The sequence below is a fragment of the Bacteroides sp. D1 genome (genome assembly GCF_000157095.2).
In the GTDB taxonomy this organism is placed as follows: Bacteria; Bacteroidota; Bacteroidia; order Bacteroidales; family Bacteroidaceae; genus Bacteroides; species Bacteroides xylanisolvens.
On the sequence record NZ_JH114344.1, the window covers coordinates 175,982 to 233,652 of the forward strand.

The following is a 57,671-nucleotide window of genomic DNA, read 5'->3' on the forward strand; positions in this document are numbered from 1 at the left end:
CCCAAGAAATGGAACGTTACCAAATACTAAGTGAAAACAAATTTATTCCATATGAAAAAATGCGTGCTTTGTATAAGGCCGAATCGGAATGGGTCAAAGAACGAGATAAAATGCATAAAGATACTGGAGAAGCATGGGAAAAATATGAAAATAGTGATACTATGGTATCCGAGCTAAATATTAAAATAAAACAAATATTAGGAACTGAAAATGGGACTTGGTATATCGAATATAAGAGACTGTTCTTCAGAGCACTTGACAATATGGACAAATATGGAGTTACATACAAAGATGCCTTTACCATAGCAAAAATAGAAGATACGTATAAACAAAAACGTGCAAACATACTCAATAGCAATAAAAAAAATGCCGAAAGGGAAGTGGAACTGATGGCTATTGATGATGAGATGGCAAAAAAAATAGCAAAGACTGTTCCGTCTGTTTCTGTAAAGTGGAAAAAAGTAAATAATGCAGCATTAGATCATACTTTGAAATCAAGATATGGGCTAAATCAGGAGCAAATAAACAAATTCAAGACAGCTTATAATAAGTATGCAATTGAAGAATATAAGATTCTCAATCAGAAAAAACTGTCTGATAGCGATAAATACGACCAACTCTCCCAATTAGGTGAAACCTTCTGTAAGACAGTAAATCCTTTATTCAAGGTTGATAATTATAAAAAATGGTATGGTTGGTGGAAATACGATTTTGAAAGAAAAATGAAAAGAAAAGGATTAAAATGATTATTTTATGAAAAAATCAACTTATATTTATACTGTTTTATGTGTAATTGCAATTGTCATTAGTATAGTAAATTGCAAAGATGAAGATTTGCTAGAATCAGGTTTACAGACTGACATGAAAGATTTTAGTTTGCAAGAAGCTAAAAACTTTTTTCAAACTCAAGCTCATGCTAATTTAACATTAAGTCGTTCATTGGATAACAAAAGGAATAAAACAGTTTCCCCCGGTGATTTCGTACCTAACTGGGATGCAGCAGTCAGTTCTACCAACAACGGACTCGCTTGCTATGATATTCCTATAACTCCGACTTATCACTTTAAAGCAATTTATGTAGATGAAAGAAATGGCAAGCCTTCTGCAGGAAAAGTCAATGTATATCAGAAACTAGTGATAGTAAAAGATGTAAAGAGCAATAGAATGGATCAATACATCTTAACTTTGATACCCTCCAAATTATATGATAGTAGAAATGGTGCACAAACTTGTAACAACTTTATAAATTGTGCAGACAAGGGTGGTTTTTACAGGAGTAGCATTATATTCCTGTGTATATTCACAAGTTACAGCTCGTATAAGTACTTTTAAGAACGGAGTAAAAACGAGAGGGGTATTTCTATTAAATGCTTCAGGGAAAACTAATTTATCAGATAAGTATGAGCAGGCTCGCGCATTAGCATCTACTGTATATATTCAAAAGAAAAAGATGGTCTTAACGCGTGGAGAAGATGACTATAACTACGATTATGATTATGGTAATGAAGATGATTACACTTATATTGGTGAGACACTTGAAGAAGTCATAATTACTCCAGAATCAAATAATAATGAAACAAGTGGCGGAAACGATGAATGGGAAATCATAGCACCTCCCGATAGTGGAACAATAGACCCCGAACCGACAGAACCGGAATCGACGAGTACGGAAGATGATACTGTGACAGAAAATAATAATGGTGACCAGAATTCTGATGAAAAATCTATTCCTTTATCTACAGCTGAAAAAAAAGCAGTAAATAGCCTTTTAATCCAACTAGAAAAGCTTAAGAATATTGATCGAACGAAATACACAATTGAAAAACAAAACTATTGTCGTTCAACTGCACGTACAAGCAAGGATGGAGTTCTTCAACTATGTCAATTATTTTTTAGCTCAGATAATTTAACAGAAATAGATAGAATAGCCACAATATGGCATGAGATGTACCATATTGACCATAAGCATTATGGAAAACTTGAAATGACTATTCTCGAAAAAACAATTGTCCTAAATCCTCCACCATATATTGAAAAGATATTGAATGAAAGATTAGATATAATGTATGGCAAATATATAATGACTCCCGAAACAAGAGAAGCTGATTTTAAGCAAGAATTAATCATTGATCGCTATGGAACAATAGAATATTATAAAAATGAATTAGAGACGCATAAAGCAGAACGCGAAAACTTTCCAGAGGTATCACATTATTATGAGAATGAAAGAACTTGGTTAGAATGGACTTATGAACAACTTCTAATAATTGCTACAGAACAATCATCAAATAAATAAAATTATGAATACAATTAAATCTTTTTTTATAAGTATATTATTGTGTATGTCAATTCCTAGCAAGGGACAAACACAGGATTTAGAAATTACTTTTGCTTATAATAGACAAGACAATGCTTTGATTCTAAAACTTTTCAATAATACGGATAAAGAAATAATAGTATTGAATCAAAGCCTATTGAATGAATCATCTGGAAGCTGCATTATTTTAACTGAAAAACATGATAATGGACAGAGTGATCTAATCATCTCGTTATATGACTATGAAGATGGACAGTGGATCCGTTCTAAAACAATAAACCCTAACGAAAGACTAGAACTTTTTTATTCATTTGAAGCTATCCCTGCAAATAATGTTACAAGAGCTAGATTATTCCTCTCCACATATTTTAGAGATAGGAAGACAGGAAAATTAGTTAGCAAAAGATATAAAAATGATTTACCCATAAAACAAATTAAATGATAACAAGTAAACATTTATTTATAGGTATTGTACTTTTGGGCATTTCTATTTTTTGTACCGCCCAAGAAGTAAAAATTGAATTTTCTTATGATAAACCGAATAATTCTTTAACCCTTATACTTACTAATAATATAGACAAAGAAATTTTAGTTATGAATCAAGGGCGGTTAAGTGAATTTAGTGGAAGCTATATTGTTTTAACAGAATCTTCTAATGGGAAAAGCGCGGATTTGACGATTTGTCTATTTACTCTTGAAAGCGGGAAATGGATATTACACAAGAGTTTATCTCCAAAAGGAAGAATAGAACTCTCCTATCCTTTGGATTCTATCCCAGCCAATAATGTAGTAAGGGCACATTTGTTTCTTTCAACATATTCTAATGATGAAAAAACAGGAAAACTAACTTCTAAAAGATATGAGAAGAATTTATATATAGATTAAGAAGTTTTATTATTATACGGTACAGTTCTGTAAAAATTAGTGCCGATCGATTATGAAAATTATTATTTTCCAGCATTCTTTGTGTAAAACAAAACCAAGAGTGCTGGAAAATTTAGATTACACATTGCTCATCTTTAGGATAAATCATATATAAATATATTTCCACTTAAATTAAATGTACCTTATAAACAGTATGAAAAGCTATTCTATTGAAAACATCAGAATACAAGATATATTACTTATATCAATTTGCATATTACTGTTCTTAAATAGAGCTGTACCTATTGACTACTCATCAATTTGGCGAGTGACTGTATTATGCCTTATATATACGTGTATACGCATTATGCCAAAACGACAGTGCTATTGCCTATTATACATAGTCTGTATTTGGGGAATTACCGAAGTAATCATTTCAACACTTCAAAAAGTGAATTATTTAGAGAGCAATCATCATGATTTCGGAATCACAGGAACGTTTGGAAATCCAGGACCATTAGGCGGATTATTAGCAGTATGCTGGATAGTATCTATTTTTTTCATTTATGAAAACATACAAAACAAGCATCGTATATTAACATTATCATTTTGCATGATAGCCTGTTTTATTTTATATGGTTTACTATTATCTGGTTCACGCGCCGGGTGGACAGCTGCATTGGTAGGAAGCATGATATTCCTATGGCAATGGTTAAAAAGAAAACATACAATCAAAGTCAAACCAACTCTTTTGAAATCAGGTTTTCTGCTTATCATCACCGTTTTTATCATATCAATCTACTTTATAAGAAGAGATTCGGCAGATGGCCGATTGCTAATATGGTATAACACAATAAAGATGATAGAAGATTATCCTCTATTCGGTATTGGGACCGGAGGATGGCAAGCTAATTACATGCTTTACCAAGCTGAATATTTCTTACAAGCTACAAATTCTCCATACACATTATTAGCTGACAACATTTTTTATACATACAACGAATTTTTTATATATAACAGCAGAACAGGGAATAGTTGGATTAGTTGTTGTTTCATGGTTGTTTTATGCATTATTTAGTTATAAAGAAAAGAATAATACTGACCATTGTCTGAAATCCGCCTTAACCACTTTCCTAGTCTTCTCTTTTTTTTCTTATCCTGGCCAGGTTTTTCCATTAGAAATATTATTCATCAGCATAATAGGAATGATGAAAAGCAAAACCATAAAAGTGTTTACAATATCTATTTTAGCAAAATACATCGTTAGAAGTATAGCCTCCATCTCTATTATATGTATATCAATCTGGTCCTATCATATTTACCATAAAACTTTTACCACAATTATCAGGATAGTGGATAAAAATAAAATATCCGAAGAAGCCCATTCTCAACTATCCACATTATACCCATTATTTTGTTATAATCCACAGTTAATGTACATCTACTCAAAAAGTAGTTTGGAAGATTATCCTTTAAATACAAAACCACAAATATTACAAACAGCTGCCCGAATTGCTCCTAATAGTGAACTATATATCAAGATGGGAGATTTTTGGAAACAAAAAAGAGATTACGCTCAAGCTGAAGCATGCTATCAAACGGCTGCTGCCATGATTCCACATCATATCACTCCTTCGTACAAATTATTCCAGCTTTATATAGACAAAGGAAATATAAATGCAGCCATCGACATGGGAAATTATCTTTTAAAACAACCGATAAAGAAAAAAGGAACAAAAGCTTTACGAATGGAAGCTGAAATTTTAGAGTTTCTTCATAAAGAAAAGAATATAAAGAAAACACAATAAGTATCTACCACAGTACAAGTCAGCTATCACACATCTGCCATCTGTAACCCATTAGATTACTGAAGAAAGTCTATAAGCAGACTTTGGCTTCCTTGATAGAGACCGCAATATCTAATATTGGGGACTAAATTTTTTTCCTTGAAATTGTCTTTTTGCACAAATCTTTTCTTTTAATATCCCGCATACATTTTATAGAGTTTATCAAAATAATCTCTTGAAATATTACTATTCTTTCCGGCCATATTTTTGTAGTAATATAACATTCCTTGGTAATAAGCCTTATAGTCAAACAGTCCTTGATTATTAAATGGATAGTTCTGTATCGTTCCATCCCCCTGAATGAATCTATATGACGTACGCATCGGATTAGCTTGGAGGGCTATAAAATATTTACCGAAAATATCATAATAAGAATACTTACTGGATTGATTTTGTTTTCGCGGTTGCTTATTTACCCCAAATGAATAAATCGTTCGTACTGCGCTTTCTCCTTGCATCGCAGCGATCCATTTTGTTCGAGCGATAGCTTCTGTTACAATACTATCAGTTTCCGCGTCCGGACTGTTTGAAATTTCTATATGACTAGTCGTACCATCCTTTTCTATAACAAACGAGCCATTCAGAACCATTTTTTTATCAACTATAACATCACACATAATATTTTTCAAGAAATTACCCTCTTCATTGTATTTTGCCTTTATTTCTGGATTAAAAACGATCATATCCGGATCAGTTGGTTTGCTTCTTGTATTACAAAAAACATCATCACGATACACTATTAATGGCAAAAGCATTCCATCATTATCGGTTTTTATAATAATCTTATCACATATAGTAACATCAATTGGAGTTGTTCTATCAGCAATGGCCGGTTCCCATTTAGGAGATTTTTTTAATAAATCCTCTATCGCACATTTTACAATATCATTCTTACACTGTAATATAGATATATTATTTACCTTTCCTTTTTTAGTTATTGTATACTGAAAAAGTAATGTATCTGAATAACATTTCAGTGTTGATGGTATTTGAATATTGTTGTGTATCCATTGAACAAACTTGTCCCTGCTATTAAAAGGACTCGTAGGAATATTCGATAAACGCGGTGGAATATGCATAGTTACTTGTTGTATTTGTTCCCGTTTATCTTCAGGAATATATTGATGAAAATCAATTAGCATATATTTATATATATCTTTAGGTTGACTTCCATTATATCGACATCGAGGAGCTTTACTTATGACATCCATAATTTCTTTCTCAAAAGCAGGATTTAATGTATTCAGTATGCTTGTTATGAAAACTTTTCCATCCCAAGATGCACTAATACAAACTTGTTCAATGCCAGCTATTCCATATTTGTACGCTTCTTGAGGAAATTGAATATTACTTAAAATCCATGATGGCATCTCGTCAAGAGTCATTAAAGATTCTTTGGTACTTCCTGCATTTATCTGAGCAGAAGTATATACATTAAAAAATACAGCAATGAAAAGGCTAATAATTTTATTCATAATATTGTTCTTTCTATAAGATGTTTTGTTTATTGCACAATGTAAAGATAGTGATAAAATAAAAAAACGTATACATAGAAAAATACACTAACGTGGTAAAATTATACATATTTCATCGACCAAAGCCTTTTTTTCGAAGCTACTTTTTCCTCAAATATTCATAACCGAAGCGACAGTACAGACACTTTCGCTTATCACAGTACTCTTTTTGCAACTGTATCAATGCCTGACTATCCGCCGCACTGACAACCGGAAGCCCGGCATCGCTCCACGAGCGGATAATATGATTACTCTCCGCCTTCAATTCTTCCAGAAAACGTCCGGCACGTTCACACATTCGTTCATCTGCCTTATGCAGACCGTATGTATAAAGAAAAGGAACCACTGTATTAATGATAATCAAATCCTTGGAACGCTCTCCCATCGTCTTCTCCTTTTGTGAAGACGGTCGCCCGAATAAATAATGATTTTCCCAATAGGGAGACGTACGGGCATCCAGTAAGTTTCTCACATCCACCAGAGTTTCCGCTTCCAACAAACGTGAAAACAACTTATCCCCTTTCTGATAGAGATAAGCTAATTGCGCCAAGCGAATATGCGGAAAGTTTTCCGGACGAAGCCGTAGAAAACGCCATAACGTAGCGTCCATCCCCTGCCTGATTTCAAACTTCCGCTGCAAATAACGGAACTCCTTACAAAGACGGAGACTATACTCGTCTTCCTGTTCCTTTTTCAGAAACGTTTCTTCCAACAATCCCGCCAAACCATAGAAAAAAGCCTCTATCTGAAACAAATCATTCCGGTGCTTATCCATCGCACGAAACGGCAACAGTCCCGCCCACGTTTCAAAAGCATCTCCGTTCAAGCCAAAACCGAAATTACGGGCAAGGGTGATAAAGAATGCATCTTCCCAATTACTGTTACAATGTTTGAGACGCTGTGTGATTAATTGCGCTTTCTGCTCCAAACGTTCCGTTTGCAAAGCGGTCAGCCAAGAATGAATGGTAAGTTTGGGAAGAGAGGCAAGGATGGGATGGCAAGCCGGATACTGATCGGCTACACAAAGTTCGTGGTAATGTAATTGCACATTGTCCGGACAGGTAAGTAATAGTTGCGGTATCTGTTCACCGTTGGTACGGGTTATTTCCGTATCTGCTTCACTCACTACATGGAGAATCACAGAGTCGTATGCTTTGTCAGAATGATGTCCGTGGCGAAACCAGTCGGAAGAATGTGTATGTATTTCTATATTCCCTACCCATAAGGCACCATCAATCTTTAGTTTCGCGTTAAAAAAGTCGGGACCGGCGTTGGGATTTTGCAGACCGGAGTCAATCACTTCTACCGGTAAGCCGTTGGTGGTTTGCAGTACTTTCAGGGGAAATAATTTATGCTTCCACACGTAGTGGAGAAGATGTTCCATGTTAACAAGACGTTAATGTGCGCTGCAAATGTAATAAAAATCTTATCTTTGCGACTATTATTTTGAATATAAGTCAGAAAACAATGAAAATAGCACTGATCGGTTACGGAAAGATGGGCAAAGAGATAGAAAAGGTTGCCCGTAGTCGCGGACATGAAATCGTCTGCATCATTGACATCAATAATCAGGATGACTTCGAATCGGAAGCATTCAAATCGGCCGATGTGGCCATTGAGTTTACCAATCCGATGGTAGCTTACAGCAATTATATGAAAGCATTCAAAGCCGATGTGAAACTGGTATCGGGCAGTACCGGATGGATGGCCGAGCATGGCGAAGAAATCAAAAAGCTCTGCACTGAAGGAGGCAAAACACTGTTCTGGTCGTCCAACTTCAGTCTGGGAGTCAGCATTTTCTCTGCTGTCAACAAGTATCTGGCTAAAATCATGAATCAGTTCCCTGCTTATGATGTCACCATGAGCGAGACACATCATATCCACAAACTGGATGCTCCCAGCGGAACAGCCATTACATTGGCGGAAGGTATTCTGGAAAAGCTGGACCGTAAGGACAAATGGGTGAAAGGCACTTTCCTTGCACCGGACGGAACCATTAGCGGAACCAACGATTGCGCCCCTAATGAACTTCCTATCGCCTCTATCCGCGAAGGAGAAGTGTTCGGCCTTCATACCATTCGCTATGAATCTGATGTAGACAGCATAACTATCACGCATGATGCCAAAAGTCGTGGCGGATTTGTATTGGGAGCCGTACTGGCAGCCGAATATACTGCCACACACGAAGGTTTTTTGGGCATGAGTGATTTATTCCCATTCTTGAACGACTAAGATTTCAGAAGCTAGTTCTAAACAAATATAACATTATGAGACAAGCCACACGCGCACAATGGATCAAATGTGCCATTGCTATTCTACTTTACCTCGTCTTCCTCCTCTGGGTACGGAGTTGGTGGGGATTGATTGTTGTTCCTTTCATTTTCGATATTTATATCACAAAGAAAATACCTTGGTCTTTTTGGAAGAAGTCGAAGAATCCGGCTGTCCGCAGTGTGATGAGTTGGGTGGATGCCATCGTATTTGCGTTGGTTGCCGTCTACTTCGTCAATATCTACATCTTCCAGAATTACCAGATTCCTTCCTCTTCGCTGGAAAAATCATTGCTGGTAGGCGATTTCCTGTATGTAAGCAAGATGAGCTACGGTCCCCGCGTACCGAACACTCCCCTTTCTATGCCGTTGGCACAACATACGCTGCCTGTATTCAATACTAAATCGTATATCGAGTGGCCACAATGGAAATACAAACGGGTACCGGGCTTCGGCAAAGTGAAGCTGAATGACATTGTGGTTTTCAACTTCCCGGCAGGAGATACGGTGGCAGTGAACTACCAACAGACAACGGACTTCTATACGCTGGCTTATGGTGAAGGACAACGCATCTACTCCAAACAGATTGAAATGGATAGCCTGACACGTTCACAGCAACGTGCAATCTATGACCTCTACTATGACGCCGGACGTAAACAGATTCTAAACAATCCGCGTACTTACGGTGAAGTACTGTGGCGTCCGGTAGACCGTCGCGAGAATTATGTGAAACGTTGTGTCGGCTTGCCCGGTGATACATTGCAAATTGTAGACGGACAGGTGATGATTGACGGTAAGGCGATTGAGAACCCCGAAAACCTGCAATTCAACTACTTCGTACAGACTACCGGCCCGTACATTCCGGAAGATATGCTCCGCGAATTAGGCATCAGCAAGGATGACACCATGCTGATAGAAGACTCTGGCTGGGAAGGCGGATTATTGGATATGGGACTGGACAACCGGAATGCGCAAGGCAAACTGAATCCGGTATATCATCTTCCATTGACTAAAAAGATGTATGACACTCTCCTTGGCAATAAAAAGCTAATCAGCAAAATAGTAATGGAACCGGAAGAATACGCCGGACAGATGTATCCGCTGAACCTTTATACCAAATGGAACCGCAACAATTACGGTCCGATCTGGATTCCTGCCAAAGGAGCTACCATTACCCTCACAGAAGACAACCTGCCTATCTATGAGCGTTGCATCGTAGCCTACGAAGGCAACAAGCTGGAAGTGAAACCGGACGGTATCTACATCAACGGTGAAAAGACCAATGAATATACCTTCAAAATGGATTATTACTGGATGATGGGTGACAACCGTCACAACTCTGCCGACTCCCGTTATTGGGGTTTTGTACCCGAAGATCACGTAGTGGGCAAGCCGATTGTCGTATGGCTGTCGCTTGACAAAGACCGTGGATGGTTTGACGGTAAGATTCGCTGGAACCGCCTCTTCAAGTGGGTAGACTGATAAGTGTACGGATAGAATAGAGTGATAAGGTGATAAATATTGATGAACATTCGTAAATTCAAATGGATACTAGCATTTGCCGGAGCAGTAGTCGTAGTGCTTCTGCTCCGGGGATTTGCTTTTACGTCCTGCCTTATCCCTTCCACCGGTATGGAAAACTCCATTTTCCAGGGTGAACGTATCTTAGTGAACAAATGGAGTTACGGATTGCGAGTTCCTTTCATGTCGCTCTTTTCTTATCATCGTTGGTGCGAAAGTCCTGTACGGCAACAAGATATTGTAGTGTTCAATAATCCGGCTGGAATCCGGGAACCTATCATCGACCGCCGGGAAATCTATATCAGCCGTTGCCTCGGAGTTCCGGGAGATACATTATTGGTCGATTCTCTTTTCTCCGTTATTTCTCCAGAGGCACAATTCAATCCGGATAAGAAAAGGCTTTATTCGTACCCCGCGTCAAAAGAAAATCTGATAACCTCACTGATGCATACTCTTTCCATCACCAACGACGGATTGATGGGAAGCAATGACAGTACTCATGTGCGTAGTTTCAGCCGTTACGAATATTATTTGTTGGAACAGGCAATGAATGGGAAAGAGAGTTTTGTCCAACCTTTGTCAAACAGGGAAGATGCCGAACCGAATCCGCTGATTGTTCCCGGAAAAGGGAAATTTATCCGGGTCTATCCCTGGAACATAACCTTACTGCGGAATACCCTCGTGATGCACGAAGGCAAACAGGCAGAAATAAAGAACGACACTCTCTACGTAGACGGCAAACCTACACAACACTGTTATTTCACTAAAGATTACTATTGGATGGGGTCTAACAATACCGTCAACTTTTCCGACTCACGGCTCTTCGGGTTTGTCCCGCAAGACCATATCATCGGGAAAGCCTCCATCATTTGGTTCTCCAAAGAAAAAGAGACAGGCTTGTTTGACGGATACCGATGGAACCGTTTCTTCAGAACGGTGAAATAATCTTCCGGAACATAAAAGAAATAACTCCTTAATAATATCCTTAATTAATATCCTTATTATAGAGCCCCCTAAACGTATTAAAATGAAAGAAATGAAAATAGCTTATTTATCTTCAGCTTATCTCGCTCCCGTCGAATATTACACCAAACTTCTGGCTTATGACAAAGTGCTTGTAGAACAACACGACCATTATATCAAACAAACCTATCGTAACCGGTGCACCATTGCCAGCCCGTCCGGCGAATTAGTCCTTTCTATCCCAACCGTAAAACCCGACACATTGAAGTGTCCGATGAAGGATATCCGCATTTCCGACCACGGCAACTGGAGACATCTGCACTGGAACGCCATCGAATCAGCCTACAACAGTACTCCTTTCTTTGAATATTACAAGGACGACTTCCGTCCCTTCTACGAAAAGAAATACGAGTTTTTAATCGATTTCAACGAAGAACTATGCCGGATGGTCTGTGAATTGATAGATATTCACCCCACTATGGAGCGTACTAGCGAATATAAGATGGAGTTTGCTCCCGGAGAATTCGATTTTCGGGAAGTTATTCATCCCAAAAAAGATTTCCGAGAAGTGGATACAGAGTTTATTCCGCAACCTTACTATCAGGTTTTCGAGCCCAAACTGGGTTTTCTACCTAATTTGAGTATCATAGACCTGTTGTTCAATATGGGACCGGAAAGTCTGTTGGTACTAGGCAAGTAATGACTCCACTCTTCTATATGTATGTAGCCAACAAAGGTGCACCATGTCGTCACATTATTTATACTCGTACAGTTTGACGTGTAAAATACTGAATTCTCCGACAGGAATACGTACATGCCTTCCCTGATGGTCCTGATCGCCATTCAGGCGCCGGATATATTTCAGTGAACCATCTTCGTTCACATTAACTTCATCTACAGAACCGATACCTGCTCTCATACCACCTTGCCAGCTATTTTCCGTTTTTGATGCCTTTCCGCCCACACTGGCAAAACCATCCTCGCCCAATGCCGGTGAACTTTTCATTTTATTTTCCCCCTGTTTCTTAAATTCAAGTACCAAGCCACTGCCGGCAACGATATACTCATCTGGAGCCAGACGCAGCAAAACACCTCCCCCTTCAGGCCATACAGTGCCATCCCGGGCACGTGGGTCCCATGGCAGAGTGAAGTAATGACGGCAGGTAATCTCCAAATCATCGTATGAAAGTATTCGTTCTTTATTCTCTTCATCAAACAAAAGACCGTTCATCACTCCTTTGCCCTGATATTTTGTCAATAAAGGCATCAGTTCTTTCAATTTAATATAGCTCTGTACCAAAGGGGCATCTGCTCTATCCGAACCGCTTTCAACAGAGAAAGGACAGAAGCCAATCGCATCATGCTCACCAAACACATAGAAAGCACGTACTCCATCATTCTCTTCCAACCGAATTTCAGGTATAAAGAGAGGATTATTGTGCAGTTTATACTTTGCCACCCAATCAACGAAACCTTTATCATATAAATCCGGAGCCAGAAAATCAATGTTGGGTGCTGCATAATGCCATACATCTATCAAATGAGCCAATGGTCCTGCCGACGGATATTCTCCCGGTTTCCGCCCCCTACTGTTCATTGCTGCATTGACATACAACGGAATATTATAGATAGAACGTGCTAACTTTGCCATTCGTTCTACATACTGCGCATACGACCAGGCCATAAAAATTTCATCCGTATACACGTCTGCACCAAACACTTCCTGCCACGTACCTTTCTTCTTGAATCCCTGGCTCTCCCATTTTGCCAACATTTCGGGATGCAGAGATCTCTTGTTCTTTTGCAAATAGCCGATGAAAAGGGACGGAACTGGTGCATAAAACAGTTTATCCGCTTCTTTGGAATAATCGCGGGCATCTTCCAACATTCCGATTTCGTTTTCTATCTGAATCATGATAACCGTTCCCTCTTCCTTATCCACAGAAGCAATGTGTTTCATCCATTGGGAAAAAGCACGGCTATCCGCCTGAAACACATTCTCCGAAAAGGAACTGGCTATTTCGAGGGGCTTCCCTGCTTTCGTATAGGCACGCGGGTATTTCTTATAATCTTCCTTAAACCAGATCGGAGCGTAGCAACTCATTGAGTTTTTCCACGCACCGAACCAAAGGAAAACCACCTTCAAATCATTCGCGCGAGCCTGTTGAATCACTTTATCCGTCAGAGTAAAATCAAATTTACCTTCCTGTGGTTCTGTTAAATCCCAATATGCAGGAACCAGTACCGTATTCAGCCCCATACGTTGCAATTTCGGGAATATACGTTCAATATCTTCAATAGAGGAAGCTGAAGAATTTCCCAATTCACCGCCAATCACCAAGAATGGCTTTCCATCTACCATAAGTTGTGTGGTACTTCCCTGTTTCTGCAAATACGGAAGTTTCTGATGTGCCTGAAGAGGCAAAATAAAAAGGAATAGAATCCCAAAAAGTGTGTTTCTCATAACAATCAGCTTTATCATATTATCTGAAAGCAAAGTTACAACAATATAAAAAAGGAGCACAACGTCTTGTGTTCCTTTTCTATCGGGCAGGTTACAGATGCTTTATGTTACGTTACATTTGCCTTTATCTATACATTATCTCCGATTCTTATACCCTCTATTTGCGTTTCCTAAGTAATTTTTAGAGAAAACTGTTTATATCGCTACTTCTTCACAGTTCTTCTCTTCATTAGATTCTGCCGCATCCAGCCGATTCAACAAATAGCGTACATTTTGAAGATGTATATCATTATTCCGATCCATTTTCTTAAACTGCCAACTGTTTTTAGTGGTATTCAGTATGCAATTCATTAACGTTCCCACGGCATCGGCACTTTGGAAACGATTGGTATTGGAGATTAGCGTATTCATCATGTGCGCCCCGAATCCTCTAATCACCTCTTTCACACTTATCGACTTATAATTACGGATGGCTTCAAAGGCTGCCACATTACTACAAAGCGTACTAGCTAAATCCTCCAGTCTCTTTCGATCTGTTCGTTCCACTAGATAGCTTTCAGGATTCATAAAACGATTGAGAGTCAGATAAAAAGACATCATTTCATCATCGGATGAAAAGATAACGTGCATGAGTTGCGTCGCGTCCCCCGGACGAGCCTGCTGGTTGCTTAAAACTTCTTCCATAAGAATTTTAATTAAATGGTGAATAAATTAAGTTCAATGGGGCGATACAGAAGGGTAGTTTTAAGAAATAAAAGAAGCGGTTCCGCCTGTCCCATTGCTCTTCACCATCCACAACAGGCAGTAGGTGCATTAACATCCTACATGGGGGTACGAAACCGCCATATAGAATGATAGGACAAGCATAAAAAAGCCTGCCACATTGATACAGCAGGTTCCCCTGCTGTGGATTTTGATAAAGAGCATTGCAAAGATAGAATATAAAATCAGAAAAGAGAAAAGAAAATCAATATAAATTGAAGTTTACAGCGATCAGCAAAAGACAAAATCTTCTAAAGCTACTTGTAACTATAAAATTCATTTAGGAGGTTCACCGGTTTCACCTTTAGTTGAATGAGTATAAATCAGATGTTTATGGTGAAAGAGGTACATAAAATAATAAAGAATCATCCTTCACCTCCTTCACAAAATAAAAGTAAGCGTCTTTTAGTTTTGCACTCGAAAGAGAGACTTCTTATAAGCTTTAAGATTGTTAACGAAGAACTAGTAAGCCCCCAAGTTTAGATAGCTTTTTATCGATATAGCTCCTTAGCAGATATTAACAAGATTGTTTCTCTTTCTTTCAAATAACCAGACTAAAAGACGCTTATATCGTATAGATTAAGGGTCTATACACCCTATTTGTTGGGCATATAGATCCAATGTATTGGTCATATAGATCTAACACGTTGGATATATATATCGTGCGTCTTGGGTATATATAGCCAACAACTCAAGTATTAATAGCCTAAATACAAAGTATTAATAGTCGATAGCTCAAATGTTAATACTTGATGGAGCGTTTGCTATGAGCTTATTAATTTTAGCTGATAGCATATTCGTTTTTGCTTATAGCATATTTACTTTAGCTTATGGCATATAAAAAGAACAGTGAAGAGTGTGAAGGATGATTCTTTATTATTTTATGTACCTCTTCCACCATAAATATCTGGTCTATAACTATTCAGCTAACGGTGAAACTGATGAACCTTTATTTAAAACTATTAGAGAATTACATAAGTTCGATATTAATAAATGCAACCGCCGTTACTGTAATGGTGATTTCGTTAATGAAAAACAACACAATATACAATGGGTGGAAGTCTTATCAAAAGAAGCCCTACAAGATTAAAACATAAAACTAAATCCTTTATCGTGAGAAGCTTTATATTTTTGAATTTCCAAAGACAGTGATTTTTTCAATTGCACCGCCATGAAATCCAAAAAAGGCTGGTTGGTTTCATCATCTTGCGCCTGTTGTAAAGAAAGGATATAATCTGCCCTATCCTCCTTAAAAATCTTAGCGGGGAAAAGATGATAGCAGAATTGAATATAGTTCATCAGTAAGCGAGCTGCTCTCCCGTTGCCATCCACCCAAGGATGAATAGTCACTAAATTGAGGTGAGCATTAAAACTTAATTCGTATTGTTCACGGAACGTTTCCACATTCTTTTGCCGTTCCTGCAACAAGAAACAAAGTTCTTCTACTTTAACAGGTACTTTTTGATAACCCATATAAGAACGCCCACCTACACCAGCCGTAACGCCACACAAACGGAACTCACCTCTGGAAGAATCGAAAGAGCCGCCTATTGTATTATGCCTTCCCCCTGTTGTCCGCATCAAAGTAGCGTTTAACTTCTGCAAAAAAGCAGGAGTTATAACAGTATTGCGTTGCGCTTCCTTTTTAGCAAGCTCGTATGCTTTCTTCAAGTCCTCATTCATCAGATGATATACCAACGGCTTTCCTTTAGCTGTTACACCTTCATCGAAAAGAAGCTGTGCATCCATTTCGGTTAGTGTAGAACCCTCAATGGCTGTAGAATGGGTAATAAGAGAATAGAGGTAGTACTTCTCATAGTCCACCGACTGACTGATACCGAGTTGCTGAAACTCCTTATACAGTTCCTCTATTTCCAGCCAAATACCTTTTTCCATAATTAGGTTACCTTAATTGTTATTTTTCCCAAAATTACTTCTGATACAACACTTTACCAAGCGAAACGACTACTTTCTTACTATTTTTTTGCAAACGCTGGGAAAATTAGGCAATAAAAAAACGCTAAGTCGATTTGTTGCAATCACTTAGCGTTTTCCGAGTACCCAGACTCTCTGTCATCTCCTTAAAAAAATCTCTAACCAAACATCTACCTATTTCAACTCAAATGGTACAGTACCTTTAATATCTCTGGATGAACTACCGATGATTGCCTCAAACTTACCCGGTTCGGCCACCCATTCGTGTTTAGCATCATCGAAGAAGCTCAATGCTTTCTTATCAATCGTCAGCGTTACCGCCTTCTCTTCTCCCGGAGCCAGTTTCACTTTCTGAAAACCTTTCAACTCTTTTACCGGACGAGGGAGAGAGGATTTCTTATCACTGATATAAAGCTGAACAACTTCCTGACCTTCACGAGTTCCTGTATTCTTCACATTGACCGTGAAAGAGATAGTATCATCTACTGTCATTGTTTTCTTGTCAGCCGAAGGCTTTCCATAAGCGAAAGTAGTGTAGCTCAATCCGTGTCCGAACGGGAACAGCGGTTTGATTTTTTCTTTATCCGCCCAACGGTAACCTACAAAAATATCTTCCCGATAGATTTCATTAATCGTATCTCCTCTATGTTTAGACTGTGCCAGTTCCTCCTTATTGCCCGGATATTCGCCCAATTTATGAGCCCCTACATCTTCCAGTTTTGCCGGGAAGGTGAAAGGAAGTTTTCCCGAAGGATTGGCGTCTCCTACCAATACGGAAGCAAGAGCTGTTCCGGCTTCCGAACCCAGGAACCAGCCTTGTACAATGGCCGGCACTTCATTTACCCAAGGCATAGCCACAGCATTGCCGGAGATATTGACCACGATCAGGTTTTTATTCACCTTTGCGAGTTCACTAATCACTCTATCCTGTGCGTATGGTAAACCTAAAGAAGCACGGTCCGAATCTTCACAATCCTGATGATTGCTCTTGTTCAAGCCACCGAAGAAGACTACATAGTCGGCATCTTTAGCCACTTGCAAAGCTTCTGCAAGCAATTCATCTTCCGAACGGTTATCTTTCAAGTCCTGACCGGTTTTCACACCGTTATACTCTCCTGTCGGGTCGCCTACATACCCACGGGCATATACTACTTCTGCTTTTGAGCCCACACGACTTTTCAGTCCATCCAATGGAGAAATTTCATATTTCACTTTCAAAGAAGAACTACCACCGCCCACAGTCATCATCTTAATGGCATTTTCACCGATAACGGCTATTTTCTTAGCTTTATTCAAATCGATAGGCAATAAGTTACCGTTGTTCTGCAACAGTACAATCCCTTCTTCTCCAATCTGACGTCCGGCTTGCCCGTGTTCGGGAGAACCTAAAGAGCCAAATGGTTTGTGCGGGTCCATTGAAGTACGGAAAATCAGACGAAGGACATTACTAACCTTTTCATCCAGTTCCTTTGTTCCTACTTTACCCTCTTTTATCAGTTTCAGGTAAGGGAAAGCAAGGTAATAATTATCATACGCATTTCTCGTTCCGGCAGACAGTCCGTTCGTCCATGAACCAAACTCCAAGTCCATGCCATTGTGAATAGCCTGTTCGGTGTTGTGCACACCTCCCCAGTCGGACACTACAACGCCATCAAAACCCCATTCATCACGAAGAATATCTTTAAGCAGACGTTTGTTGTGACAAGCGTGCTGTCCCTGATAAAGATTATAAGAGCCCATAATCGACCATGTTCCACCTTCCTGAACAGCCGCTTTAAAAGCAGGCAGGTATATTTCATAAAGAGCACGATCACTCAATTGCACATTGGTGGTATGACGGTTGAACTCCTGATTGTTCAATGCATAATGCTTCACACAGGCAGCTACCCCATTCTCTTGTACACCTTTGATGTAAGGAACCACCATAGTGGCGGACAGATACGGGTCTTCTCCCATATACTCGAAGTTACGTCCGTTCAAGGGAGTACGGTAGATATTCACACCGGGCCCCAACAAGATGTCTTTCTTGCGGTAACGCGCCTCTTCACCGATACTTTTCCCATAAAGATGCGACATTTCGGGATTCCATGTAGCAGAAAGACACGTCAATGCCGGATAGGCAATACAGGAATCGTTTGTCCATCCAGCCTGATCCCATTCATCCCACAACACTTCCGGACGGATACCATGAGGACCGTCGGTAGCCCATACTTCGGGAATTCCGAGGCGGGGAACGCCTGCCGAACTAAATTTAGACTGTGCATGAATCATCTTCACCTTTTCTTCAAGGGTCATCCGGTTCAATGCATCTTTCACTCTCTCTTCGATAGGCTTACCAGTGTCCAGATACACGGGCTTCTGCGCAAAGGCAGGCAACGCAGTTATCACAGACAAGCCAAGTAACATTGCTTTGAATTTCATGTTCATTTATGATATAAGAAATAAGTTCATACTTTATTTATATAGACTCCCAAACAGGGGATATTTCCTAGTTGCGGACGAGTTTATTAATGTTTTTTACATTATTCCGACCAAAGATGAATCCTGAAAGGGTACAATTCATCATACCCTTTCAGGATAGTTTCAATAAAAATCCGGCATTAATCTTCAGATCAATTTATTTTCTCAACCTTCAGATCAGCATTTGCATTGCCATTCGTTACATCAATGGTAAATCGATAGACAGCTCCTTCTTCAAATGCTTTATTATCCTGCATTTCCAAATTTCCGGAATCTGCAAGTTTAAGCTGTTCCACTAAAATAGAGCTTGCATAATTGCCGAATTCTCCTCCCCAATCATTTTGATGGAAGAACTTAAAACTAATCACTTCCGGGTCACCACTAGTCTTCAACGTTTCCCCGGCTTTCAAGGTTAGCTGATACTTTTTAGAAGCAACTTGCGCCAGACAGAGCGCTTTACTTGGCTCCCAACCTACTTCGGAAGACGTAACAGAAGGCTTACCGATTCCTTTTCCGATAGCCCAGATTGCACCCGTTCCGTCATCTTGCAATTTGGCCGGTTTACCATCTTTCAAAGCCATTACAGAAAAATACTTCAAAACAGCATTAGCTGTCACCCGATAATCTCCGTTAATCGGCAGGAACTTCAATGCACCATCACTTTGTTTCTCAAAGAAGTCAGGATCGATCCACCATTCATTCAAATTATCAATGCCTGTAACAGTTATCATTTGTCCTTGTGTAAACGCCTGATCCGACTTATATATATCAGTATCTGTCACCTCCATCTTATCATTACCAAAGAAAATATCCGGTGCAGGTAAATCTACCTTCCCTACTTTCTCCACTGTCAACACAGCCTTGGTATTGCCTTTCGTCACATCAACTGTAAACCTGTAAATACCTCCTCTTTCGAACTTTTGACCTTCTTCCAGTCCCAAGTTTCCGTCCGATGAGATTTTAACCAATTCACTCGTTGTAGAAATAGCATCACCCTTAAACTCGCCGTTGTCCCATTTATTGATATGGAAGAACTTAAAGTTAATATCATCCACTTTCATGGTAACGCCAGCTATAAATGTCAGCTGATACTTCTTCGCAGTAAGCTGTGGCATACACAGACCGTTTTCCGGAGTCCACCCTACTTCAGAAAGTGCCACCGACGGTTTACCGATTCCTGTTCCAATAGCCCAGATAGCACCTGTTCCATCATCCTGCAACTTGGCAGCCTCACCATTCTTCAAAGCAATGACAGAGAAATACTTCATTTTACCATTGGCTGTTATTTGGTAACTTCCGTCAATCGGCAGGAATTTCAATGTTCCATCTTCCTGCTTTTCAAAATAATCCTGGTCTATCCACCAATTATCATAATCAGGCACCCCTTCAAACGCTAGAATGTCATTCTTCTTCAAAGTCAACTTGATTGCATAGATATCATTCTCTACCAATTCCATATCTTCACCGTTCACCTTTAACTTGGCAAATGGTTCTGCCTCGTAAGTCAACGTATTAAACTTGATAGCATAATTTCCCGGTTCCGTATTAGAAAATGAGATAGCATTAGTAGAACCGGCTTCAATCGTTCCATTCTCCCAGCCGAAGGTCAATTCGTTCCCATTCTCTCCCACTTTCGGAGTCTTGATATACGCTTTCATCTTTTGCGAGAAGTCTCCTGTCACACTATACTTGTACATGGCTTGCCGTTCCATCCGGTACTCTTTTCCTTCCTCATCCACTAATGTCAGATAGGGGAAGTCCGGTCGTGCCAGAGCGAGTTCTTTCGTCATTTCTGTGGTAGTAAAATGAATGTTCTGAAGAATATATTTCAAAGTTGCCTTTCCATTAGGAATATTAGCATAATAAGGAACAAAGATTTTACCAGTATAGTCATTTCCGCTTGTCTTTGTACGGATGACCGTTTCAGACACTTGTTCTTCTCCATAAAAAAGCTGTGCTTTCAACGTAGAAAGAGGCACATCCACATCCGAGGCTTTAATCGTAAACGGAAGACTGTCACCAAAAAGAGCATCTGCATTCTCTGCTTTGATTTCCATACTCGGATTACCGGGCAAGAATTCGTCATCATTACAGGAGTTCATGGATAACATTCCTGCCAAAGCCACTATAATATAACTGTTTTTTTTCATTGTCTTGATCGTTTTAAAGTTCTTATTCCGACTTTGCCCAACGATAGGAAGTCACAGATTTGCCCGGAACATCATAAGCAAAATGACGCTTACCATCACTTAAGGTTATCTTTTTAGTCTTTTCATTATTATTCATCAGTACAAAAGCGTATGTTCCATCCGGATTCTCGAAAGCAGAATACATGATATTGCTATCAGCATAGCCGGATGCACCGATACGTACCGCTCCCGGTTTCACCACACTTGAGAGATGGGCGATGATATAATAATGTGAGTTGCGGATAATTGTCTTATAGTCGCTATTACTGATATCCACCGCTCCGTAGCAAGTCTGGCAACCGCCTTCACGGTTAGGAGCACGGTCATTATCAAGCATCAGGTTCCACACTATAACTCCCCGACACCAGTTGTTGATCGTCCCCAATGCTACTTCTTTCATATCTTCCAGCAATCGTTTCGACAAATCACGTCCGCTATTCCATGTTCCGATAGAAGTCTCCGTGAAAAGAAGTTCCTTTTCAGGATAGGCTTTATGTATATTTAAAAGCTCTTCGCGATTCCCGCCATAGTTGTGATAAGCAGCTCCGGCCAGGTATTGGGAAGCAGCTGCGTCCTCATACATCTTACCAGGGTAGTTCTTTTCCGTTTCAATATCACTATAATCATAGTTATGATCGTATGCATAAATTTTCGTAGCCAGTCCGGCTGTTTTGAATTTAGGTCCGAGCGCTGTTTTCACAAAGTCCCTCTGTTCTTCCCAACTCATATAAAGCGAAGCGGAATTACCACGGTTCAACGGTTCGTTCTGGGGAGTTACAGCATAAATATCAATGCCTTCGGCGTTGAATGCTTGTACCCATTTCACAAAATAAGTGGCATAGTCCTGATAATAGGCTGGATTCAGTTGACCGTTTGTCCATGAATCCAGCGGAGTAAGATCTGTGAGACTCTTTACTTTCATCCATTTTGGACAAGTCCAGGGAGCGGCAATGACTTTAATAGAAGGATTGATGCTCAAAATCTCTTTCAGAATCGGAAGGATATAGTCTTTCTCTTCACTTTGCAAAGCAAAATGTTCAATACCTTTCGTATCACAGCAGGTATATTCGCTCAATGAAAAGTCGGAGCAGCCGATGGAGATACGGATATAGCTAAATCCGAAGCCTTTGTCGTCAGAGAATGTTTCCGTAAGGAAGGCGTGACGATCTTCCGGTTTCATTTGCAGAAGATTAAAACAAGTGGCGCCTGTGATAGCAGCTCCGAAGCCGTCCATTGTCTGATATTGTTCAGTTGGATTCAATGTGATTGAAGTAGGTGCCAAATTATCTTTCGAGCTGAAATTAACGGCATCACGGGTCAAATCGCGAGTCAGGCTGCTAGTGGTCGCATAAATAGTCACATCTCCGGTCGGAACAGGTGTAACCGGTTTCTCCGCATCGTCACTGTTGCTGCATGCAGCTAATATGGTGAAGCATCCTAAAAAGGTCAATGCTATATTTCTCATGTCTATCATAATCTTAAGTTTTCTATGTTTTTAGTTGAATTAATAACCCGGATTCTGGTGAATCTTATCATTCGCGTCGATTACCGACTGCGGAATTGGCAAACGATAAGAGTTCTTATCAAAAGTGTAAATCTGCGCTTTGCGACCTGAATCCTTGGAATACACTGCATTCATCACCTCTTCTACCTTGTCCAGACGGACCAGATCAAACCATCGTTGTCCCTCAAAAGCCAGTTCTAACCGACGTTCTTTAAGTAAGGCATTCAGCAGGACGTTTTTGTTTGAACGGACAGAGGTGGGAAGTGCTCCCAATTTGGCACGGTCGCGCACTTCATCTATTATATCGGCGGCTCCTTCCAAATCCGGCGTATCCTGCATAATCAGTGCTTCTGCTTTCAGCAACAGGACATCGGCATAACGGTACTTGATAATACTGCTGTTGGCAGAGCGGCATTTATACATGAACGGATAATTATCAGACGGATAATAGTTGCTCCAATTACAATCGTAATAGACTATTGATTCTTTGAAACGGACTTCATCCCCTTCCTGTTTGAAAGCACTAATCAGGTCACGGGACGGAGTCACCCATTTCGCCCACGTGAAATTGTTATTCCAGTTCACGAGATCACGCCCGAACATCCATGTACACCAGTTACCTGCTCCGGATGTAAATTGTGCTTCAAGAATCGATTCTTTTGTATTACGCATCTTTGCATCTGTTCCCGCAGCATTCATTCCAAACAAATCACTGAAATCATCTACCAGATCAAAACCGTCTGCTTTCACCTCATCACAATATTGGATAACTTTCGTATAATCACGCAAAGGTTTCTCGGCATATATTTTAGCCAATAAGGTACGAGCTACAGATTTGGAAAACAACGTCTTATTCCCCGGCGTATTGTCCGGAGCATACAATACTGCATCCAATAAATCCTTTTCAATCTGCTGATAAGCTTCAAGTTCCGTATTTTGTTTGGGGAAATATTGTGGATATACCTCATCAATGTTTTCAGAAGTAATATCATCAGCCACCGTTGTAATCACAGGGAAATCACCCCACAGACGTACCATGTCGAACATTACCATGGCACGGAATATCTTCGCTTCTGCTTTGTATTGCGCCCGTTCGGCAGTAGTCAACGAATTATCTGTCACCAGGTCAATGTTACAAATGAGTTTATTGGCACGGGCCACATCCTCCAAATAACGGTTCCAGTCACGTTCCAACACAGAATTGGAACCTTCAATAGAGTTATTCTCAAACGGGACAACTTCCGCTCCGGTAGTACCGGCATAAGCATTATCCGAATGGGAATCTGAAATCAAAAGTAAATCCACATACCAATGTTCCTGACGGTCACGCATTTGATTATAAAGCGTTGTCAGATGACTTTCAACTGCAGCTTTATCCTTGAATACGATTTTTGTACCATCACTTGTCACTCCTTCCGTCACATCCGAATAGGTGTCTAATGGCTCATAATTCAGCGAGCAGGAAGAAAGTCCCAATAGCAAGCCGGAGGTTAATCCGTAAAATATAGTTCTTAGTTTCATAATCTTTCCTTTCATTAGAATTCAACATTAATACCAAACACGTATGATCTGCAATGCGGGTAAGTACCCCAATCGATACCTTGTACCGTACCGCTGTTACCCCATTGGTTTACTTCCGGGTCCATTCCCGAATAGCTGGTCCATGTCAGCAGGTTAGTAGCCGTGAAGTAAGGTTGCAAACGGGTAATTCCCCATTTCTTCAATAGTTTACCTTTAACGTTGTAGGACAAGGAAACATCCTTCAATCTTAGATAACTGCCATCTTCTACAAAATAGGTAGAATTGAGCAATTTGAAATTAGCCTTAGGCACGTCTGTTATCTGTCCGGGTATTTTCCAACGATTCAGTACACGAGCCGACTGATTCTTACCATCATACATACCTTCCGTTTCAATACGTGAAGCATTATAAATATCGTTTCCATAAGAACCTTGGATAAAGATACTCAAATTAAAGCCTTTCCATGAAAAGGTATTAGTCATACCATAGGTGAAATCGGGATTCGGATCACCGATATAGGTACGGTCGGAAGATGATATTTTACCGTCATTGTTCAAATCACGATACATCAATTCACCGGTTTCAGGATCTACCCCATCACTTATATAACCGTAGAAACCTCCCAAAGCACGGCCCGGCTCATTACGTACCACATAGTCATTCACCACATCCGCAGTTTTAGCATCGTAATAAACTTTCTGTAATTCCAGTTTTGTCAATTTATTCCGGTTAAAAGAGATATTGAAGTCTGTATCCCATGTAAATGCTCCTCCACGAAGATTTTTCGAACTAATAGAAAGCTCAAAACCCTTATTTACCATTTCACCCTCGTTACGGGCAATAGACGTAGCGGCTGCGGCACCGGCAGGTAATGATACATTCATCAACATGTTTTTGGTCTTCTTATAATAATAGTCGGCATTAAACGTCAATCGTCCATTCAATATGGTCAGATCCAGACCTATATTGGTCTGTGTCGTGGTTTCCCATGTTAAATCAGATGTACGCAAGTTGGCCTGGCTAATGGTAGGAACAGCATTTGCATAATCAGTAGAATCACCTTCGCCGCCTTTCTTAAACCATTCGATACGACCGATATTGTAACGCTGCAAATATGCATAGTCACCAATGCCCGACTGGTTACCGGTTTGTCCCCAACCACCGCGCAATTTTAAATCGTCAATCCATGTAAGGTTCTCCATGAACTTTTCTGAAGAAATACGCCAGGCTGCAGAGAATGAAGGAAATACGCCCCAACGATGATCAGGATGCAATTTAGAAGAACCATCGGCACGAAGATTAGCTGTTACCAGGTATTTACTGTCGAAGTTATAAGCTACACGTCCGAAGAATGACATAATCCCCCATTGAGATGCACCCGTACCCGTATTATCCCAAGATATTTTATTGGCAGCATTCAATGTTTGAATCTGATCGCTACGATAGTGGGAGCCATTGATCCAGCTATTTGAATAGTCTGAATCCGTCCATGACGAACCGGCCATTACTTCCAAGCCATGTTTCTTGAAGTTTTTATTATAAGTCAATACATTATCAAATGTCAGCACTGTGTTCATATTCCGATTGTCCGAAGCCTCACCGTACTGATTGCGGCCCCAAGCAGTAGAAATCGGATCAAGAAAAGTGGTATTAACGGCGTTGCGACGGTCAAGAGTAAGAGTAGACTTAAACTTCAGTTCCGGAAATGGAGTCAGCAATATATTACCCGATGCCAACAAGCGGTTTTCTTTGTCTTTGTTATTTTTCGCACGGGCCATATTTTCTAATGGATTGGTGATATTCCCCACTCCATAGAAGTTATTGTAATACTGATTAGGGTTCAAAGCATCCCACACCGGCGCATAAGTCGGTGTATTGATAACAGCCAGAATAACACCACCCCGATTCGAGCCTGTTCCCATTGCTCCGCCTCCATTGCTTGTATAATCTGAATAAGAGATATTAGCACTTACTGTCAGCCATTTACGAACCTGATTTTCCAGATTTACCCGGAAATTGTAACGCTTGTAATAAGAGATGTCCAACACTCCCTGTTCTTTGAGGTAACCCGCAGAAAGGTAATATTTCATTTTCTCATTACCATTGGATACAGCTACCTGATAATTTTGAGTCTTTCCGGTCGTATACGTTTCATCAAACCAGTCGGTGCGGTCGGGTAATCCGTCCGGCAAAGACACTAGTCCGATTTCATCCTGCAATTCTTTATATTGTGCTGCATTCAGGGATTCTACTTTATCGGCCACTTTGTTCAAACCGAACTGGGCTGTCAAAGAAACTTTGGCATTACCGGCTGCACCGGCCTTCGTAGTAATTAGAATGACTCCGTTAGCAGCACGCGAACCGTAGATAGATGCTGATGAAGCATCTTTCAATATCTGCATACTCTCAATATCATTCGGAGAAAGGAACTTGATATTGTCTACAGGCACTCCATCTACTACATACAACGGGTCATTACTACCATTCATTGAAGTAGTACCACGAACACGGATAGACATTTCACCGCCCGGCGTTCCGTTAGGCTGAATCACCGAGACACCGGCTGCCTTACCTTGAATGGCCTGCCCTGCCGAAACAATAGGCCGCATATCCAAATCCCTGGTAGATACGGAAGAGATAGCGGTAGTCACATCTTTCCGTTTCACCGAACCATAACCGATGACCACCACTTCATCAAGCACTTCATTATCTTCCTGAAGTGTGATCTTCATCTGTTGGGCTGCCTTTACCTCCTGCGACTTATAACCCACATAAGAGAATATCAAAATGGCGTTTTGCTTAACGTTTAATGTGAAGTTGCCATCTAAATCGGTAATTGCTCCGTTAGACGTACCTTTCTCTTGTACACTAACACCGATTAGCGGTTCTTTTTGAGCATCCAGGACCTGACCGGATGCAGTAATTTGCTGTGCGGATGCACTCAAAGATAAAAACATTGCCAAGATAGCAAAGAAAATCTTGCGACTCCCCGAAAGGATTTTTCGCCTGTTTTTTTTCATGCGTACTAAGTTTTAAAGTTAATAATAAGACGCTCGTCAGCAATGGGCTATTCTCATTACTTTCGAAGCACAGGTCAAAAGTATAAAGAAATTAAAGTGAGCTAACAAGGAGGGGGCAATAAGTGGATTACACAAAACGATAATCCACTTATTTTCATCTATTTACATTCAGAACGTATACCTAAAAAAGTGGTTGATTTACAGTCCGAATTAGCGAATTTTTCGCACTAAATCGTCAAAATCCTCTCTCGATCCACGGGCTTTATTCCTTACTTTCGCCCGATAATTATAAATTGTATTCACCGAATAACGAAGAAACTCCGCAATTTGTGAACTGTCTTCAATACCCAGACGTATCAAAGCAAAGATGCGCAGTTCAGTATTCAATAACTCGCCTTTCTTCGGTAAAATCTGTTCATTTTCCTGTAATAAGTCATTGAATTTTCCCACAAAGTTAGGGAAGAGATGCAAAAAGGCTGTATCAAAGTTAGCATACAATTCTTCCAGTTCTTCGTCAAGAGCATCTTGGGAACGCGTTATCTTTAATAACTCCGCAATTTGTCCGGCAGACACTTTCTTATTCACCATCCGCCGGTAAGCGTCTAAACGGTTGATATAAGTAGAACACAACTTGATGAAACGGGCAATATACTCTTCCTTGATCTGATTGGACTCCGAGAGTTCGATATTGGTAGAAGACAAGCAACTATTCATTTGCCTCAACTCCTCATTCAATCCGTTTAACTGCTTATTAGCTACCTGAAGATGATTTCTTGCATCTGCCAGCTTTTTCATCTGACGGTAGATATATCCCAAAGCTACAATCAACAACACCAATAGTGCAGTGATAAGCAGCAGGTTCTGTTGAAGACGGTCGTTCTGCTTTTCAATCATTGCCTGATAGGTTTTATCAATCAATGAAAGCACGTCAGCACTCTGCCAACTACGCAGACGGGCATTGTAGAACTTGGTCGCATTCCACGAAAAGCGCATATATTGGTACGCACGTTCCATATCACCATCTTCGTAAAGTAGCTGGGCAAGCATCCACAACGAAGCATGGTCCTTAATGGCAGAACGAATATCCGATATAGCAGAAAGACAAAGATTCCGTTTCTCTCCCAGACTATCATTACTGTACTTGTAAATCAAAGAACGATGATAAGTAGCCATCGCATATTGGGGAGTATATGGTTCTATTTTCGTCAACCGAAGATCATTCACTTTCAGGGCTTCCTCATACTGGCGTTGATCGCGAAATGATGCTTCACGCATCAGCAGGTATTCTTCCGATTCCGGAGGCAATATAGCATATAATGAATCTCTATATGCCTGCGAGATACTCCAATAACGTCCCGAAAGGGTTTTATCCTGTGTATAAACGCCCAACTCGCCATACACATGGTCAAAGCAGGTATAATAATCGGCTATTAAACGAGGAATGATTTTCCGACGGTCTACCGATTCCAGCACATCAAGAGACTCTTTATACATTCCAGTTGATGATAATAATAGCGAAAGCTGCAACTGACTTTCTATCTGCCGGTCTGCATCACGCAAGCGCTCTGCAATCCGGATATTTTCATTCAAATAGTGGATGGCAGAGTCGCAAATAAAGGCTTTATATTCTTTGTATATCTGACTGTTCAGATTGTACTGTTCCGCGGAATTAGGTTCTATTCCGTGTGTCAGTTCTTTAAGGTGCTTGATACGTGATTCTCGTTGAACCACATAAATTTCATGTTCCTGAATCGTCAAATCAAGCACATTCAACAGTGAGTCCAAGGTCTTATCGGCCCGGGTATATAGTGGAAAAGAGAGAAGTAAAAGAAATATCAGGTACTTTTTTTTCATCGGAGTATTAAACTTTAATAGAAGATTACAAGACTAATAAAGACAAATGTAGAGAAAATCTTCGTAATCTGATTACAAATGGCTCATAAATTAAAGGAACAAACAGCCTATCTTAAAAGCTATATAAAGTATATGTTATATTATCATCAATAAAAACCAGCTTTACTCTATCAGACAAATCCATTCCCAGATACAGACCTGATGAAAATAAATACCATATTACCAATCCAAGCTCTTACCAATAAAAGTATTATCTTTGTTGCATGAAAAAATTAGTCATTGTAGGATGTGGACGACTTGCAGGAATCGTTGCGGATGCAGTTGTCAAAGGCTTATTACCAGATTATGACTTGGTAGGTGTCTATTCGCGTACGGCTTCAAAAGCAGCGCACATCGTTCATAAAATGCAGCAACATGGCAAGCCTTGCATTGCTTGCGCCACATTGGAAGAGTTATTAGCATTAAAACCAGATTATCTGGTGGAATCGGCCTCTCCTGCCGCTATGCGGGAATTGGCTTTGCCAGCATTGAGAAACGGAACCTCTGTCATTACCTTGTCTATCGGTGCTTTGGCAGACGAGACATTCTATCGGGAAGTGGCAGAAACCGCCAAGGCAAATGGCACACGAATCTATATCGCATCCGGAGCTACCGGTGGATTCGATGTTTTAAGAACTGCCTCTCTGATGGGAAATACGACGGCCCGCTTCTTCAATGAAAAAGGTCCTAACGGACTCAAAGGAACTCCCGTTTATGATGATTCCTTGCAAACGGAGCAACGTACTGTTTTCTCCGGAAGTGCTGCGGAAGCTATTCGCCTCTTTCCAACCAAAGTGAATGTTACAGTTGCCGCCTCACGAGCTTCTGTCGGTCCGGAGAACATGCAGGTATCCATACAATCTACCCCCGGATTTGTGGGAGATACGCAAAGGGTAGAAATCAAAAATGACCAGGTGCATGCCGTAGTAGACATTTATAGTGCTACATCGGATATTGCAGGGTGGTCAGTAGTGAGCACCCTGATTAATATCACATCACCCATTGTATTCTGACAGATTGGCCAATACTTTTGCGCTCAGGCGGTCAAACGCCTGACGCGTGCGGCCAGTAGACACCTGCATACAACGTACATGCGGATGATTGAGCAGTTGCTCACTCCCCAACGCGCCTATCGTGTCACAAAAACAAAGGTTGTCACCTTCCAGCCATTCAGCGAAAGCTGCCTCATCCCATGCCGGCGACAAACCGGTATTGAATAAGATTTTCCGATTACCCATCTGCCTGAATTCCTCTTCATGCAGCAGAACCGTATTTTTATTAAGGCAACAGCAAATGACTTCACTCTCTGCAAGGAGTTTCTCCAACGGCAAAAAGCAATATCCTTTGGCAGTAGCCGCTTCTTTCTCACTGCGGGCATAATATGAAATATCAGCACCAAAGAACTTCAAAGCGTCCGCTATCATGCCGCCCGACTTACCCAATCCGACTATTCCGACTTTTAAGCCGGTGATCTCACGAGGTAACTCCTCCCACGATTCCTGCCCGAAGCCATGCAAACAGCGCACCAACTCACTGACGACATATTCTACCACTCCCTCATCACCATAATCCCGGATACCTGTTACCGTGATACCCCGTTCATTGGCATAGCGAATATCGACATTCGCACTTTCGGGAGAATAGAGCGAGCAACACATTCCAATGTATTTCACATTCAGACAACATTCAAGTACATACCGGTTGATACGGGAGGTATAACTCAAAAGCACCGCATCGGCATCTCCGATACGGGCAATGATTTCATCATCACTCGCGGGTACATCAGGATACATCACCACCTGACCGGCAAATGAATACAACGCTTTTTCGGCCGACGGAACCAGACTGACCGGCTCTATAGCTACAAGTTTCTGAAACATCGTTTTTTTATTTTAGAAGTATTATAAAAACAAACATACACGGTTACCGGATTAGCAACCCAACATGGGCGCTAAGATACAAATTTCTAGCCATAATATCATTTAATGATGGACGATAACAGTATGTTTTAGACACACGAACGCAAGTTAAACATATCCAATCAGAGTTCACTACTCGCCATCCGGTTCCTTTCGTGGCAGTGCTATAAAATGCATCTGATTACCCCGTCCCTCCCGCTTGATAATGCCTTCGGCCGCAAAAGATTTAAGATCGTCCAATGCAGTATTCTTCAAACGCCCGGTAAGTTCTGTATAAGTGGTTCTTGTGATGAAGCCATGCTCCCCGATATATTGCAGGACGAGTTTCTTCAGGTTCTCCCTGTCCCACTTACATGAAGTATTGAAATCGACACACTTTCTGCGCTCCAAATCTCCGCGAATACCTACACGCATACTCTTGGAAGCACGGAAATTCACCCCGTTGAAAGCTACGGATTCAGAACGAATATCATTCTTATTTGCTACCAATCGGGAAGCTTTCACTTTGGCTGAAAAGAAACCGAACTCTCCCAATTCGACGCGGTATCCTTCACCCAGATATATGATTGTAATATGATTGCAAAATAAAATTCATCTGCCAACTACCGGACATCGGTTTCTCTTTATTTATTCACATAGATTTGTTTATTTCTAAATTATTTCAGTACATTTGCCTGACCTACTTCTATTACAGAAAGGATGAAAATAGACGAAATACAGTGCATAAAAGAACTACGCAACGGCTCTTACCAGGCTTTTACCCAGATTTATGAAGCCTACGCCGACCGACTTTACAGCTTTGTTCTTAAACAACTAAAAAATCGTTCCCTGGCACAAGATATTGTTCAGGATACCTTTTTACGCCTATGGGACAACCGTAGCCAACTGAATAGCTTTGGCAACCTGCAAGCCTTTATTTTCACTATTGCCAAACATCAGGTAATCGATTATTTCCGCAAACAAGTCAACGAACTACAATTCGAAGACTTTATGGAGTATTGCGAGAACCAAGAGAGCGATGTATCTCCAGAAGACCTATTATTGTATGATGAATTCCTGCAACAACTGAAGAAATCAAAGAATATTCTGTCACAACGGGAACGAGAGATTTATGAACTAAGCAGAGAAGAACATATTCCAGTCAAACAGATTGCCGAGCAACTGGAGCTTTCCGAGCAAACAGTAAAGAACTATCTGACTTCCGCTCTGAAGATCCTTCGCAGCGAAATAATGAAATATAATATTCTCTTTATTTTCTTCTTATAATATCGTCACTGCAACACATCACAAGGGGAAGGCAATAATATCTTCTCCCACAAAAAAGATCTCTATCTGATTTTTATGTTATAAAACACAAAGAAATCATAGTACTCTCTTATTCCATTCACGTATAACCAATAGAAACACCTATAATATGGCTACACATTTTAAAGATTTATACCGCCGATATATGGAGAAGGGACTACCTTCTTCTGACTTGAGAGAGTTCAAAAAAGAACTTGAACACATACCGGATGAAGAACTTTGGAATACCATGATAAACATGGAAAAAGATTCTGCACCGGAAATCGGGATGCCCCCCATGATGAAAAAGCAGATACGTAAAGAACTTCATCAAATCATCTGGAGAAGACGCTGGTATCAATTTGCGAAATATGCCGCTGTCATTGCTCTACTCGTCACCTCTTCCTTCGGCATATATTCCTTATTCGATACTCCAAGTTCGCAACAAATGATAACTGCCAATGTAAAACCCGGCAGCAAATCAGAGATCATATTGCCGGACGGAACAAAAGTGCAACTGAATGGTGCCACTACCATCAGATATGACATCAATGATACAGAACAACGACTCGTACATCTATCAGGAGAAGCTTTCTTCGATGTAGCCAAAAACCCGGACTGTCCTTTCAGAGTCATGGTAAATGATTTCCAGATCGAAGTATTGGGAACTTCTTTCAATGTGAATACATATAAGAAAGATGTCATCGAAACCTCTCTGCTTACCGGAAAAATTAAAATATCCGGCGGCTCTCTCCCGCACGAATATACGCTTACTCCCGGTGAAAAAGCAACCTACTCCAGTGTAGACAAAGCCCTCAAAATTACAAAAGCTGATGTGCATGTAGAAACAGGCTGGTGTAATGATTATCTAATTTTCGACTCCGAGCCTTTAATTGATGTTATAGAGCAAATAGAACGGTGGTATGGAGTAGAAATAGAACTAAAATATCCACAGATTGCACAAGATTTACTGTCCGGTTCTTTCCGCCATGAAAATATACAGAATGTTATCCATTCATTGAGCCTTCAGTATAAATTCAAATATGAGATACATAAAGATAAAATCATTATTTATTAACCTCAAAAGAAAGGAGCCTATGAAAGATATAATATAAGCTATTTAAAGAAAAACAACCAAAGAATCGCCCAATCCTTTGGTTGTATGAAAGTCGATAAAATTAATCCATTAAAACATGAAAAAATAGTATCAACTATGAATTACACAAAGTTAATTTTTTCCTTTAAAAAGAGGAGACATAATCTCCTTATTTTTAGAAACTTTACCATTTTGCTAACTGGAATGATTTTACTATCCACAACAGGAGCATTGGCACAAAAAGGAAATGTGTCGGTAAACATCAATAATGGTACGGTGAAAACATTCATAAAGGAGATCGAGAAACAAACCCGGTATACATTCGTTTATCGGAACAATGTCCTCAACGACCAAGCGAAAGTGACCGTCAACTGTAAAAATAAGCCTCTCGATCAAGTACTGTCACAAGTATTCACTCCATTAAATGTTTCTTATTCGCTTAATAACAATACCATAGTATTAGTGAAGCAAGAAGTGCAACAACAGAAAAAAAACGAAAAGAAAACCATCAAAGGTACTGTGACAGATGGAAAAGGCGAACCGATTATCGGAGCCAATGTAATACAGGAAGGTGGCATCGGGACAATTACAGATGTTGAAGGAAATTTCACCGTCACAGCAGACCTATCCAAGCCGTTGGAAATATCCTACATCGGATACAAAAAGAAATCTATCCGCATCGGTGCTTCACCAACAATCAACATAGCGCTGGAAGAAGATGCACACGTCATGGATGAAGTTATCGTCATCGGATATGGCTCCAAAACCAAGCGGGATGTTACCTCTTCCATTGGAACTTATAAACCGGGAGAAGTCAATGTCCGCCAGGTATTAGGTGTTGACGAACTGCTGCAGGGACGCGTATCCGGAGTTAATATAACGTCAGCATCCGGTGTACCGGGAAGTAGAAATCGGGTCAGTATCCGTGGAATCGGTTCAATTACCGCAGGTAACGAACCACTATATGTAATTGACGGAGTACCTATCAACAATACGTCAGGAGATACTGGTGCCTGGGGAGCACAATCAATGAACGGTCTGAATGATTTCAATCCCTCCGACGTAGAATCTATACAGATCTTGAAGGATGCAGCTTCCGCTGCTATTTACGGCTCACGTGCAACAAATGGTGTTATCCTGATAACAACTAAAAAAGGAAGTAAGGGACAGGCCAAAGTAAACATTGACACAAATGTTAGTTTCTCCAACCTGACCAGAACAGACAAACTGGATATGACCGACACTGATCTGTTTCTGGAAGTTCTGAACGAAGCTATCGACAACTATAATCTGCAAACCAACAGTACGCAGGCACGTATCGATAACCCTGCACCGGGAAAAGCACAGACAAACTGGCTCGATCTGGTACTTCGTACGGCTGTTACCTACACAACTACCGCGTCTGTGTCAGGTGGAACAGATAAAACGAATTATTACTTGTCCGCCAATTACAAACACAACGAAGGTGTAATTATCAACAATCAGCTCAAACGTTACAATTTGAAGGTTAATTTGGACACGGAAATCAAAAAGTGGCTCAAGGTAGGAACCGCCCTAAATTTAAGTTACTCGCGTAATAACCGCGTTCCCACCGGCTATAATATAGGAACCAGTGTCATTACCCGCGCCATCGAACAACGTCCATGGGATTCTCCTTATCGTCCCGACGGAGAATATGCTGTCGGAGGACAGGAGTTAGCCAACCATAACCCGATACAGGCTCTTAACGAAGAAGATGTATATATCGATAATTACCGTGCCCTCGGTTCACTCTATATGCTGTTTAACATAACGAAAGACTTGAACTTCAAAACCACACTCGGAGAGGATTTCAACTATACAGAAGAACACATTTATTACACAGCCGATCACCCCTATGGCAATAAAGTAGGAAAGCTTATTGACGGACGAAAATCTTATGCGAGTACTTTATGGGAAAACGTACTCACTTATAAACACTCCTTTGAAGAAGATTTCTCTCTGGACGTCATGCTGGGGCATTCTATACAAAAGGATGTAACTTCCTCGGCCGCACAAACGGGTATCGGATTCCCCTCTCCTTCTTTTGACGTCAACTCTGTTGCTGCCGAATACTCGGATATAAGTACAGGACTTTCTTCATTCCTGCTCCAATCATTCTTCGGCCGTTTAAGTCTGAACTACAAGAACCGCTATTTACTAACGGGAACCATGCGTGCTGACGGTTCTTCCAAATTCATATCCAGCAATCGCTACGGATATTTCCCGTCTGTCAGCGCCGGTTGGAATTTGGGAGAAGAATCTTGGTGGAAATATCCACAAACCGATGCAAAGTTCCGCGCAAGCTGGGGTTGCACCGGTAATCAGGGAGGTATCGGCTCTTATGCTTATCAAGCATTAGCCGGTGGAGGATACAACTATAACGGTGAGAACGGTTTAGGACTGACTACTGCAGGCAACCGCGATCTTAAATGGGAAAAAGCCCAACAAGCTGACATCGGAGTAGACCTTTCTTTTTTCAGAGGTGCGATCACATTCACAGCAGATGCATTTATCAAAGATACCAAGGACTTGCTTTACCAAAAGCCAACTCCTGCTACATCGGGTTATACCAGCCAGGTATGTAATATCGGATCAATGCGTAATAAAGGACTCGAATTTACCTTAGGAGCCAACCTTAGCAAAGGTTCATTCTCATGGCATTCGGATTTCAATATCTCCTTTATCAGAAATAAACTGACTGCGCTCCTCGACAATAATGAGATATTGACAACCAGCTCGATGCACGCCCTTAAAGTCGGCGAGCCGATAGGGTCTTTCTATATGATTAAGTGGAAAGGTATTTACCAGTCGGATGATGAAATTCCTGCCAAGATTTACGATCAGGGCGTAAGAGCAGGAGACTGTATTTACGAAGATGTGGATGGCAACGATGTCATAGACGAAAACGACAAACAGTTTGTCGGCTCGGCTAATCCAAAGTTCACCGGTGGTTTCAATAACACATTCAAGTACAAAGGCGTTGACTTGAGCCTGTTCTTTACATTTTCGTCAGGCAACAAGCTCTATGAACTGTGGACCGGAGGTTTACGAATGGGTAACGGTACATGGCCGATACTGAAATCATCTGCAGAATCCCGTTGGACGGGACCGGGCAGTACTAACGAAAATCCGCGTGCCATTTATGGTTATACGTGGAACTCAACCAAGTTTGTCAATACCCGAATGTTACACGATGCATCTTATATCCGTTGCCGTACAGCTTCTATTGGATATACTCTCCCAAAAAGTTGGATTAACCGGATACATATCGATAATCTACGCATATATTTCCAGGCAGATAATCTCTTCATATTAACGAAGTGGCCGTATCTGGATCCGGAAGTAAATGTAAGCCTCTCTGCAACCAATATGGGATATGATTATCTCTACCCATCCCAACCGCGTACGTTTACAATAGGTGTCAATCTTAAATTCTAACAGATATGAAGAATTTTATTATATCATTATTAACAGTATTATTGGTGTTTGCCACTAGTTGCAACGAAATGGACCAATATCCGCATAATGCCGTATCCAGTGATAACCTCACCGAGGAGGATGCTCAATTACTGCTTACCGGACTCTACTTTTATATACAAAACAAACCAACAGTCAATGGTTATCTTACACAAGACATTGTCGGCGGAGATCTTGTCCGCGGCGGAGCGACAGGACTGAAAGATCCGGTATTATTGGTAAAAGACCTGGTTACCCCTGAAAGCGGTTTCGTCAGCGGACCGTGGGATGGATTTTATACTGCTCTCTACCAAGTGAATTCACTGATTGTCGCAGTTGACAAATTAGCAGCCAGCCAGTCACGAAACGAGATACTGGGAGTAGCCAGTTTCTTCCGTGGTCTGATTTATTATCACCTGGTTACCCGCTATGGAGAAGTTCCCATTCTCGAAGCTCCTTTTTCAGGAGACATCGCAGCATCTACCGAAACAGAAGGATGGAGTTTTGTAGAAAAGAATTTTCAGGTAGCAATAGATTATGCTCCTACTTTTTCCGACAAGTATTACGTCTCAAAACAAGCGGCAAAGGCTTTAATGGCAAGAACCAAACTTGCACAAGGCAAAATGACTGAAGCTGCCAAACTTGCTGAAGAAGTGATAGGTGATGCCAATTTCTCACTTGCCGACTTCGACCAGATCTTCCGTGGAAAAGCAAACCGAGAAGAAATATTCTCATTTGTCAATCTGCTCAATGAATCAAGCGTAAACTTGAGTGCTTCCCTCTATTCACGTGCTTCTGCCAATGGAGGTAGCTATACATATGCGCCGACGACAAAAGTGATGAATATGTTCGAACCGGATGATAAACGAACCGCCATATCAATTGATATGCAGGAAACAAATGAAGTCATTAATAAATATCCCGGTGGAGAGGTGACTACCGATCCGATCATTATTACCCGTTTGGGGGAAATGTACCTGATCAGTGCTGAAGCACAAGGACTTTCCAAAGGGCTTACCCGTTTGAATGAGCTTCGGAACTTTCGTGGTCTTCCTTCTGTACACCCTGCCACTGAAGAAGACTTCATAGATGCAATTCTCAATGAGAGACATACGGAACTACTGGCAGAAGGTTTCCGTTGGTTCGACCTTGTCCGCCTCAACCGCCTGGAAAGTGATCTCGGCTTTGAGCGCAAGTATAACAAATTACCTATTCCTGCCAAAGAAAGGTCTCTCAATAAACTTTTAAATCAAAATTCATATTGGGCTAACTAAAACAATGAAAATGATGAACTTATTAAAATACATGCAGATTCTGTCATTTGTATTACCAGTGGCTTTCTTAAGTTGCTCAAACGATACAATTGAAGACGTACATTATACCCCGCAAACAAAAATCGGTCAAAAACTATTAGCGGGTAGTGAAACAGTGGCACGTGTATATACCGATACCAGCTTTGTTGTTGCATTGGGAGTTACGGAAACAGATGTCCATTTTCAAAAGGCAGACAGCCGCTCTACTCATATATTTATAATCGACATTGATTTGAATGAACCAGGGGTTTCATTAGAAGTAGGTATGCCGTATGATGCGGATGTACGCAACAACTTCCAGCGGCAGACACTAACAGAAATGGCAGATTACGCCGACCGTCCGTGGCACCGGGTAGCTGCCATGATTAATGCTGATTTTTGGGATGTCAGTACAATGGATATCAGGGGGCCCATTCATCGCAATGGAGTGATCTTAAAAAACTCATTCATCTTTAAAGAAACACTTCCCCAACAAGCTTTGAGTTTTATCGCGCTGACGAAAGACAACAAAATGGTAATTGCCGACTCTGTGGAGTATCGTGGTATGCAGTACAACCTCAAAGAAGTGACCGGGAGCGGAGTTATCGTGCTACGGGATGGAGAAATATCCGGCGCGACTTATCCAGGTATCGATCCGCGTACTTGTCTTGGATATTCAGATGATGGTCATGTCTACTTCATGGTGGCTGACGGACGTGTAGAGTTCTACTCATACGGACTTACTTATCCGGAAATGGGTTCAATAATGAAAGCATTAGGATGCTCATGGGCTGTGAACCTGGATGGTGGCGGTTCTACCCAAATGCTTATACGACATCCGATAGCGGATATATTCCAAATACGGAACCGGCCTTCTGATGGACAGGAGCGACCTGTCGTAAATACGTGGATGGTAACAGTCAATGAACCTTAAAAAGCAGAAAGTATGAAGAACTCAATATTTATTTTATCTATCCTATTTTGTTGCAACTTGTTCTGTGGATGTTCGGAATCGGACGAATCCGATTCCCGACAATTTCCTCCGAAACTCATTTCCATTATTCCGAAAGCTGGATCGACAGGAGGTACCGCAATTATTTCAGGAGTTCATTTTTCTGAAACAGCAATTGATAATGAGGTATTTATTAACGGAGTACAAGCGGAAATTATCGATGCAACCCAGAATCGTTTAGTGATTGCTCTTCCCAATAATCCGGAAGGTACTTATTCAATCAAAGTTAGTGTGAAAGGGGAAGTTGTAGAAGGACTCAAATTTACTTATGCAACACCTCAAGCTCCACCTGAACTTGCTGTATTACAGGTTATGCCCTCCTCTGCCTATGCAGGAGATTTAGTGACACTGATCGGTCAGTGTTTCAGCACAGTGGTATCAGAAAATCAGGTGACAATCAACGGAGTGACTGCTGAAGTTAAAGAGGCGACTTCCAGCCAACTCAAAATTATCATTCCCGACACCGAGGAAGGCAGTTACCCTATCCGTGTGAGAATTGGTACTAAAGAAGCTGAAAGCCCCCTGTTTACTTACCTTCACACAGTGACATTAACGACCTCTTCTCTAACCCCCGCACGTGGAAAAGCCGGAGAGGAAGTGGTGATTTCAGGAGAAGGATTTGGAACAACGGTCGAAGAGAACATGGTTTCCATAAACGGAAAGCAGGCAACCGTAAAAGTTGTAACCGCAACAACGCTAACCATTATTGCTCCGGAGAATCCTTCCGGTACCTATCCAGTCAAAGTTACTGTCGCAGATAAAACGGTAGAGAATCTAAGTTTCACCTACGAAGATTTATCTTACACAGTTGCAACAGTAGCAGGTAACTCCGCAACTACCTCTACTGACGGTAAGGGAACGGCTGCCTCTTTCAAATTCCCGCAGGGACTAGCTCTCGCACCCAATGGTGACATATGGATTGCCGAAAGAGGAAATAACGTCATCAGAAAAATGGATCAGGAATATAATGTTTCAACTGTTGCCAAAAGTGGCACCGTTACATTTAATGCTCCCTGGCAAGGTGGTTTCGATCTCTCGGGCATATATTATGTAGCCAATAAAGCTTTAAATAATATTATTAAGATTACACAGGAAGGCACTTGCTCTGTGTTCTCCACCGAAACAACCTTTAAAAGTCCGATGAGCGTCACTTTTGATAGTAATGGTAATATGTATATCGCGGACCGCGATAATAAGGCAGTAAAGAAAATAACATCCGGCGGTACTGTAACTAACTACGATATGTCTTCACTCAAAGCCGGTCCCAATTGTATGGCGGTAGATAAGAAGGGAAGAATTTTTGTAGGTACCGGCGGTACTTATCAGCTGCATATGTTCGATACGGACGGTACACTAAAAACTGTATTCGGAACTGGCGTAGTACCCACTGCCGCGACTTATTCTGATGGTGAACAGAACGACCTGTCAAAAGCAACCATGGGGGCAACATTCGGCATTGCATTCGGCCCGGATGAGGTACTTTATATCACCGATTATACAATGCATACCATACGTACGCTAACACCGGATGCAGAAGGCGACTATACGAAAGGAACATTAAAAACAATAGCCGGTATTCCGGGAACGAAAGGTAAAATTGATGGTTCTGCCCTGACAGCTACATTCAATTGCCCTGCAAGCGTACTGGTTTCGGATAAAGTATATATCGCTGATGAGCAAAACCATTTGATTCGTACCATAACAGTAAATAAATAAAAGACTATGAGAAAGATATACATACTACTGCTCGCCTGCCCACTCTTATCATTGTTTGTAGCCTGCAATGATAATGACTACAAAGCGTCAGTGACAGAGCTTAGGCTGGTCCTCGTGAAACCCACCAATGTTTATTCCGGTGAAATAGCTACAATACTGGGACGTAATTTCAGCACGGTGCCGGAAGAAAATGCTGTTTTCATCAACGACCAACAAGCAACCGTTATAGAAGCATTCAAGGACGAACTGAAAATAATATTACCTGAAATGGCTCCGGGAAAATATTCCATCCGCGTCAAATCCCCCTCGGGTGAATTGACAGGCCTCGAGCTCAATTATCTGAAAACACCCGATCAGGAATATATCGTTCAAACAATCGTTGGACAGAAGGGAGTATTCGAAATGACAGACGGAGTCGGTACGGAAGCCACAACCAAGCTTCCCACTGGTATCGCTTTTGCTCCGGATGGCAGTTTATGGTTTACAGAACGAGGATACAACTATATACGACGTATCTCTCCGGACTTCCTGGTCACTTCACTCCTCGATGTGGCAGTAGACGGTAGCAGTGCTATCTGGCAAGGTGGATTCGATTCGAAAGGAAACTATTATTTCATCGACAAAGGAAAAGGAATGTTACGGAAAATAGAAACCGGCAGTATGTCTGTTTCAACCATAGCATCCGAAATGAAGAGTCCAATGAATGTTACATTCGATGATGAAGATAACATATATGTATCGGCACGCGACAATAAGGCGATTTATAAATTCACACCTTCAGGTACAAAAACAACTTTCGCCACTCTTAACGTATCTCCCAACTATATTGTGTTCGACAAAAACAAGAATATGATTGTTGGTACTTCTAATGGGTATGTGTTGATTCAAATCAGTCCGGATGGCACGCAAAAGACAATTGCAGGAGACGGAGTAAAAGGACAAGAGTATTATGACGGAGAACCCGGTAATCCGCTTAGTGCAAAAGTGGGTGCTACTTTCGGGGTAGCTGCCGGTTCAGATGGATGCCTGTATCTTTCGGATAACACGTACAACTGCATCCGCAAACTAACTCCTGACGCAAATGGAGACTACTCGAAAGGAACGCTGGAAACCATCGCTGGTTCTGGGAAAGCAGGTTTCTCCGACGGAAAAGGACTAAAGGCTACCTTCAACCAACCGTATGAAATCATAATTACGGAGGACTGCAAAACAATGTATGTGGCAGGCGCCGTCAATTACCTGATTCGCCGCATTACTGTCAAATAATAGCGAGTACCCGGGGCGATGCCCCGGGTGACTTTTATCATCATTAATGAATTCTATTAAGTTATGACGAAAAAACTTTTTTTCTTACTACCTATTCTGCTAACCGCATTTTCCATCAGCGCACAAACAAGGACTGATAAACTTTTGAAAAATCTACATGATAATGAATCGAAGTATATCTTTGTTATCGCTCATAGAGGAGACTGGCGCAATGCGCCGGAAAACTCCCTGCAAAGTATCGAAAAAGCAATTGCAATGAAAGTTGATATGATAGAACTTGACATACAACCAACTAAAGATGGCAGCTTTATTTGTATGCACGACGAAACTCTCGACCGTACTTCTACGGGAAAGGGACCGATAAAAGATTATACGACCGAGGAACTGAAAAAGTTCGTCCTACGCAGCGGCAACGGAATCAAGACCCGCCAACCAATCCCCACACTGAAAGAAGCATTAAATGTCTGTAAAGGCCATATTCTTGTCAATATAGACAAAGGAGGTACTTACATAAAAGAAATTATGCCTATCATCCAGGAATGTGGAATGGAGAAACAGGTCATCATCAAAGGATACTATCCTGTAGAGAAAGTGAAAAAAGAGTATGGCTCCAATGAAAGCATGCTTTATATGCCTATCGTTAATTTATGGGATAAAGAAGCAGTTGCCACTATACAAACTTTTATCAAAAACTTTACCCCAATTGCTTACGAATTATGCTTCAAAGATGATGCAAATCCGAATCTAAAAATAATAGATGAAATCGCTAAATCAGGTAGTCGGATATGGATGAATACTTTATGGGATAGTCTATGTGGCGGACATGATGATGAAAATGCTCTATTGGAAAGTAAAGATAAACATTGGGGCTGGATGTTAAAGCATAAAGCAACAATGATACAAACAGACCGTCCACAAGAACTTATTCATTATTTGGAGGAAAAAGGATTGAGAGATCTGGAACAATCTTCTCTATAAGTCATTCGAAACATCTTATTAAAGAAGTAGCGGGCTTCTTGTTTTCAGGAACAACTTAACACATTTGCAAAAGAAAAAAGGTCAATTCACCCCCATGAATTGACCTTTATTTCTTCTTATTTCTTTCCGTTATTCGTCTCTAAACTTAATTTTCAGGATCTTGCTGATAGCAGGTTTATACTTCTTCAGCATCCGGTCGAATCCCAAATCGTTTGGGTGAGTTCCGTCGATGGTTCCCTCGTGATCTGTTCCCAAGAAACGGTCTTCTTTAATGAAATACAGGTTCTTTACGCCTTTTTTACGCAGTACTTCTACTTGCTCGGCGATAGCCTCATTCTGTTGCTTTACATTCTCACGGGCTTTCTGATTAAAGTTTCCCGTTTCGCGTATCAATGTCTGTATGATAATAATAGGTGTATCCGGATGTTTTTCCCGCAAGGTCATTACAAAGTCAACAGCCCGTTCGGTAATCTCTTTGGGAGAAGGATTAGGAATACAATCCAAGATAAAAGCGTCTGCATCAATATCCGCTAACATCCCGGCAACTTCTTTCTCCATTTTTCCATTGCCACTCAATCCCAAATTAATGAAATTATATCCACTGCTACGGGATAAGCGGGCCGGATAGGCCATGCCCGGACGGCTGGCAGAAGCTCCCTGCAAAATACTGGATCCGTAGACTACTATTTTCTCTTTGAACGGATTTTCTCCTTTATGTATGTGAGCATCAGAAGAAACGCCTATCTCCAGACTCTTCAACTCATCGTATAAGGGCAGATATAACAAACATTCTTTCTCTTCGGTTCCCATATTATCGACAATCACTCTTTCTGTAGTCACGCCACCCGGCATCCCTACTCCGGCAAATTGCCATTTCCCATCCCGTTTGATATACAAATCCAAGCCTTTCTGGGCTAGTCTGGTCAAGTTTGGCAATTGGTAATTGTCAGGAACAGTCCATTTAGCTTTTATCACCGGGCTGTTCGTTGTGAAGGAAATAGCCAAACCCGCAGAGTTGGTGAATAGCTTCTTTACTGCAGGAGGCATCGTACAATACTTTGCTGTATCTACCCGATGGAAATATTCACCTTCGGTAGTCGCTTTTCCTACCAATAAAAGCTCCTGGGCCGGCACATAGGTAAAATTGCTCTTCTGCTGTCCGAATGTTGTAAGGGGAAACATTATCAGCCCCAGGCAAATCCAAACATTTCGTGTTAAGTTTCTCATGGTTAGTTTAATATTAACAGTTTATTAATTGTCAGTATATCGTAGCTGTATCAAAAAGCTACTTATAAATCAGCGTTGATAAATACTCTTCTGCAAACATTTCATTGGCAACCTCCAGTAGTTGCTGTGCCGTTAACTCTTCAATACGCTTAAAAACAAGCTCGGATGATTCATATTTATGATAATGAAGATATGTTTTCGCCATTCCCAGTGCATTATTCTCAAAGTTATCAGATGCCACTCCAATTTGTCCGATCAACTGCTTTTTCGCTGCTGCCAACTGGGAGGAAGTCATTTTCACATCACGCATCCGCTTCAGTTCCTTATAGGTCAGTTTCAAACAGGTGTCCATATCATCCACATCCGTCCCGAAATAAATACAAAAAGCCCCTGTATCCGTGTAGGAGGTCAGATTGGATTCGACATTATAAACCAGTCCTCTACGCTCACGAAGGGACACATTGAGTTTGCTATTCATCCCGGGACCTCCGAGGACATTGTTCAATAAATAGAGAGCTGTGCGTTTGTCGTCATACGCATTATAGCCACGGCTACCAATCATTACATGTGCCTGGTGTGTGTCTCTGGGAACCGTTAAATGTTCCGGCATATAAAGAGGCGGAGGTGTGCGACGATTCTCTACTCTTACATCAGGAATATCCGAAAGGTATTTTTCTACCAAGCGGATGATTTTCTTGAAATCATATTGTCCCTGAACAAAAAACACCATATTCCCCGGTTGGTAAAACCGGCGGGTAAACGATAGAACATCCTCTGTGCGAAAACTCCGCAGCAGTTCCGGTTTACCAAGAATGTTTCTTCCCAATGGATGATTGCGGAAGATCATATCTTCAAAATCATCGAAGATCAGTTCCGACGGAGTATCTTCATACGACTGGATTTCATCGATAATGACCTCCGTTTCTTTTTCTATTTCATGCTGCGGAAAAGTTGAATGAAATACAATATCCCCCAACAGTTCAAGCGCCCGTTCCAGATGTTCTTTCAGGAAAGCGGCATAGACCACCGTTTCTTCCTTATTAGTGTAAGCATTCAGGTCGCCCCCCACATTCTCCATCCGGTTGAGGATATGCCAGGCTTTCCGCTTCTCCGTTCCCTTAAAAATCAGGTGTTCTACAAAATGGGCCATTCCCTGCTCATTCTCCGCCTCATCGCGCGTTCCGGCATCGATCGCAAAACCACAATAAGCTACTTTTGAGAGGGTCGGTTCATGGATAATACGTAAGCCATTTGGCAATGTATATTCGTTGCAATGCATTGTTTTCTACTTCCTTATTGAATTAATGCCGCAAAAATACAATAAAACTTATTGCTGTTTATAGAAAATTGCAGATATTTGTGGACTATAACAGCAACAACGTATATGGAAAAGATAGGAATATTCTGTTCCGCTTCCGAAAACATTGACAAAGTGTACTTCGAAAGTGCCCGCCAAATAGGAGAATGGATGGGGCAGAAAGGAAAAACCTTGATATATGGAGGTGCCAGCCTCGGACTGATGGAATGTATCGCCCGCGCCGTGAAAGAAAACGGCGGCAAGGTCATCGGAGTTGTTCCCGCCAAACTGGAGGAGAACGGCAAAGTAAGCACTCTGTTAGACGAAGAAATTCACACCCGCAATTTGAGTGACCGCAAAGATATCATAACGGAGAAGTCGGAGGTGCTAGTCGCACTACCCGGAGGCGTTGGTACGCTCGATGAGATCTTCCATGTAATAGCCGCTGCTTCTATCGGTTATCACCGGAAAAAGGTCATCTTCTACAATGAATATGGTTTCTATGACGAACTATTGAAAGCACTCCACACGTTGGAGGATAAAGGTTTTGCACGGCAACCATTCTCAACCTATTACGAAGTAGCAAACACATTGAACGAATTAAAAGAAAAAATAAACTGATTATATGATAGACTCCATCAAACAACTTTTGCAACAGGAAGCACAAGCTGTGCTCAACATCCCAATAACAGACGCTTATGAAAAAGCAGTAAAACTGATTGTAGAACAAATACATCAGAAAAAGGGAAAACTGGTAACTTCCGGTATGGGAAAAGCCGGACAGATTGCCATGAACATTGCTACAACTTTTTGTTCCACCGGTATTCCATCTGTCTTTCTGCATCCCAGCGAGGCGCAACACGGTGATTTGGGTATTTTACAAAAAAATGATTTACTCCTGTTGATCTCCAACTCGGGCAAGACACGGGAAATTGTGGAATTAACCCGTCTGGCTCATAATCTGGATCCGGATTTGAAGTTTATTGTTATTACTGGTAATCCGGACAGTCCGTTGGCAAAAGAGTCGGATGTTTGTCTTAGTACCGGTAAGCCGGCTGAAGTCTGTGTGTTAGGCATGACTCCTACTACCTCTACCACTGCCATGACAGTGATCGGAGATATATTGGTGGTACAAACCATGAAAGAAACAGGATTTACGATCGCCGAATATTCAAAACGCCATCATGGTGGTTATCTGGGAGAAAAATCAAGATCACTATGCGAAAAGTAATCGGTATCGGAGAGACAATCCTCGATATCATCTTTCGAGGCGACCAGCCTTCCGCAGCCGTACCGGGAGGCTCTGTATTCAACGGCATCGTCTCATTGGGACGAATGGGAATAAACGTCGGCTTCATCAGTGAAACCGGGAATGACCGTGTAGGCAATATTATCCTGCAGTTTATGCGTGAGAATAATATCCCAACCGATCATGTCAACGTATTCCCGGACGGAAAATCACCGGTATCTCTGGCTTTTCTCAACGAGCAAAGCGATGCAGAATATATATTTTACAAGGATTATCCCAAACAACGCTTGGACGTCCTATTCCCTAAATTAGAGGAAGATGACATTGTGATGGTCGGTTCGTATTATGCATTGAATCCGGTACTGCGGGAAAAGGTTCTCGAATTACTCGATCAGGCACGAGAAAAGAAAGCCATCATCTATTATGACCCGAATTTCCGCTCTTCTCATAAGAACGAAGCCATGAAACTGGCTCCAACCATTATTGAGAATCTTGAATATGCAGATATCGTACGTGGTTCATTAGAGGATTTCCTCTATATGTATAATATGCAGGATATAGACAAGATATACAAGGATAAAATCAAGTTCTATTGCCCACGATTCATCTGTACTGCAGGCGGGGAAAAGGTAGCGTTGCGCACCAATCTGGTCAACAAAGATTATCCGGTAGAACCGTTACAGGCAGTCAGCACCATCGGAGCCGGCGACAATTTTAATGCAGGACTCATTTATGGATTACTCAAATATGATGTTCGATACCGCGATCTAAATAACTTGAATGAAGAAATATGGGATAAAATAATCCAATGCGGAAAAGACTTCGCAGCGGAGGTTTGCGGAAGTTTCAGTAATTCGGTATCCGTGGAGTTTGCTAAGAAATACAGGTAAAATTTACCATAATGCACAAAAGGACACAGAGCTTTATATCATTCGCTCAACAACTATATAGGAGTATACAAACGTATCTGAAAAGAGGAATCGGACTCTTTATGGAAGACATAGAACAGTTGCGCAGCATTTTATTAACAGATAATTGATTGTTGATAAAGGATAAATATGGCTCAGTTGTAATTCTTGGGGATTTGATTCAGTGCAATCACATCCTTAAAATTTAATTCAATTCTATATTGGAATGAATGAGATTTTGTTTTCAATTACTGATTTGCATAAGTATAACATGAACTTTGGATTCATAAGTTTCACCCGTTTCACCTTATAACTGAAACATCGATGAATAAGGAGATAGCGGGTGAAAGCGTAGGAAAAAAACAGGTGAAGGCTTCCATTATCGCTTTCACCTTTTGAATTTATTTATACCGATTGCTGGACATATATAGCCATCGTGATGGACATATATAGCCACCGTGATGAATATATATAGCCACCGTGATGGACATATAGATGCAATACGGTGAGTATATAGATCCAATCTGTTGAATCTACAGATGTACCAATTCAAGTATTAACAGATGAGAACCAAGGTATTAACACCTGACAACTAAGCTATTAACATCTGACAGTTCATCTATTAATACCTGACAATGGATTTGCTATAAGCATATTTTCATTAGCTATAATGATATCCGGATTAGCTATAATGATATTGGTTTTAGCTCAAAGGATATTTTGAAAAGCCAAGGTGAAACCGATAATGTTCTGTTTCACCTGATTTCACCCCTCGCTTTCACCCGCTATAGCCTTATTCATCGGCATTTCAAGAATCAGGTGAAAGCGATGAATGGCAATAATCTTATAGTGGCATTGATGATACTTTATTTATAAAAAAAGAGGTAAGTTACGCAGTATTCCGCTATCGAATGAGTCAGAACTGCACAGTTTAGTTCATTTTCACACCGGAATGAATCTATTTTGTTAAGAATATGATTGCTCTGAATCAAATCCCCCAATTTTCAGACTGATCCATAAATATGATGACGTCTACAATAATTATCCGTTATCAACCATTCATTATCAACTAAATTAACTATCTTTGCAGCCGAAATAAAAGATATACAGAGATTTAATGAAGACATTTGAAGAGCTTGGTGTTTCTCCGGAGATACGTAGAGCAATTGAAGAAATGGGATACGAGAATCCCATGCCGGTACAAGAGGAAGTGATTCCGTACCTTTTAGGAGAAAATAATGATGTAGTAGCTCTTGCACAGACAGGAACAGGTAAAACAGCCGCATTCGGTTTGCCTCTGCTCCAACAAATTGACGTAAAGAACAGAATCCCACAATCACTTATCCTCTGCCCTACTCGTGAGCTTTGTCTCCAAATAGCAGGAGATTTGAACGACTATTCCAAATACATTGATGGACTAAAAGTACTGCCTGTATATGGAGGTTCTTCCATTGACAGCCAGATACGCAGCCTGAAACGAGGCGTACATATCATCGTAGCCACTCCTGGACGTTTGCTGGACTTGATGGAACGCAAGACCGTTTCCCTATCCACCATCCGCAACGTTGTAATGGACGAAGCAGACGAGATGCTGAACATGGGATTTACAGATAGCATTAACGCTATTCTGGCTGATGTACCGCAAGAACGTAACACACTGCTTTTCTCCGCTACTATGAGCCCGGAAATTGCACGTATCTCCAAGAACTATTTACGTAACGCGAAAGAAATTACTATTGGCCGTAAGAACGAAAGTACCAACAACGTTAAACACGTAGTTTATACCGTACAAGCGAAAGATAAATACGAGGCTTTAAAACGCATTGTCGACTATTACCCGCAAATATACGGTATTATTTTCTGCCGTACCCGCAAGGAAACACAGGAAATTGCTGACAAATTAATGCAAGAAGGCTATAATGCCGACTCGCTGCATGGCGAACTTTCACAAGCACAACGAGACACTGTCATGCAAAAGTTCCGTATTTGTAATCTGCAGCTGCTTGTTGCTACGGATGTAGCAGCCCGTGGTCTGGATGTGGACGATTTGACTCACGTCATCAACTACGGCTTGCCTGATGATACAGAAAGCTACACTCACCGCAGCGGACGTACAGGACGTGCCGGAAAAACCGGTACTTCTATCGCTATCATCAATCTCCGCGAGAAGGGAAAGTTAAGAGAAATAGAACGAATTATCGGCAAGAAATTCATTACCGGAGAGATGCCGACTGCGGCAGGCATTTGCCAAAAGCAGTTGATTAAGGTTATTGACGACCTTGAAAAAGTAAAAGTAAATGAAGAAGAAATCGCAGGCTTCATGCCGGAAATCTATCGTAAACTAGAATGGTTGAGCAAGGAAGACCTGATAAAACGAGTGGTTTCGCACGAATTCAACCGTTTCGCAGAATATTACCGCCACCGCCCGGAAATAGAACAACCAACAATTGAAAGCCGTAGTGAACGTGCCAGAAAAAGTGACCGCAAAGAAAATGGTTTCGAAAAGAGAAGTCGGAAAGCTGCTCCAGGCCTCAACCGCCTATTCATCAATCTGGGTAAAACAGACAGTTTCTTCCCCAGTGATCTTATCGGCTTATTGAACAGTAATACACGCGGACGTATCGAGTTGGGACGCATTGACCTGATGCAGAACTTCTCTTTCTTCGAAGTACCTGAAAAAGAAACCGTCAATGTTCTAAAAGCTCTAAACCGTGCCAAATGGAATGGTCGTAAAGTTGTTGTAGAAGTCTCCAGTGAAGAAGGTGGAAAAGGACACGAAAACGGTTCGGGTGAACGCAAAGGCGGTAAAAGATCCGGTAAAAACGAAGAGCGCGCTCCACGCTATGAAAATAAAGACAGAAAATCTAAGGATGCTTCTGCCAAAGGTTCAAAATCCAGCAAGAAGGAAAAACCAAGCCGTGCAGAGCGGGGATATTCGGATGCCCGCGGACCGAAAAGGAAAGATAACTGGCAGGAATTTTTCAAAGATAAAGAACCCGACTTTAGTGAAGAAGGATGGGCGAGAAGAAAGCCCAAAAAGCAACTTTAATCTTCCGAGAAATTGAGGGTGTGTCAAAATGATAAACTATTCAAACCCTTGACACACCCCCACTCAATTATACTAATGAAAGTCCTTCTCTTTCAAATCTTTTTTTTTCATCTCTCTATACTGCCGCGGAGGCATTCCGAACTTTTGAGAAAACACTTTATAGAAAGTACCTCTATTCGTATAACCCGCCTTATTCATAATCTCCTCTACTGTAAGATTTGTAGTAAGCAACAGGCGTTCCGCTACCGTCAGACGATACTCTTTGATAATGTCAGCCGGAGTTTTATCCGTTACATTCTTCAATTTCCGATAAAACTGACGAGTGCTACACCCTAATGAAGCGCTCAACAACTCTACCGAAAGCTCCGGATTCTCCACATATTCATCTATCACTCGCATCATTTTCTCAAAGAACGACTTGTCTTCTTTATGCAAAAGATGCCCGTCTTCCAGTTTAAAAGCACTATAAATAGAGCTATAATACTCTTTCATATCCTCTTTACGCCTAATCTGCCTTTCTACAATCTTCTCTAGATATTCGACATTAAAAGGTTTTGTAACGTATGCCTCCGCACCCGATTCGATTCCTTTCACTTGCTCATCAATATAATTAAGTGCCGAGAGCAATACTAGCGGAATATGACTCAACAATTTATCTTCCTTCACAATCTTCGCAAATGCCCGTCCATCCATATCCGGCATCATCACATCCGATAAAATCAAGTCCGGTTGTTTCAGTTTCAGCTGTTCCAACGCCTCCTGAGCACTATTAAACGGCTGCACATTATATTTACCCGCAAAAATTTCTGTCACAAACCACAACATAGAAGGATCATCATCAATAATCATTATAGTCTGCCTAGAAGCGTCATAATCTGCAACAATATCCTTCTTCTGCTCTACTGGTTTATCGCTAATTGGCATTACTTGCTTCTTCAGTTCCTTCAATTCTCCTGATTTCGCATCAGTGACAGTCAACATCGGCAAAACAACCTCAAAAGTCGTCACCTCTTCCGGTATGCTCATCACGCGAATCTCTCCAGCAAGCAGATTCACCATACTATGACAAATAGCCAGTCCCAAGCCATTTCTCGGGAAAGCTTCGTTCTTATTCTGCGTTTCAAAATCATCCAGAATCTTATAGCGGTCGAATATCTTATCCAGATTCTCCTTCTTAATTCCCTTACCTGAATTGGATACACGGATACAAAGCCTTTCTCCTTCAATACATTGCTCCACAGTTATCTTACCGCCATCGGAGGTATATTTGAAGGCATTCGATATCAAATTATTGACAATTTTACTCAAGCAACTCACATCTGTATTCCAGCGATCTCCCTCCTCAATATTTAGTTGATAATCCACCTTTCTACTTTCCACCCATTCACCAAAAGATTCGGCAATGCCCCGAGTATGCTCATCCACAGCTACCTCTTGTATATCCAATACCTTATGCCCTGTTTCTAACCGACGAAATTCTATCAATTCTTGAATCAGCGAATTCAGTTTCTGTGCATTCTGTTGAACCAAATCAGCATATTTACGGATATATCCATCTGTTCCGGCATAAGACAGAATCTTCTCACAAGGTCCTGATATTAAAGTAAGAGGCGTACAAAATTCATGTGTGATATTTGTAAAGAACCTTAATTTAGATTCATAAATTTCATCTCGTTTTTGTCGGTTCAGTTTCTCAATAATAATATCCCGTTTCCGACGATAGCGACGAATAGCCATATAAACAAGCCCCCAAAGCAAAAGAAGAAACAGCAAGAAATATCCCCAATAAGCTAATTGTGTCATATACCAAGGAGGAGCAATACGAATGACCAAAGAGTACGGCTTGCTTTCTTTACCCATAATATTACTCCGGCATTTCACCCAAAGAGTGTATTGACCGGGTGGAAGATTGGAGAAAACAGCCGTTGTAGAAGAGCCGTTCTCTATCCAATTATTGCTTAGTCCGTCTATCATATAAGAATAAGTATAATTATTACCATTGATATAATCGACAGCTACAAAAGATAAATTGAAAAAATTCTGGCTATAATCCAGTTCCAATACTTCCACATCTTTATCTTGCCGCAAAAAATGATAAATATTATATTCTTTTCCAAAGATAGATAGACGGTAAAACTGCAATTTCGGCATATATTCCATAGCCGTAAGATCGTTTTCATTGATAGTAATAAATCCGTTTGTTCCACCGAAGAAGAGAGTCCCTGTACGCTCGTCCTTAAAGAAAGCACCATCACTGAACTCTGTGACTTCCAGATTATTCTGCCGATTATAAGCCTGGACAGTATTTGCCTCAATATTAAACCGTACCACCCCTTGATTGGTACTTAGCCAAAGATTATGTTCGCCATCTTCCAAAATGCCGTGAACCGTATTATTGGGGAATCCATCTGCCTCATTATATACCCGATAATTACCGGGCGACTGCATGTGTGTCAACCCAAAACTAGTACCCAACCAATAGCCTTTTTTATTTGAAAGAATGGCAAAAATATCATTTACAGCCTGGTTACTGACTTCCTGGTCAAAACGAAATGGCATCATCACCTCCGTCTTCACATTCATCCGGTAAGCACCATAACCACGATTACCAAACCATAGAATGGAATCATTTTCCTGATGAGACGTAAAAAAGTAATTAGAAGCTCTTCTCCCTCCATCTAACACAATTCTTCGGGTAAACATAACTTTAGGTTCTCCATCAGAAACGTTCAGTACAATTTTCACAATTCCCTCACCTACAGTAGCCACCCAAATCGTACTGTCATTCAATTCACATATAGAGTGCACATATCTCAACGTCTTACCGTCAACCATAACAGGAAACTCTTTTACTTTTCTCTCCCGATAAGAATAATAGTTCATCCCATGCTCCGTTCCTATCCACAGTCGATTCCAACAACTAGGAGCAAAACAGTAAACGGAATTATCCGTCAACGAACTATTCCCTGTATGCAACCGTTCCACATCAAACTTTCCTCCCGTATCTGGAGCATAACGGAGCATACGCAAAATTCCATCTCCTTTAGTCCCTACCCATAACGTTTGTTCATCATCCAAAAACAAAGCCCGCACCGGAGTGTTAATTTGATAGTCAGAAGTATCCAATAAAGTATTCCGAATAGAAAAATGGTCGATGAAATACATATATACCCCCTGTCCATCAGTTCCCACCCAAATAATATCCTGAAATCGATCTTTAAACAGACAGAAAATGCCGGATTCAATGCCGATTGATTGCATGACATATTTAACCTTACTGTCGGACTGATATTTCAAGCAAATCAATCCACTGCTTTTGAAACCGACATAATAATCATCTCTTTGCTTGACAATAGAAGAGACCTGCCCTCGCTGAGCTATCTCCTCTTTCAAATCAGCTATGAAATATTTATTCCGGCTACGCAAATCATACTCATAAAGATCATAAGCACCGTCAATAAAATAAACCAAATCTCCTTCTCCTGATGTCCAAAACAACTCTCCCTCCTGCTCAAACAACGACTGAAGAATAAGTTCCGGGATACTATCTTCCTTCTTTTCAATAACATAACTACGGACATCACCACTAGAAGAAAAAATCCATAGAACATTCGCACTATCCACACATATATACTGTATATCCTCAAAAGCTAACCGCTTTGCATTCAAACGGTGGAATTTAAGTCCTTTCCGATCAAAATAATAAATATAACCGTCATCCTTAATGACCAAGACATCATTCTCCCGCGTTTTTGCCATACAGCTAATATCCTGAAAGTCTTTAAACCGCTGAACAGTCTGCAAATGAGTATCGAAACGGTCGAGTCCATAATTCGTCTGTATCCATAAAACATGGTCTTCCGCTTCCATTATATTATCAATCAAGTTACCTGACAAATTGTTCCGGACATCAACAGGCTTATACAAACGGAGTTCAGTCCCATCAAACACATTTAATCCATCACACGAACCAATCCAGATCAATCCATCACAATCCTGACAAATAGAAAGAATGGCGCTATTAGACAATCCGTTTTTGCTGGAAAACTGACGCAAACTATATGCTGTAGCCTCAACATCCAACAGACTCCACCAACCGATAACGAGAAAAAAGAAAAATCGAGAAAGATATGTTTTTCCCATAAGCAACAAAGTATTTCATTCAATAGCAAAGGATGCAGTTCATTAATACAAAAGTAATAAAGAAACTTCTTACACCAATAATAAACAGATAATAAATTGCACGATTTTCCGCCATTTCCTCCTCAATTCCTGCCATTTTATCAAGAAAAGACATAAATGGCATAAATTCGTACATACATTCCTCAGCACCACCCCCATATTTGCAACGTCTGATTTTCATAACGGTCAAGACACTATTTTATATTAACCATTAAACACTAATACGTATGACCTAAAAGTACTCTCCATTCAAAATCAAAACTAGCATCAGAGAATTTTAATCATTTAATTTAATTCCTTAAATCAAAACAAGGTATGACTTGTAGAAAGTATAAACTTTTGTTTTTCAGTCTCGCTATAGCCTCTTTATTTATTCTGGCGCCCGACATTAATGCCGGACAGGCGAGCATATTGAGCACTTCGCAAACGAAGAATACCCTCGTAAAAGGAACGGTAAAAGATGCATCCGGTGAACCTCTCATCGGAGTAAGCGTAAGTGTAAAAGGCAAGTCGGGAATCGGAACAATTACAGACATCAACGGCAACTTCTCCATTCAATGTGACGCCAATGATACACTAGTTTTTTCGTACATCGGCTATGCTACTCTAGAGTTTCCGGTTAACGGAAAGAGTTCTCTTTCCATTAGCATGAAAGAAGACACGAAAGTCCTCGATGAAGTTATTGTAGTAGGATATGGCACAACAACCCGTAAAAGTGCGGTAGGTGCGGTAGACCAAGTAAAAGCCGACATGATTGAAAACCGTCCGGTGGCAAACATGACTCAGGCATTGCAAGGAGCAGCACCGAACGTTATCATACAGCAACGTAACCACAACCCGAATGATAACAAAACGAATTTCAATATCCGTGGTATCAGTACGCTGAATGACAATAGCCCTCTATTTGTGATAGACGGACTGGTAGCTGACGGTGAAAGCTTCAATAAGCTGAATCCGATGGACATCGAAAACATCTCTATTTTGAAAGATGCAGGAACGGCCGCTATCTACGGTTCACGTTCTTCCAACGGTGTAGTAGTGGTGACCACCAAAAAAGGGAAAAAGAACCAGCGTCCGGTAGTCCGCTTGAGCGGCATGATAGGTTGGGAAAATCCGGACATCCTGTTCTCTCCGGTAGCAGGCTATCAAAACGCAACACTGAGAAATCTTGCAGAAACCAATGCAGGCAATGCTCCCAAGTATACTCCTGACCAAATCCGCGATTTAGCCGCTCATCAGAATGAAGAGAGCTGGTTCTTTGACCAGATTATGCGAACAGCCATGCAACAGAATTATAACCTAAGCGTATCCGGAGGTAGCGAACACTCTACTTACATGATTTCAATGGGTTATTACGATCAGGAAAGCAACTATGTAGGAAACGACTCTTTCGGTGTTCAACGCTACAACTTCCGCACAAGTCTGAGTACTGAGCTCGGACGCTTCAAACTGACCGGAATCCTTGCTTATGCCCGCAACAACAGTGTAAGCACTACCGGAGGAAGCCTGGAAGTAGATGCCGCCCGCACCCCGACCTACTATTACTATAAAATGAAATCAGCAGACGGACGATACCTACTGAATGATATATTGTCCGAGTTCAACCCACTGGGACAGTTGGAAGCGGGTGGAAGAAATAAATACCGTAATAACTACATCAACACAAACGTTTCCGCCGAAATGAAGATTATTGACGGATTAAAATTGAAAGGAGTGTTCGGTGCTGACATCATGAACGACACACGTTTTACCAGGAATCATGCAGTGGCTTATTATAGTAGCGAAGAAGCCACAGAACCGCGTCCAATCAAAAAAGAGAACAACAAAACCAGTAACTGGAACAGTAACGCCTATCTTATCAATACTCAACTGCTATTGGATTACAACAAAACATTCGGCAAGCATACGGTCAACGGTCTAGTAGGATTGACCAACGAGTCATACACACAAAGCAGTAACGAAATAGAAAAGAAGTATGTAGACCCCGATTTAGGTATTGCTACTGACGAAACAACCAGTGAGCCGGGAAACATCACAGGAAAAACTTCCGTTGACGACAGTAACCGCACCAGCATAACCTCTTTCCTTGGACGTGCAGGTTATTCGTATGCCGACAGATATTATGCAGAATTCAGTTTTCGCTACGACGGAGCTTCTAAGTTCCACAAGGATTATCGTTGGGGCTTTTTCCCCTCAGTTTCCTTGGGGTGGCGCCCTACAGAAGAATCCTTCATGGAGTTTTATAAAGAAAAGATAGGCGACTTGAAGTTACGAGCCTCTTATGGTATCTTGGGCAGTCAAGCAATCGGTACTTACGATCGTTTTACCGTATATGACGTGTATGACAACAGCTATGCCTACAATAACAAAACGGTATCGGGAGCCGGATTCAAACTGGGACTAGAAAATCTGACTTGGGAAAAAACCCAAACATTCAATATCGGTGTCGATGCCTCTTTCCTACAAAACAGTCTGACTGTCACTTTCGATTACTTCCATAAAAGAACGAATGACATCTTAATGAAACCGCTGATTTCTTCCGTATTCGGTACGGAAATGCCTATGGCAAATATCGGCAAGATGCAAAATCAGGGATGGGATCTATCTGTCAACTATCGATTGAAAACTGGGGCGTTTACTCACAATTTCAACTTTAATTTGGGAGATTCTTGGAA

At 40.9% G+C, this 57,671-nt stretch carries 40 protein-coding genes and 1 pseudogene (1 of these 41 cut by a window edge); 25 read left to right on the forward strand and 16 right to left on the reverse strand.

The window, feature by feature from the left end; translation table 11 throughout:
• The 7 genes from BSAG_RS24460 to BSAG_RS25715 all read left to right on the forward strand — a co-directional run.
• The coding region (locus BSAG_RS24460) for a hypothetical protein (protein WP_008997629.1) at positions 1-746 on the forward strand (746 nt) is incomplete at its 5' end.
• A gap of 7 nt (positions 747-753) precedes the next feature.
• Positions 754-1,332: a hypothetical protein gene (locus tag BSAG_RS07840; RefSeq protein WP_004313840.1), complete on the forward strand. Its 579-nt coding sequence runs from the start codon at positions 754-756 to the stop codon at positions 1,330-1,332.
• Positions 1,262-2,296 carry a hypothetical protein gene (locus tag BSAG_RS07835; protein WP_232287663.1) on the forward strand — a complete coding sequence of 345 codons (1,035 nt, stop codon included), beginning with the start codon at positions 1,262-1,264 and terminating at the stop codon, positions 2,294-2,296. Before BSAG_RS07840 ends, BSAG_RS07835 begins: the two co-directional genes overlap by 71 nt.
• 4 nt (positions 2,297-2,300) lie before the next feature.
• Positions 2,301-2,759 (forward strand): hypothetical protein, encoded by a 459-nt coding sequence (locus tag BSAG_RS07830; protein WP_008776122.1) that lies wholly within the window; start codon positions 2,301-2,303, stop codon positions 2,757-2,759.
• Positions 2,756-3,202: a hypothetical protein gene (locus BSAG_RS07825; protein ID WP_008997630.1), complete on the forward strand. Its 447-nt coding sequence runs from the start codon at positions 2,756-2,758 to the stop codon at positions 3,200-3,202. The genes BSAG_RS07830 and BSAG_RS07825 overlap by 4 nt, the downstream gene beginning before the upstream one ends.
• A gap of 193 nt (positions 3,203-3,395) precedes the next feature.
• Positions 3,396-4,259 (forward strand): O-antigen ligase family protein, encoded by an 864-nt coding sequence (locus BSAG_RS25710; protein WP_232287664.1) that lies wholly within the window; start codon positions 3,396-3,398, stop codon positions 4,257-4,259.
• Positions 4,260-4,386: 127 nt separating this feature from the next.
• Positions 4,387-4,989: a tetratricopeptide repeat protein gene (locus BSAG_RS25715; RefSeq protein WP_232287665.1), complete on the forward strand. Its 603-nt coding sequence runs from the start codon at positions 4,387-4,389 to the stop codon at positions 4,987-4,989.
• 170 nt (positions 4,990-5,159) lie between these two features.
• Here BSAG_RS25715 and BSAG_RS07815 read toward each other — a convergent pair whose 3' ends face one another.
• Positions 5,160-6,503 carry an energy transducer TonB gene (locus BSAG_RS07815; RefSeq protein ID WP_004310334.1) on the reverse strand — a complete coding sequence of 448 codons (1,344 nt, stop codon included), beginning with the start codon at positions 6,501-6,503 and terminating at the stop codon, positions 5,160-5,162.
• Positions 6,504-6,642: 139 nt separating this feature from the next.
• The gene (locus tag BSAG_RS07810; protein WP_004310333.1) at positions 6,643-7,926 is read right to left on the reverse strand and encodes a DUF2851 family protein; all 1,284 of its coding nucleotides are present in this window, start codon (positions 7,924-7,926) and stop codon (positions 6,643-6,645) included.
• 83 nt (positions 7,927-8,009) lie between these two features.
• Here BSAG_RS07810 and dapB point away from each other — a divergent pair, with 83 nt between their 5' ends.
• From dapB to BSAG_RS07790, 4 genes are all read left to right on the forward strand, one after another.
• Positions 8,010-8,774, forward strand: coding sequence for a 4-hydroxy-tetrahydrodipicolinate reductase (gene dapB / locus BSAG_RS07805; RefSeq protein ID WP_004313836.1), 765 nt, complete (start codon positions 8,010-8,012; stop codon positions 8,772-8,774).
• A gap of 35 nt (positions 8,775-8,809) precedes the next feature.
• Positions 8,810-10,294 carry a signal peptidase I gene (gene lepB, locus BSAG_RS07800; RefSeq protein WP_004307501.1) on the forward strand — a complete coding sequence of 495 codons (1,485 nt, stop codon included), beginning with the start codon at positions 8,810-8,812 and terminating at the stop codon, positions 10,292-10,294.
• Positions 10,295-10,336: 42 nt separating this feature from the next.
• Positions 10,337-11,278: a signal peptidase I gene (gene lepB, locus BSAG_RS07795; RefSeq protein WP_004313835.1), complete on the forward strand. Its 942-nt coding sequence runs from the start codon at positions 10,337-10,339 to the stop codon at positions 11,276-11,278.
• Positions 11,279-11,360: 82 nt separating this feature from the next.
• A complete protein-coding gene (locus BSAG_RS07790; protein ID WP_008770459.1) occupies positions 11,361-11,996 on the forward strand; it encodes a WbqC family protein in 636 nt (211 codons plus the stop codon).
• Positions 11,997-12,050: 54 nt separating this feature from the next.
• Here the strand turns inward: BSAG_RS07790 and BSAG_RS07785 are convergent, their stop codons facing one another.
• From BSAG_RS07785 to BSAG_RS07740, 9 genes are all read right to left on the reverse strand, one after another.
• Complete coding sequence (locus BSAG_RS07785) at positions 12,051-13,760, reverse strand: DUF5597 domain-containing protein (protein ID WP_004313833.1); 1,710 nt, start codon at positions 13,758-13,760, stop codon at positions 12,051-12,053.
• A gap of 195 nt (positions 13,761-13,955) precedes the next feature.
• Entirely contained in the window at positions 13,956-14,444 is a 489-nt protein-coding gene (locus BSAG_RS07780; RefSeq protein WP_004313832.1) for a hypothetical protein, read from the reverse strand.
• 1,164 nt (positions 14,445-15,608) lie between these two features.
• Positions 15,609-16,418, reverse strand: a complete 810-nt coding sequence (locus BSAG_RS07770) for a Fic family protein (protein WP_004313831.1) — start codon at positions 16,416-16,418, stop codon at positions 15,609-15,611.
• Positions 16,419-16,631: 213 nt separating this feature from the next.
• Positions 16,632-18,884, reverse strand: a complete 2,253-nt coding sequence (locus BSAG_RS07765) for a glycoside hydrolase family 3 C-terminal domain-containing protein (protein WP_008770461.1) — start codon at positions 18,882-18,884, stop codon at positions 16,632-16,634.
• Positions 18,885-19,069: 185 nt separating this feature from the next.
• Positions 19,070-21,067 (reverse strand): DUF5125 domain-containing protein, encoded by a 1,998-nt coding sequence (locus BSAG_RS07760; RefSeq protein WP_004313829.1) that lies wholly within the window; start codon positions 21,065-21,067, stop codon positions 19,070-19,072.
• Positions 21,068-21,089: 22 nt separating this feature from the next.
• Positions 21,090-22,580, reverse strand: a complete 1,491-nt coding sequence (locus BSAG_RS07755) for a glycoside hydrolase family 30 protein (RefSeq protein ID WP_004313828.1) — start codon at positions 22,578-22,580, stop codon at positions 21,090-21,092.
• A gap of 30 nt (positions 22,581-22,610) precedes the next feature.
• Positions 22,611-24,146: a RagB/SusD family nutrient uptake outer membrane protein gene (locus BSAG_RS07750; RefSeq protein WP_004313827.1), complete on the reverse strand. Its 1,536-nt coding sequence runs from the start codon at positions 24,144-24,146 to the stop codon at positions 22,611-22,613.
• Entirely contained in the window at positions 24,146-27,151 is a 3,006-nt protein-coding gene (locus tag BSAG_RS07745; RefSeq protein WP_004313826.1) for a SusC/RagA family TonB-linked outer membrane protein, read from the reverse strand. The genes BSAG_RS07750 and BSAG_RS07745 overlap by 1 nt, the downstream gene beginning before the upstream one ends.
• Positions 27,152-27,361: 210 nt before the next feature.
• A complete protein-coding gene (locus BSAG_RS07740) occupies positions 27,362-29,005 on the reverse strand; it encodes a DUF6377 domain-containing protein (protein ID WP_004313825.1) in 1,644 nt (547 codons plus the stop codon).
• A 263-nt stretch (positions 29,006-29,268) separates the two neighbouring features.
• On the opposite strand from BSAG_RS07740, the gene BSAG_RS07735 reads away from it, so the two are divergent.
• A complete protein-coding gene (locus tag BSAG_RS07735) occupies positions 29,269-30,057 on the forward strand; it encodes an aspartate dehydrogenase domain-containing protein (RefSeq protein ID WP_004309886.1) in 789 nt (262 codons plus the stop codon).
• Here BSAG_RS07735 and BSAG_RS07730 read toward each other — a convergent pair.
• Entirely contained in the window at positions 30,040-30,924 is an 885-nt protein-coding gene (locus tag BSAG_RS07730) for an NAD(P)-dependent oxidoreductase (protein ID WP_004309884.1), read from the reverse strand. The genes BSAG_RS07735 and BSAG_RS07730 overlap by 18 nt on opposite strands.
• A 171-nt stretch (positions 30,925-31,095) precedes the next feature.
• Positions 31,096-31,524, reverse strand: a pseudogene (locus BSAG_RS07725) (DNA-binding protein); the annotation flags it as partial.
• A 138-nt stretch (positions 31,525-31,662) separates the two neighbouring features.
• On the opposite strand from BSAG_RS07725, the gene BSAG_RS07720 reads away from it, so the two are divergent.
• The 8 genes from BSAG_RS07720 (at position 31,663) to BSAG_RS07685 (ending at position 43,084) form a co-directional block, all read left to right on the forward strand.
• Positions 31,663-32,229: an RNA polymerase sigma factor gene (locus BSAG_RS07720; RefSeq protein WP_004313823.1), complete on the forward strand. Its 567-nt coding sequence runs from the start codon at positions 31,663-31,665 to the stop codon at positions 32,227-32,229.
• 148 nt (positions 32,230-32,377) lie between these two features.
• On the forward strand, positions 32,378-33,325 hold the full coding sequence (locus BSAG_RS07715; RefSeq protein ID WP_004313822.1) for a FecR family protein: 948 nt from the start codon (positions 32,378-32,380) through the stop codon (positions 33,323-33,325).
• A 222-nt stretch (positions 33,326-33,547) separates the two neighbouring features.
• Positions 33,548-36,802: a TonB-dependent receptor gene (locus BSAG_RS07710; protein WP_004313821.1), complete on the forward strand. Its 3,255-nt coding sequence runs from the start codon at positions 33,548-33,550 to the stop codon at positions 36,800-36,802.
• A 5-nt stretch (positions 36,803-36,807) separates the two neighbouring features.
• Positions 36,808-38,094 (forward strand): RagB/SusD family nutrient uptake outer membrane protein, encoded by a 1,287-nt coding sequence (locus BSAG_RS07705; protein ID WP_004313820.1) that lies wholly within the window; start codon positions 36,808-36,810, stop codon positions 38,092-38,094.
• Between the two features lie 10 nt (positions 38,095-38,104).
• Positions 38,105-39,046 carry a phosphodiester glycosidase family protein gene (locus BSAG_RS07700; protein WP_225473428.1) on the forward strand — a complete coding sequence of 314 codons (942 nt, stop codon included), beginning with the start codon at positions 38,105-38,107 and terminating at the stop codon, positions 39,044-39,046.
• Positions 39,047-39,058: 12 nt separating this feature from the next.
• Positions 39,059-40,840: an IPT/TIG domain-containing protein gene (locus BSAG_RS07695; RefSeq protein ID WP_004313818.1), complete on the forward strand. Its 1,782-nt coding sequence runs from the start codon at positions 39,059-39,061 to the stop codon at positions 40,838-40,840.
• Between the two features lie 6 nt (positions 40,841-40,846).
• Positions 40,847-42,106, forward strand: a complete 1,260-nt coding sequence (locus tag BSAG_RS07690; protein ID WP_004313817.1) for an IPT/TIG domain-containing protein — start codon at positions 40,847-40,849, stop codon at positions 42,104-42,106.
• Between the two features lie 63 nt (positions 42,107-42,169).
• Positions 42,170-43,084, forward strand: coding sequence for a glycerophosphodiester phosphodiesterase family protein (locus tag BSAG_RS07685; protein ID WP_004313816.1), 915 nt, complete (start codon positions 42,170-42,172; stop codon positions 43,082-43,084).
• Between the two features lie 129 nt (positions 43,085-43,213).
• On the opposite strand, the gene BSAG_RS07680 is transcribed toward BSAG_RS07685, so the two are convergent.
• Positions 43,214-44,311 (reverse strand): SGNH/GDSL hydrolase family protein, encoded by a 1,098-nt coding sequence (locus BSAG_RS07680; protein ID WP_008770465.1) that lies wholly within the window; start codon positions 44,309-44,311, stop codon positions 43,214-43,216.
• 58 nt (positions 44,312-44,369) lie between these two features.
• Positions 44,370-45,590 (reverse strand): M16 family metallopeptidase, encoded by a 1,221-nt coding sequence (locus BSAG_RS07675; RefSeq protein WP_004313814.1) that lies wholly within the window; start codon positions 45,588-45,590, stop codon positions 44,370-44,372.
• A 105-nt stretch (positions 45,591-45,695) separates the two neighbouring features.
• On the opposite strand from BSAG_RS07675, the gene BSAG_RS07670 reads away from it, so the two are divergent.
• From BSAG_RS07670 to BSAG_RS07655, 4 genes are all read left to right on the forward strand, one after another.
• Positions 45,696-46,229 (forward strand): TIGR00730 family Rossman fold protein, encoded by a 534-nt coding sequence (locus tag BSAG_RS07670; RefSeq protein ID WP_004313813.1) that lies wholly within the window; start codon positions 45,696-45,698, stop codon positions 46,227-46,229.
• 4 nt (positions 46,230-46,233) lie between these two features.
• Entirely contained in the window at positions 46,234-46,839 is a 606-nt protein-coding gene (locus tag BSAG_RS07665) for an SIS domain-containing protein (RefSeq protein WP_004313812.1), read from the forward strand.
• Entirely contained in the window at positions 46,827-47,747 is a 921-nt protein-coding gene (locus BSAG_RS07660) for a carbohydrate kinase family protein (RefSeq protein ID WP_004313811.1), read from the forward strand. Before BSAG_RS07665 ends, BSAG_RS07660 begins: the two co-directional genes overlap by 13 nt.
• Before the next feature lie 1,135 nt (positions 47,748-48,882).
• Positions 48,883-50,814 carry a DEAD/DEAH box helicase gene (locus BSAG_RS07655; RefSeq protein ID WP_004313810.1) on the forward strand — a complete coding sequence of 644 codons (1,932 nt, stop codon included), beginning with the start codon at positions 48,883-48,885 and terminating at the stop codon, positions 50,812-50,814.
• A 72-nt stretch (positions 50,815-50,886) separates the two neighbouring features.
• Here the strand turns inward: BSAG_RS07655 and BSAG_RS07650 are convergent, their stop codons facing one another.
• The gene (locus BSAG_RS07650) at positions 50,887-54,957 is read right to left on the reverse strand and encodes a two-component regulator propeller domain-containing protein (RefSeq protein WP_004313809.1); all 4,071 of its coding nucleotides are present in this window, start codon (positions 54,955-54,957) and stop codon (positions 50,887-50,889) included.
• A 354-nt stretch (positions 54,958-55,311) separates the two neighbouring features.
• Between BSAG_RS07650 and BSAG_RS07640 the strand changes: the two genes are divergently transcribed.
• On the forward strand, positions 55,312-57,671 hold the 5' portion of the coding sequence (locus tag BSAG_RS07640; protein ID WP_008015620.1) for a SusC/RagA family TonB-linked outer membrane protein. It continues 778 nt past the right edge of the window; only the first 2,360 of its 3,138 coding nucleotides appear in the window; its start codon is at positions 55,312-55,314; its stop codon lies beyond the right edge, outside the window.

Coding starts and splice junctions, on each gene's coding strand:
- BSAG_RS07840 (WP_004313840.1), top strand. CDS start 754: ATGAAAAAATCAACTTATATTTATACTGTTTTATGTGTAATTGCAATT.
- BSAG_RS07830 (WP_008776122.1), top strand. CDS start 2,301: ATGAATACAATTAAATCTTTTTTTATAAGTATATTATTGTGTATGTCA.
- BSAG_RS07825 (WP_008997630.1), top strand. CDS start 2,756: ATGATAACAAGTAAACATTTATTTATAGGTATTGTACTTTTGGGCATT.
- BSAG_RS25710 (WP_232287664.1), top strand. CDS start 3,396: ATGAAAAGCTATTCTATTGAAAACATCAGAATACAAGATATATTACTT.
- BSAG_RS25715 (WP_232287665.1), top strand. CDS start 4,387: ATGATGAAAAGCAAAACCATAAAAGTGTTTACAATATCTATTTTAGCA.
- BSAG_RS07815 (WP_004310334.1), bottom strand. CDS start 6,503: ATGAATAAAATTATTAGCCTTTTCATTGCTGTATTTTTTAATGTATAT.
- BSAG_RS07810 (WP_004310333.1), bottom strand. CDS start 7,926: ATGGAACATCTTCTCCACTACGTGTGGAAGCATAAATTATTTCCCCTG.
- dapB (WP_004313836.1), top strand. CDS start 8,010: ATGAAAATAGCACTGATCGGTTACGGAAAGATGGGCAAAGAGATAGAA.
- lepB (WP_004307501.1), top strand. CDS start 8,810: ATGAGACAAGCCACACGCGCACAATGGATCAAATGTGCCATTGCTATT.
- lepB (WP_004313835.1), top strand. CDS start 10,337: ATGAACATTCGTAAATTCAAATGGATACTAGCATTTGCCGGAGCAGTA.
- BSAG_RS07790 (WP_008770459.1), top strand. CDS start 11,361: ATGAAAGAAATGAAAATAGCTTATTTATCTTCAGCTTATCTCGCTCCC.
- BSAG_RS07785 (WP_004313833.1), bottom strand. CDS start 13,760: ATGAGAAACACACTTTTTGGGATTCTATTCCTTTTTATTTTGCCTCTT.
- BSAG_RS07780 (WP_004313832.1), bottom strand. CDS start 14,444: ATGGAAGAAGTTTTAAGCAACCAGCAGGCTCGTCCGGGGGACGCGACG.
- BSAG_RS07770 (WP_004313831.1), bottom strand. CDS start 16,418: ATGGAAAAAGGTATTTGGCTGGAAATAGAGGAACTGTATAAGGAGTTT.
- BSAG_RS07765 (WP_008770461.1), bottom strand. CDS start 18,884: ATGAACATGAAATTCAAAGCAATGTTACTTGGCTTGTCTGTGATAACT.
- BSAG_RS07760 (WP_004313829.1), bottom strand. CDS start 21,067: ATGAAAAAAAACAGTTATATTATAGTGGCTTTGGCAGGAATGTTATCC.
- BSAG_RS07755 (WP_004313828.1), bottom strand. CDS start 22,580: ATGATAGACATGAGAAATATAGCATTGACCTTTTTAGGATGCTTCACC.
- BSAG_RS07750 (WP_004313827.1), bottom strand. CDS start 24,146: ATGAAAGGAAAGATTATGAAACTAAGAACTATATTTTACGGATTAACC.
- BSAG_RS07745 (WP_004313826.1), bottom strand. CDS start 27,151: ATGAAAAAAAACAGGCGAAAAATCCTTTCGGGGAGTCGCAAGATTTTC.
- BSAG_RS07740 (WP_004313825.1), bottom strand. CDS start 29,005: ATGAAAAAAAAGTACCTGATATTTCTTTTACTTCTCTCTTTTCCACTA.
- BSAG_RS07735 (WP_004309886.1), top strand. CDS start 29,269: ATGAAAAAATTAGTCATTGTAGGATGTGGACGACTTGCAGGAATCGTT.
- BSAG_RS07730 (WP_004309884.1), bottom strand. CDS start 30,924: ATGTTTCAGAAACTTGTAGCTATAGAGCCGGTCAGTCTGGTTCCGTCG.
- BSAG_RS07720 (WP_004313823.1), top strand. CDS start 31,663: ATGAAAATAGACGAAATACAGTGCATAAAAGAACTACGCAACGGCTCT.
- BSAG_RS07715 (WP_004313822.1), top strand. CDS start 32,378: ATGGCTACACATTTTAAAGATTTATACCGCCGATATATGGAGAAGGGA.
- BSAG_RS07710 (WP_004313821.1), top strand. CDS start 33,548: ATGATTTTACTATCCACAACAGGAGCATTGGCACAAAAAGGAAATGTG.
- BSAG_RS07705 (WP_004313820.1), top strand. CDS start 36,808: ATGAAGAATTTTATTATATCATTATTAACAGTATTATTGGTGTTTGCC.
- BSAG_RS07700 (WP_225473428.1), top strand. CDS start 38,105: ATGATGAACTTATTAAAATACATGCAGATTCTGTCATTTGTATTACCA.
- BSAG_RS07695 (WP_004313818.1), top strand. CDS start 39,059: ATGAAGAACTCAATATTTATTTTATCTATCCTATTTTGTTGCAACTTG.
- BSAG_RS07690 (WP_004313817.1), top strand. CDS start 40,847: ATGAGAAAGATATACATACTACTGCTCGCCTGCCCACTCTTATCATTG.
- BSAG_RS07685 (WP_004313816.1), top strand. CDS start 42,170: ATGACGAAAAAACTTTTTTTCTTACTACCTATTCTGCTAACCGCATTT.
- BSAG_RS07680 (WP_008770465.1), bottom strand. CDS start 44,311: ATGAGAAACTTAACACGAAATGTTTGGATTTGCCTGGGGCTGATAATG.
- BSAG_RS07675 (WP_004313814.1), bottom strand. CDS start 45,590: ATGCATTGCAACGAATATACATTGCCAAATGGCTTACGTATTATCCAT.
- BSAG_RS07670 (WP_004313813.1), top strand. CDS start 45,696: ATGGAAAAGATAGGAATATTCTGTTCCGCTTCCGAAAACATTGACAAA.
- BSAG_RS07665 (WP_004313812.1), top strand. CDS start 46,234: ATGATAGACTCCATCAAACAACTTTTGCAACAGGAAGCACAAGCTGTG.
- BSAG_RS07660 (WP_004313811.1), top strand. CDS start 46,827: ATGCGAAAAGTAATCGGTATCGGAGAGACAATCCTCGATATCATCTTT.
- BSAG_RS07655 (WP_004313810.1), top strand. CDS start 48,883: ATGAAGACATTTGAAGAGCTTGGTGTTTCTCCGGAGATACGTAGAGCA.
- BSAG_RS07650 (WP_004313809.1), bottom strand. CDS start 54,957: ATGGGAAAAACATATCTTTCTCGATTTTTCTTTTTTCTCGTTATCGGT.